47 protein-coding genes and 1 pseudogene (1 of these 48 running past the window's edge) are annotated in these 57,671 nt (G+C 43.6%); 20 read left to right on the forward strand and 28 right to left on the reverse strand.

Features of this window, described 5'->3' with window-relative positions; genetic code table 11:
* Positions 1–300: 300 nt before the first annotated feature.
* Together NTW12_07745 and NTW12_07750 are read left to right on the forward strand one after the other, a co-directional pair.
* Positions 301–780 (forward strand): lipocalin-like domain-containing protein, encoded by a 480-nt coding sequence (locus NTW12_07745; protein MCX5846234.1) that lies wholly within the window; start codon positions 301–303, stop codon positions 778–780.
* A gap of 719 nt (positions 781–1,499) precedes the next feature.
* Entirely contained in the window at positions 1,500–1,730 is a 231-nt protein-coding gene (locus tag NTW12_07750; protein ID MCX5846235.1) for a hypothetical protein, read from the forward strand.
* A 376-nt stretch (positions 1,731–2,106) separates the two neighbouring features.
* On the opposite strand, the gene NTW12_07755 is transcribed toward NTW12_07750, so the two are convergent.
* Positions 2,107–3,354, reverse strand: coding sequence for a DUF362 domain-containing protein (locus NTW12_07755; GenBank protein ID MCX5846236.1), 1,248 nt, complete (start codon positions 3,352–3,354; stop codon positions 2,107–2,109).
* Between the two features lie 252 nt (positions 3,355–3,606).
* Positions 3,607–4,710, reverse strand: a complete 1,104-nt coding sequence (locus NTW12_07760) for an ATP-dependent 6-phosphofructokinase (protein MCX5846237.1) — start codon at positions 4,708–4,710, stop codon at positions 3,607–3,609.
* Positions 4,711–5,081: 371 nt separating this feature from the next.
* Here NTW12_07760 and rpmB point away from each other — a divergent pair, with 371 nt between their 5' ends.
* Positions 5,082–5,279, forward strand: a complete 198-nt coding sequence (rpmB, locus tag NTW12_07765; GenBank protein MCX5846238.1) for a 50S ribosomal protein L28 — start codon at positions 5,082–5,084, stop codon at positions 5,277–5,279.
* On the opposite strand, the gene NTW12_07770 is transcribed toward rpmB, so the two are convergent.
* Together NTW12_07770 and NTW12_07775 are read right to left on the reverse strand one after the other, a co-directional pair.
* Complete coding sequence (locus tag NTW12_07770; protein ID MCX5846239.1) at positions 5,274–6,065, reverse strand: hypothetical protein; 792 nt, start codon at positions 6,063–6,065, stop codon at positions 5,274–5,276. The genes rpmB and NTW12_07770 overlap by 6 nt on opposite strands.
* Positions 6,066–6,094: 29 nt before the next feature.
* Positions 6,095–6,529 (reverse strand): hypothetical protein, encoded by a 435-nt coding sequence (locus NTW12_07775; GenBank protein ID MCX5846240.1) that lies wholly within the window; start codon positions 6,527–6,529, stop codon positions 6,095–6,097.
* Positions 6,530–6,816: 287 nt separating this feature from the next.
* On the opposite strand from NTW12_07775, the gene recJ reads away from it, so the two are divergent.
* Positions 6,817–8,556, forward strand: a complete 1,740-nt coding sequence (gene recJ, locus NTW12_07780; GenBank protein ID MCX5846241.1) for a single-stranded-DNA-specific exonuclease RecJ — start codon at positions 6,817–6,819, stop codon at positions 8,554–8,556.
* A gap of 26 nt (positions 8,557–8,582) precedes the next feature.
* Here recJ and NTW12_07785 read toward each other — a convergent pair whose 3' ends face one another.
* The 9 genes from NTW12_07785 to NTW12_07825 form a co-directional block, all read right to left on the reverse strand.
* Positions 8,583–9,839 (reverse strand): AMP-binding protein, encoded by a 1,257-nt coding sequence (locus tag NTW12_07785; GenBank protein ID MCX5846242.1) that lies wholly within the window; start codon positions 9,837–9,839, stop codon positions 8,583–8,585.
* Between the two features lie 50 nt (positions 9,840–9,889).
* Positions 9,890–10,693, reverse strand: coding sequence for an ABC transporter ATP-binding protein (locus tag NTW12_07790; GenBank protein ID MCX5846243.1), 804 nt, complete (start codon positions 10,691–10,693; stop codon positions 9,890–9,892).
* A 12-nt stretch (positions 10,694–10,705) separates the two neighbouring features.
* Positions 10,706–11,776, reverse strand: coding sequence for a branched-chain amino acid ABC transporter permease (locus NTW12_07795; GenBank protein MCX5846244.1), 1,071 nt, complete (start codon positions 11,774–11,776; stop codon positions 10,706–10,708).
* Between the two features lie 7 nt (positions 11,777–11,783).
* Entirely contained in the window at positions 11,784–12,662 is an 879-nt protein-coding gene (locus NTW12_07800) for a branched-chain amino acid ABC transporter permease (protein ID MCX5846245.1), read from the reverse strand.
* 10 nt (positions 12,663–12,672) lie between these two features.
* On the reverse strand, positions 12,673–14,613 hold the full coding sequence (locus tag NTW12_07805; protein ID MCX5846246.1) for an AMP-binding protein: 1,941 nt from the start codon (positions 14,611–14,613) through the stop codon (positions 12,673–12,675).
* Between the two features lie 20 nt (positions 14,614–14,633).
* Positions 14,634–15,461: an ABC transporter ATP-binding protein gene (locus NTW12_07810; protein ID MCX5846247.1), complete on the reverse strand. Its 828-nt coding sequence runs from the start codon at positions 15,459–15,461 to the stop codon at positions 14,634–14,636.
* A 12-nt stretch (positions 15,462–15,473) separates the two neighbouring features.
* Complete coding sequence (locus tag NTW12_07815; protein ID MCX5846248.1) at positions 15,474–16,679, reverse strand: ABC transporter substrate-binding protein; 1,206 nt, start codon at positions 16,677–16,679, stop codon at positions 15,474–15,476.
* A 275-nt stretch (positions 16,680–16,954) separates the two neighbouring features.
* Positions 16,955–18,334 (reverse strand): sigma-54 dependent transcriptional regulator, encoded by a 1,380-nt coding sequence (locus tag NTW12_07820; protein MCX5846249.1) that lies wholly within the window; start codon positions 18,332–18,334, stop codon positions 16,955–16,957.
* A 50-nt stretch (positions 18,335–18,384) separates the two neighbouring features.
* Positions 18,385–20,046: an ATP-binding protein gene (locus tag NTW12_07825; GenBank protein MCX5846250.1), complete on the reverse strand. Its 1,662-nt coding sequence runs from the start codon at positions 20,044–20,046 to the stop codon at positions 18,385–18,387.
* 378 nt (positions 20,047–20,424) lie between these two features.
* Here NTW12_07825 and NTW12_07830 point away from each other — a divergent pair, with 378 nt between their 5' ends.
* From NTW12_07830 to NTW12_07855, 6 genes are all read left to right on the forward strand, one after another.
* A complete protein-coding gene (locus NTW12_07830) occupies positions 20,425–22,920 on the forward strand; it encodes a DNA internalization-related competence protein ComEC/Rec2 (protein MCX5846251.1) in 2,496 nt (831 codons plus the stop codon).
* Between the two features lie 183 nt (positions 22,921–23,103).
* On the forward strand, positions 23,104–24,363 hold the full coding sequence (gene hisS / locus NTW12_07835) for a histidine--tRNA ligase (GenBank protein ID MCX5846252.1): 1,260 nt from the start codon (positions 23,104–23,106) through the stop codon (positions 24,361–24,363).
* A gap of 4 nt (positions 24,364–24,367) precedes the next feature.
* Positions 24,368–26,143: an aspartate--tRNA ligase gene (gene aspS, locus NTW12_07840; GenBank protein MCX5846253.1), complete on the forward strand. Its 1,776-nt coding sequence runs from the start codon at positions 24,368–24,370 to the stop codon at positions 26,141–26,143.
* A 126-nt stretch (positions 26,144–26,269) separates the two neighbouring features.
* Positions 26,270–26,500, forward strand: a complete 231-nt coding sequence (locus NTW12_07845; GenBank protein ID MCX5846254.1) for a hypothetical protein — start codon at positions 26,270–26,272, stop codon at positions 26,498–26,500.
* Between the two features lie 78 nt (positions 26,501–26,578).
* Positions 26,579–26,827: a LysM peptidoglycan-binding domain-containing protein gene (locus tag NTW12_07850; protein ID MCX5846255.1), complete on the forward strand. Its 249-nt coding sequence runs from the start codon at positions 26,579–26,581 to the stop codon at positions 26,825–26,827.
* Positions 26,828–26,912: 85 nt separating this feature from the next.
* A complete protein-coding gene (locus NTW12_07855; protein MCX5846256.1) occupies positions 26,913–28,802 on the forward strand; it encodes a histone-lysine N-methyltransferase in 1,890 nt (629 codons plus the stop codon).
* On the opposite strand, the gene NTW12_07860 is transcribed toward NTW12_07855, so the two are convergent.
* From NTW12_07860 to NTW12_07920, 13 genes are all read right to left on the reverse strand, one after another.
* Positions 28,799–30,772 (reverse strand): ATP-dependent helicase, encoded by a 1,974-nt coding sequence (locus NTW12_07860; GenBank protein MCX5846257.1) that lies wholly within the window; start codon positions 30,770–30,772, stop codon positions 28,799–28,801. The two genes, NTW12_07855 and NTW12_07860, sit on opposite strands and share 4 nt — an antisense overlap.
* Before the next feature lie 9 nt (positions 30,773–30,781).
* Entirely contained in the window at positions 30,782–31,813 is a 1,032-nt protein-coding gene (locus NTW12_07865; GenBank protein MCX5846258.1) for a DUF362 domain-containing protein, read from the reverse strand.
* A gap of 104 nt (positions 31,814–31,917) precedes the next feature.
* On the reverse strand, positions 31,918–32,955 hold the full coding sequence (locus tag NTW12_07870; GenBank protein MCX5846259.1) for a mechanosensitive ion channel family protein: 1,038 nt from the start codon (positions 32,953–32,955) through the stop codon (positions 31,918–31,920).
* 253 nt (positions 32,956–33,208) lie between these two features.
* On the reverse strand, positions 33,209–33,532 hold the full coding sequence (locus NTW12_07875) for a hypothetical protein (GenBank protein ID MCX5846260.1): 324 nt from the start codon (positions 33,530–33,532) through the stop codon (positions 33,209–33,211).
* Between the two features lie 139 nt (positions 33,533–33,671).
* Positions 33,672–34,523 carry a DUF2971 domain-containing protein gene (locus NTW12_07880; protein ID MCX5846261.1) on the reverse strand — a complete coding sequence of 284 codons (852 nt, stop codon included), beginning with the start codon at positions 34,521–34,523 and terminating at the stop codon, positions 33,672–33,674.
* 96 nt (positions 34,524–34,619) lie between these two features.
* Positions 34,620–35,114 carry a hypothetical protein gene (locus NTW12_07885; GenBank protein MCX5846262.1) on the reverse strand — a complete coding sequence of 165 codons (495 nt, stop codon included), beginning with the start codon at positions 35,112–35,114 and terminating at the stop codon, positions 34,620–34,622.
* Between the two features lie 755 nt (positions 35,115–35,869).
* Positions 35,870–36,415, reverse strand: coding sequence for a hypothetical protein (locus NTW12_07890; protein MCX5846263.1), 546 nt, complete (start codon positions 36,413–36,415; stop codon positions 35,870–35,872).
* 119 nt (positions 36,416–36,534) lie between these two features.
* Positions 36,535–37,839, reverse strand: a complete 1,305-nt coding sequence (locus NTW12_07895; GenBank protein MCX5846264.1) for an SUMF1/EgtB/PvdO family nonheme iron enzyme — start codon at positions 37,837–37,839, stop codon at positions 36,535–36,537.
* A complete protein-coding gene (locus NTW12_07900; GenBank protein MCX5846265.1) occupies positions 37,839–38,678 on the reverse strand; it encodes a J domain-containing protein in 840 nt (279 codons plus the stop codon). The genes NTW12_07895 and NTW12_07900 overlap by 1 nt, the downstream gene beginning before the upstream one ends.
* A gap of 59 nt (positions 38,679–38,737) precedes the next feature.
* The gene (locus tag NTW12_07905; protein MCX5846266.1) at positions 38,738–39,205 is read right to left on the reverse strand and encodes a hypothetical protein; all 468 of its coding nucleotides are present in this window, start codon (positions 39,203–39,205) and stop codon (positions 38,738–38,740) included.
* Between the two features lie 653 nt (positions 39,206–39,858).
* Positions 39,859–41,439: a hypothetical protein gene (locus tag NTW12_07910; GenBank protein MCX5846267.1), complete on the reverse strand. Its 1,581-nt coding sequence runs from the start codon at positions 41,437–41,439 to the stop codon at positions 39,859–39,861.
* Between the two features lie 623 nt (positions 41,440–42,062).
* Positions 42,063–42,677, reverse strand: coding sequence for a DUF4276 family protein (locus NTW12_07915; protein MCX5846268.1), 615 nt, complete (start codon positions 42,675–42,677; stop codon positions 42,063–42,065).
* The gene (locus NTW12_07920) at positions 42,674–43,840 is read right to left on the reverse strand and encodes an AAA family ATPase (GenBank protein MCX5846269.1); all 1,167 of its coding nucleotides are present in this window, start codon (positions 43,838–43,840) and stop codon (positions 42,674–42,676) included. Before NTW12_07920 ends, NTW12_07915 begins: the two co-directional genes overlap by 4 nt.
* 293 nt (positions 43,841–44,133) lie before the next feature.
* On the opposite strand from NTW12_07920, the gene NTW12_07925 reads away from it, so the two are divergent.
* A complete protein-coding gene (locus NTW12_07925) occupies positions 44,134–45,309 on the forward strand; it encodes an ISNCY family transposase (protein MCX5846270.1) in 1,176 nt (391 codons plus the stop codon).
* 635 nt (positions 45,310–45,944) lie between these two features.
* Here NTW12_07925 and NTW12_07930 read toward each other — a convergent pair.
* Both NTW12_07930 and ilvB read right to left on the reverse strand, forming a co-directional pair.
* Positions 45,945–46,841, reverse strand: coding sequence for a radical SAM protein (locus NTW12_07930; protein ID MCX5846271.1), 897 nt, complete (start codon positions 46,839–46,841; stop codon positions 45,945–45,947).
* Between the two features lie 291 nt (positions 46,842–47,132).
* Positions 47,133–48,938: a biosynthetic-type acetolactate synthase large subunit gene (ilvB, locus tag NTW12_07935; GenBank protein ID MCX5846272.1), complete on the reverse strand. Its 1,806-nt coding sequence runs from the start codon at positions 48,936–48,938 to the stop codon at positions 47,133–47,135.
* A 744-nt stretch (positions 48,939–49,682) separates the two neighbouring features.
* Here ilvB and trpE point away from each other — a divergent pair.
* The 9 genes and pseudogenes from trpE to NTW12_07980 all read left to right on the forward strand — a co-directional run.
* Positions 49,683–51,179 (forward strand): anthranilate synthase component I, encoded by a 1,497-nt coding sequence (trpE, locus tag NTW12_07940; protein ID MCX5846273.1) that lies wholly within the window; start codon positions 49,683–49,685, stop codon positions 51,177–51,179.
* Between the two features lie 11 nt (positions 51,180–51,190).
* Entirely contained in the window at positions 51,191–51,778 is a 588-nt protein-coding gene (locus NTW12_07945; GenBank protein MCX5846274.1) for an aminodeoxychorismate/anthranilate synthase component II, read from the forward strand.
* Positions 51,775–52,785 (forward strand): anthranilate phosphoribosyltransferase, encoded by a 1,011-nt coding sequence (gene trpD, locus NTW12_07950; protein MCX5846275.1) that lies wholly within the window; start codon positions 51,775–51,777, stop codon positions 52,783–52,785. Before NTW12_07945 ends, trpD begins: the two co-directional genes overlap by 4 nt.
* Before the next feature lie 158 nt (positions 52,786–52,943).
* Entirely contained in the window at positions 52,944–53,720 is a 777-nt protein-coding gene (gene trpC, locus NTW12_07955) for an indole-3-glycerol phosphate synthase TrpC (protein MCX5846276.1), read from the forward strand.
* Complete coding sequence (locus NTW12_07960) at positions 53,713–54,387, forward strand: phosphoribosylanthranilate isomerase (GenBank protein MCX5846277.1); 675 nt, start codon at positions 53,713–53,715, stop codon at positions 54,385–54,387. Before trpC ends, NTW12_07960 begins: the two co-directional genes overlap by 8 nt.
* A gap of 124 nt (positions 54,388–54,511) precedes the next feature.
* Positions 54,512–55,705: a tryptophan synthase subunit beta gene (gene trpB / locus NTW12_07965; GenBank protein ID MCX5846278.1), complete on the forward strand. Its 1,194-nt coding sequence runs from the start codon at positions 54,512–54,514 to the stop codon at positions 55,703–55,705.
* A complete protein-coding gene (gene trpA, locus NTW12_07970; GenBank protein ID MCX5846279.1) occupies positions 55,705–56,502 on the forward strand; it encodes a tryptophan synthase subunit alpha in 798 nt (265 codons plus the stop codon). The genes trpB and trpA overlap by 1 nt, the downstream gene beginning before the upstream one ends.
* Before the next feature lie 15 nt (positions 56,503–56,517).
* Positions 56,518–57,273: a DUF169 domain-containing protein gene (locus tag NTW12_07975; GenBank protein ID MCX5846280.1), complete on the forward strand. Its 756-nt coding sequence runs from the start codon at positions 56,518–56,520 to the stop codon at positions 57,271–57,273.
* Positions 57,274–57,308: 35 nt separating this feature from the next.
* Positions 57,309–57,671, forward strand: a pseudogene (locus NTW12_07980) (lysophospholipid acyltransferase family protein) (it continues 239 nt past the right edge of the window).

The raw sequence follows: 57,671 nt of genomic DNA on the forward strand, positions 1-57,671 counted from the left end.
TGGATGGATTGGCATTTTTGACCATTTTTTCACCAGTCGAACCCGATTGAAAAATGGGCAATTTGAGAGGAAAAAAATAATTTAAAAAACTTGACGGTTCGAACCGTTAAGTAACTGTCGATTACCGTAACATAGGCAGCAAATAAGATCAATGCCGGAATTGATCCGGACGGAAGGTAAAGGAGGAAAAGGGGCCGGCTCTATTATCCCTGAATATGTAATTAGAACCTTCCCCTTTAAGTCTAAAAAAAATCATAAATCTTTAAAAGGAACAAAAAAAAGGAGGGCACTATGTTTAAGTTGAAATGGTTAGTTGTTTTGGTTTTGTTTCTCTTTGCAGTACCACCGAGTTATGCCGATGATCATACAAAGCTCCTCGGTACTTGGAAGTTAGTTTCCTGGGAATCGGAATTTCAAGCAACGGGTGAACGAGAACTTGTCTTGGGAAAGAGCCCTACAGGCTATTCAATCTTCACTCGTGAGGGGCGCATGATGACGGTCCTTACGGGCGAGGGGCGCACGGCACCGAAAACAGATCTGGATCGCGCTAACCTATTTAAGTCCATGTTAGCTTACACGGGTATGTTTCGTATCGAAGGAGACAAGATGATAATTAAAGTAGATGGTTCTTGGAACCCTGCATGGATGGGTACTGAACAGGTACGTTTTCTCAAGTTCGATGGTGACCGGTTCCATGTTCTCACACCATGGATGAAATCGACTCTCCGACCAGAAAAAGGAATGACGCGGGTAATTTTGACATTCGAACGGGCGAAATAGAGGAACGAGCGATTTCCCAAATGTTTCCCTAATTTCATCTGCATCATTGAGGCAAGGTGACACTGCCATCATCAAGTGTGTGAATCAAACGGATGTAGTGGACAGCTATCAGCTTTTGCTGCATCCGTAATCTTATGTTGACTTTCAACCGTAATGTTCACTTCCTGAATAAGACTCTTACTATTGACTCGTAGGTGCTGTCAGTTTGTAGCCTAATTGGAATTTGATTTGATCAGGTGTACGGACTACCGGGTGAAGGGTGCTTGGTGGACGAAGTAACCGTAGCCACCCCTTTCAATAAAAAACGGTTATGTGTAGACTCATGTACATTTCAATTTTAAGAAAACCATATTTCAGTTTGCCGGCAACCTAATTGCCTTGTTGAGTAGCCCCCGTTTTAACCGGTCATCGAGACCTTTGAAAAAACTCCCGCTTTGTCATTTCGACTGAAAGGAGAAATCCTTGTCCCGACTGAAGGGAGGGATCTTAAAGATTTCTCACATTCGTTCGGAATGACAGATGTGAGATTGCCACGGGCTATGCCCTCGCAACGACTTCGTCGGATTGTCACGTCCCACCACGGCTTCGCCTTGTGGCTTCGGCTCACTCGCTCCTTCTAAGAAACTTCCCCTCCTCCGGTGGGACGGGATCAAGGGGAAGGGGAAACGAATCATCTTCTCACCCTCCCTCTATCCCTCCCATCAAGGGAGGGAAGTTAAATGGGTGTCTCTCCCATCGAGGGAGAGGGAGTGTTAAGTTTCTTCCATCCGAAGTTACACCTACTTTACCAACGGAAACAGTGGCCCATCGGTGACTACGAAGAAGATGCAGTCCTCATCTTTGGGTACCTGGAAGGGGCCGTGGACGTCTCCGGCCGGGGCATAGAAAAACATACCTTTGCTTGTCTTCTGGCCGGTCTCAGTATCGACCAGCGCGCCCTGCACGATTAAGATGTCGTGTCCGCAGGGGTGTCCGTGTTTCGGCTCCACGTAGCCGGCCGGGAACTTAACCAGTGCAGCCGTCACGCCGGTCTTTTCGTCCATGCTGAGCAACTTGAGTGTCGCCCCGGGGGGCAGGTCGTCCGGGCATGGCGCCCAGTCCATTGTTTTAGGATCGATAACAACTGTCGGTCTCATTTCACATCCTCCTTTCGTGCTGTACTCTAACGTTTTTTACTCATAGCAGCGACTTTAGTTGTTTGCCGTACGGAAAAAGCGACTGGAGTCACTACCATGAACCCTATATTTGGGAAGGCTTCTCCCTTTACAATTCTCCGTCTACAAACGCCTGGAGGGCGTTGTCGATTTCCACCAAGACATACACAGGTTAGCACCCGGCGTAGTCCAGCACCTTGGCGCCCTTTTTCCGCAGGCGATTTAGATAATTATCAATATCCTTTTTGCTCGGCGAGGTTTTCCAGCAATCGCCGACGGTAATGAACAGGTTGTAGTCCATCGCCGGGGCGGGCACATTCCAGCCAGACAGGATGCCCACTTTCTCCACACGCTTGCCTGAGGCGGCAAAACCGTCCAGCGCGCCGCGAATCATCGCCATGCATCCCGGACAGGTACCGGTCTCGTACACGTCTATCCCCGCAACCGCCCCTGCCGGATCGCCGACGGGGCGCTTGAAATACCGGCGCACTTCCTCTATGCGCGTTCCCACAACCTTGATCTCCTCGGGGAACCTGGCCTTGCCCACGCCTTCGTGATGGGCGATGCGGACAGCGGGAACCTCGAAAGGGTCAATACCCATCACCAGGCAGGCCACCGCATCCACGGCCACTGCATCCTTGCTGGCGATGACGCAGTTCATGTCTACCCGCTTACCGGCGTGTGGGCCTTGCCCCTCCATGCCGATGATGCCGTCCAGGATGGTGAAATGGGGCGGCAGGACCTTGTGCAGGTCCACCATTTTTTGTCCCAGGTCGCTTCGGTGTGAGCCTTCCATCGCGGAATGATGGCTGCCAAAGGGCGTAGAACCGTCCCAGACGACCACCCCGTTCCAGTTCTTGAGAGCCATCGTCACATAGCCCTCGATGTGGGTCTTCATCTTCGGTACGTCCACAAGCACGTCTGCCTCGGCCAGCGCCTTGAAGACGCGGGCTTTCTTGATTGCCTTGCCCGCCGGGACGTCCAGCTCGACCAGCTCCGTCTCGTCCAGGTAGACTACTTCGTCAATACCACCGCGCCGCGCCGCTGCTTCCAGGCCGGTTTTCTCTAAGGCCTTCCGTGAGCCGCCCAGGATTTTACCCAAAGAAGGGCTGTCGCCCATCCTCAGGTAGCAATCGGGTACCTCCCGCTTGATAACCCGGCAGAGGGCCTCCATGAAACGGGGGTCTATCGAGGCGTAATTGGTCGGCGGGACATTGGCAAAACAGTTGGGCTTGAGGAAGACCCGTTGCCCCGGACGGATGACCTTTTTCACTCCGCCCGCGCTCAGCCTAAAGGCTTCCGCGATCATCTCTTCGATAGCAGCTACTGACTTGGGGGGATAGGCGAGAACGTCCTGATCGGTACCCTTGGCCCCTGGCAAAAGATCTCGGTGAATTAAAGCTACTGTGCTTTTCTTCATTTTGCACCTCCATTTCGGGATCGCCTGATTAAATGGATAGGTTTGTCTTAAGGGATTAGTGAATAGTATTGGGATCTGTCTTGTATGTCAACATATTTTCACCGCAATATGGTTATGTTTTGTTTCAATGTCATTGACTTTAGGAAAAATGTCACCCTCCCCTCAATCCCCTCCCATCAAGGGAGGGGAAATAGAGGTTATTGATACATAGGTGAAAGCTCAAAAATCACTAACCCATGAAAAGTTTAATCTCTACAGGATTGATCTTCGGCCATTATACCTTTCCGTGTCGTAATACTTATTCACATCAACCAGCTTTAGTTTGTTGATGATCTCTTTCAGAGGAACACTGGTAATTTCACCCCTAACAAGACTCACCATGCGCCCGAAATCTTCATTGACAATCATATCGACAGCGGCAATGCCAAACCATCTGGCCATCAAACGGTCATGTGCAGATGGCGTTCCGCCTCGCTGTAAATGACTCAAGACGAGAGATCGTGATTCAAAACCTGTTCTTATTTCAATTTCATTCGCAACATAACTCGCTATACCCCCAAGGGTAGTATGGCCGAAGTCATCAACTTTATTGTCTCTGAGGAATTCCTGCTTTCCCGAGAGTTTTGCCCCTTCAGAAGCTACAATAATTGAATAGTGTATTTCCCGTCCCTTCCGCTCACGAAGAAGTTCACACACCTCATCCATATCAAAAGGGTATTCAGGTATCAAAATAATATAAGCGCCGCTGCATTCACCTCCGTGAAGCGCAAGCCACCCCGCATGGCGCCCCATCGTTTCAACGACAAAGATACGGCTGTGAGAACCCGCAGTTGTTCGTAAACGATCAATTTCCTCTGTGATCACATTAACTGCCGTATCATAACCGAGTGAATATTCAGTTCCTGTAAGGTCATTGTCGATTGTCTTCGGAATCCCTACCGTCTTTACACCTAACTTATGCAATTTATACGCAACACCGAGGGTATCTTCTCCGCCCAGTACGGCAACAACATCAATCCCAAGTTTTTTAATGTTTTCAATTAACCTTTCAGAGCGGTCATTTATCGGATTAAACGGATTGGTACGCGACGTTCCCAAGTTTGTTCCACCATAGCGATCCCATGTTCGAACTGTCTCTTCATCAAGATGTTTAAGGTATCGATCACAGCTTTTGGGATCGTCCGGATCGATATCTACTAATCCCTTCCAGCCTTCGACAACACCTACAACCTCGAAGGAAACGGAACGTTTCTGCACGAGTTTAGGATCAAGAGCGCTTTTTGTCACCCATTTTATCGCACCATTCAAACCGGGACAATCTCCTCCACCTGTTAAAATGGCTATCTTCGTTTTCATAATTTCTAACCTCAGAAGTATTAAGAACTCGTAATAAGTCGAAAGCCCTGTCACTCAGGTCCCCGCCTTCGTGGGGATAAACTGCGGTGGGAGTCTAGAACTATTTAACATTACTGGATTCCCGCTTTCGCGGGAATGACAAATAGAGACGAAATCTGGCTTTTTACGAAACCGTCAATATTATCCTTACATTAATGGAGAATAATACTAATCTTTAAAATTTTCAATATTAGTTTCAAAATTGTGATAATAATACGCAGCACAAAGCAGGTCACGGGAGATACACACATTATCAGGTGTATAAAAAAACACTTGCAAATTTTACCATGATGTTTTAGTTAGCAGCCCACACTATTCATTGGAGATAAAATATGTCGAGAATCTGCGAGGTATGCGGCAAAAAGCCGGTTGTTGGTAACAACGTAAGCCATGCCAATAATAGATCAAAAAGAACCTGGTATCCTAATTTGCAGAAGCTGCGTTGTGTAGACAAAAAAACAGGGGCAATAAAACGTACAAAGGTTTGTACGAGGTGTATACGTTCTGGTTTTGTGAAGAAGGCGCTATAACGGATTGATAAAGCCGGAGTCTCTTATAGCCTGAAATGTTGGATATATAAATTCTTTATAATCACTGACTAAAGCCATTCCTTGAAGCATAAGATCTCTTATTCCCGTCCTGGTATGAACATCGTTCTTATCAAGGCCGAATTTGTCGATATATAAACAGATTCGGCCTTCCATATTCATGAAACTGTTTATTCTTTCGAGCGAACATGCAGCAAGACCCTGCTGCATGGCTTCAATGATGACTGCCCTCTCAATTCCATAGAGCCATTCCAGTGTGCGGCTGAACCCGGTAATCTTGTAGCCAACAGTGTGGTTCAGTGCCTCGTAAAAAAGACTTACCAGGTCGTGGGCCTCATGCTTCTCATAGAGAACTAAATCGAACGCCATTTCAATGATAATATGTGCTCTGTATGCCGTCTGACTGTAACTTACTTCATTTCCGATGCTTTTATGAAAATCATGGACAGGTTGGATCAACTGTCTGCCCTTTACGTACGAATATCCATCAGAGTCCGGGATAAAATCATTGCCTAATCTATCACCTATTTTCCCATAATGTGCAATATCATCGGTAAGGAGATGAAAATGGACGAACGAAGCCTTTTTGTGCCCTGAAGGCAGTATTCGAAATCTCGATATACCGTGGGTTAACTCGGGTGTGATTGATTTATGGAAACAAAGAATATCAGGAGCTATATTATACGTGAAGAGGTCAAGGTTATCCTCATTTAAACCACCTGCGCCAAGAAATTCTTTCAGAACCCATGTGTGGGTAATCATTAACATGAACGATTCCTAACATATGCAGGAGCTTCTTACCCTCGTTTCTGACTTCCGCTGATGATAACCTTCTTAAGATCTAACAGCTTTATTTGGAATGTCCCGTACTTTGTAAGGCCGTAAGCCCTGTGATCTTTATTCAAAACAAGCTCGATGGTATTGCCGTCGTTAAGTTTTATGAGGCCGCTCATTCTACCTTCGTTCAGGCGAAAAACGATGTTATTTATATTGTCAAAGGAGATCGTATATTTTCCATCTCCCCTATTCCCCGCTATAAATGTCCCTCCCTCGATGCTGATATCCCTGCATTCGGTAATAACATCCATTTGGTCGATAAAAGTAGCGGTAAATTTTTTAACCGGTACGGGTATCTTATCAGGCGAAATTTCCCCCGACCGAGAACCCATGCTGAGTAAAAAAGGTAAAACACATAAAATAATTAAGAGAATGAAACGAAGTGATTTATTCATAATGTCTCCTTTATGCAGAACATATCGAGTACTGATAGAGAAAGATTCCCGAGGAAAGCAGTATATTAATTTCTGCTATTTGACTATCATTTTATGAGTTAAATATCAAGGGAGAAAACGGGAGCTTAAAATCGTCTTTCCTGCCAATTGTCAAATGAGTTTAAGATGTTATTCTTACTGCGATCATTCTTTTCTTGACATAGTGACGTATATTGATATTATTAAAATAATTTGAATTAACGCATGATGTATATCAAATTTCCGGATGAGCAGAGATTGTATCAACTATGAAGGCGACAAGTCTACCTACAACGAACTGGAAGATGTTAGAGGGCAGTAGGGACATACAGGATATTCTGGTCAAAGAACTGCAGATTCACCAGATTGTTTCCCGTATATTGACGAGCCGCCATATCCTGACCACTGATGAAGCGAATAGATACCTGTTCCCCTCCTTGAATGATCTGCACAATCCTCTCTTAATGAAAGACATGCAAAAGGGTGTTCAGCGTCTGATTAGAGCGATTTGTGATCGGGAAAAAGTTGTCATTTACGGTGATTATGATGCCGATGGTGTGACATCCGTCGTTGTTCTTTTAAAGTTTCTCAGGGATATCGACCACACTGTGTCATATTACATTCCTGATCGAATTAAGGAGGGATATGGCCTTAACACACCCGCAATTGACGGTATGAAGGCCGACAATGTCAAGCTTATTATTACTGTAGATTGCGGAGTTTCCGATCACGAGCAGATAGCTTATGCACGATCGATCGGCATAGATACTATCATATTAGATCATCACGAAGTTCCCAACATTCTCCCGGACGCCGTCGCGATAATCGATCCGAATCGCAAGGAATGCACATTCCTCTTTAAACATCTTGCCGCCGTGGGCATTGTTTTTAATTTTATTATTGCTTTGAGAGGAAAACTGCGGAAAGACGGTTTCTGGGAAAACAGAAAATATCCGAACCTCAAAGAATATTTAGACCTTGTTGCCCTTGGAACCATAGGCGATATCTGTCCGCTAACCGATGAAAACAGAATATTTACAAAGATCGGTCTTGATCTGATAACAGAAAGCAAGAGAGTGGGGCTCCGGGCCTTAAAGGAAATTTGCGGCTTAGAAAATCAGGTTATTGACTCCGGCAAAGCATCCTTCTGTCTGATTCCGAGGATTAATGCTGCAGGACGTGTTGCATCTGCAAGTGAAGCAGTTGAACTTCTCTTAACCGACGACATTGAAGAGGCCAGGAGGATAGCTCATAATCTTGAAATTTATAATCGTAGAAGACAGGCGATGGAAAAGGCCATCCTCAATGAAATACTTGGCGAAATAGAAGGAACGTTGGATACGGAAAAGGTCAGATCGCTTGTGTTTGCATCGGAAAAATGGCACCCGGGCGTAATCGGCATTGTAGCTTCAAAACTTGTTGATCGATATTACAGGCCTACTATTTTGATAAGTCTGAAAGATGGTATCGGCAAGGGCTCAGGGAGAAGCATTGCTGATTTTAATATCTATCAGGGTTTGAAACAATGCGAATCTTTGCTGTTATCTTATGGAGGACACCGTTACGCTGCCGGGATATCTATCAAAGAAGAAGATATCAAAGAATTCTCAAGCATGCTTGAGGGAATTATCAGTAAGGAAATAACTGTTTTGGATTTTGTTTCCCAAACCAACATTGACGCCATGTGTAATCTCAACGAAATAAACCATGAACTAATATCTCAGATCGGAAGACTTGCCCCCTTCGGCAGTGGTAATCCTGAACCTGTTCTCTGTGTAAAAAACATAAATGTCACTTCCCCCTATGTGGTAGGCAATAACCACTTGTCGATGCGTATAACCGGAGACGGTATAACCTACAATTCCATCTGGTTCAATAAAGGTCATCTTATTCGCTTGCTGACCGGATCTAATCTGGATATCGTCTTTACGCCTCATATTAACAGCTGGAACGGGGCTTCCGACATCCAGCTGAAGATGAAAGACATTTCCGTGCCCGTCAATTTATAAAAACCATCTGGTATACGGTAGTATATTTATTTCCATTCACGTTGGTCGACAATCAATCTATCATCTTCTTTTAACGTGCCTGGATTCAACAATTCCATACGATCGATCTTTACCGTACATACATCTTTAAAGAATTTCCTGAAGTCATCTTCCAGGGATACCGTATTTATTGATGTCTCTTTCGACTCCAGTCGCACCGTTAAAATATCTTCATGAGAAGTTCTGGTGACGAGGATCTGAAATTTTACATTGTCGAATTTTTCTCTAATTTTATGTAACTGACTCGGTGCTATGAAAAGTCCCCTGACTTTCACTGCATCACCCACCCGCCCGGCGATGCCGTCCAAACGATATGATGTCCTCCCGCAGGGACAGGGAGCTTCTATTATCCTTGAAAGGTCGCCTGTTCCGAACCGAAAAAGAAAATAAATAGTATTAAAACGAGTTACCACAACTTCTCCCAACGCCCCTGATGGCGCCTTTTTCCCCGTGGCCGGATCAACAATTTCCACGAGAACTTCCTCACAGATATGCCAGCCTTTCTTTTCTCTACACTCAAAAGACACATCTCCTACCTCGGTTGCTCCGTACATCTGATAGGTATCAATAGTATATTCCTGCTCAAATCTTTCTCTCAATGATGGAGCAAGGGGTTCGGCGGCGAAACACGCACGTCTTACCCTAAAGTCTTTTTTAAAATTGTACCCCATTTCCTCGGCTTTATTTATAATGGCAAGTAAGAAACTGGGGGTACCTGTGTAAGCGGTTACTTCCAAATCGCGAATCAATTGAACCTGGAGTTGTGAACTTGAAGTTCCCGATGGAATGACCGTTGCACCGACACGCCTTAACCCTCCATGAAAGGTTAGACCGGCAGCAACCATATGATAGGAAAAGGCGTTGAGGACTACGTCGCCTTTTCCGATCCCGGCGGCTTGATATGCCCTTGCCCATAGATGATCGTTTTCGGAGAGGTGAGGTTCATATACAGGACCCGGAGAAATAAATATTCTATCAATTTCTGCTTCTGCGTTATTCAGTCCTCCGTAGGGTGGTTCGGACATTTCAAGTTCGATTAACTTTTCCCTCGAAATTATGGGAAGCCGCTCATAATCAACCAAGGTACTAACTTTAGAATAATCGAGCTGCAGATTTTCAAACATCTTTCTTATACGACTGGATTTATGGTAACCTGCCGTAATCATATCTGTTATTTGTAATGCCTTCCGGCTTTCCCTTTCTTCCGTAGGCATACATTCTTTATGATCATAATAATTTGTCATATTCATTCACCATTAGAGTTTACAGAGTCAATTTATAAATATTCCATAAATTAAAGCCATCGTTTTCGACGTCGATATGACTTAACATCTTTATACGATTTGAACGTTCCCGAAGCCCCCATACCCAGGTAAAATTCTTTTATATCAGGATTCTCAACAAGATTTTTTGCAGTACCTTCCATAACGATCTTGCCATTTTCCATAACATACCCGTAATCAGAAATCTGCAGGGCCATATTGGCATTCTGTTCGACGAGAATAATACTTGTTTTCTGTTCTTCGTTAATCTTTTTTATGATCTGGAATATTTCCTTAACAATCATGGGAGCAAGTCCCAGAGATGGTTCATCTAAAAGCAAAAGTTCCGGGTGAGCCATCAAAGCCCTCCCCATTACAATCATTTGAAGTTCTCCACCGCTGCAATACCCCGCCAGCATTTTCCTTCTTTTTAATATGGCAGGAAAATAATGATATACCATTTCAAGGTCTTTTTTATATGGTTTCCCCCATCGAATCGCTGTTCCCACAATAAGGTTTTCTTCAACAGTTAAATATTTGAAAGGCTGGCGTCCTTCCAGAACCTGGATTATTCCCTTACGCGTAATGATCTCCGGAGCCTGATTCTGAATCTGCGCTCCTTCATACATGATTGTCCCTTCCGTCACTTTGCCATTTTCGGGTTTAAGCAGTCCTGATATGGCTTTTAGCGTCGTTGATTTGCCGGCTCCGTTACTTCCCAAAAGAGAAACAATGCGTTTCTTATTAACGGTAAGGGATACTCCCTTAAGAACCTGAATAACATCAGAATACACAACGGAAATATTGTTGATATCAAGTATGGTGGTATCAGTCATTCAATAAAACCTTTAATAGGGAAATGGCCATAACCTGAAATTGGAACGGATAATACGCCATACCTCTGCAAGTCCGCGCGGTTCAAAGAGAATAAATATGACAATAGCCAGTCCAAAGAAGAATTCTCTCAGTGGCGCTACATTCAAGCCGGATGTTGTAAAGATTCCCATGTTCATAACTATATCTGTAAGCCAGCGTAAAATTTCATTCAAAAATGTTATGAAGCATGCACCGAAAATGGAACCGGTAATGCTTCCCAGGCCGCCGATGATTACCATAGCGATGTATTCGACGGAGAGCCCCAGGTTGAATGGTTCCGTTGTAATACTGACCATATAATATGCCCAAAGTGCACCGGCAAAGCCGGCATAAAACGAACTGATTCCAAAGGAGAGGAGCTTATATCTGAATATGGGAATTCCCATACCCTCCGCAGCCCTGTCATTGTCTCTAATTGCAATAAAGGCTCTGCCATACTTTGTTCGCATGAGGTTTACCGCAATCCAGATCATTACCACAAGACATAGAGAGATAATAAAAAAGAAGCTTCGATCACTGGCCAACTCGAATCCAAAGATAGAAGGCCTCGGAAGGGTAATTCCCATAGTACCTTTTGTCAGACTTTCCCAGTGAATGAGAACATATTCGATGATAATCTGGCCTGCAAGGGTTGCAATGGTAAGGTATAATCCTTTGAGGCGCCCTGAGGGGATACCAAAAATCATACCTACCAATGCGGAGATCAGGCCGGCAATTGGCAGGTTAAGAAGAAAAGGTATGTTTGCCGACGTCGCGAGTATTGCGGCAGCATAAGCCCCGACTCCAATAAAGGCACCGTGACCAAGTGATATCTGTCCTGTATATCCAATAAGGATATTCAAGCCGATCGCCGCAATAGATGCTATCCCTATCATGTTAAGCACATGAAGAAAATAAGGACTGATCATGAGCGGGACAATAACAAAAAGGAAGGCAATGCCGATCTTCGACCAGAGTCTGCCAAAATCAGTTTCAAAGATGGTTATTTCCTGCTCGTATTTTTCCTTATAATTACCGCAGGGGTGGAACTGAAATTTTTTCATTTTTACCTTACACCCTTTCAATTTCCACCAGACCAAAGAGCCCGTAGGGTTTTACCATAAGTATGAATACGAGTATAATATACGGTACAACATCTCGGAGTGATGTCGAAATATAACCTCCGGTGAATGTTTCAAGAAGCCCTATAATGAGTCCGCCGATAATGGCGCCACCGATGCTGTCCAGTCCGCCAAGGATAACCACAGGGAATACCTTGAGGCCGATGGCACTGAGATCATGCACGTTAATGCCGTTTATAATACCTAAGACTATGCCGCTCATGCCGGCAACGAGAGCTGCAATCGCCCACGATAGAGCAAAGACCTTCTGGACATGAACTCCCAGAGAGAGGGCCGCTTTTTGATTATCCGCTACAGATCTCATAAATATCCCCTGTGACGAATACTTAAAGAAAACTCCAAAAAGTATGAGAAAGATCAAACCTATGATGAAAGCTGCCGTATAAACTGGAGGTATATTAATCATATTCCACTGAATGCTTAAAAATTCCGGTAGAAAGTCAGGATAGGTATGCAAATTACCCCCCCACACAAGAAGCATTACACCTTTGAACATTGAAGCGAGTCCCACCGTCAACATGATCACAAAGATAAGCGGTTCACCAATAAGAGGACGTAAAAAGAAGCGCTCAATGAAAAATCCTAGGATAAAACAACCCGCAAGGGTCACAAGGAAGGCAACAGCTATCGGCAATTGTGCCCATGTTACCATGGCGAGAAAGAAGAAGGCGCCCAGGGCCAGCAATTCACCATGGGCAAAATTGAGGACACTGGAAGATTTAAAAATCATGACAAAGCCCATGGCGGAAAGTCCATATAAAAATCCTATGCTTATACCATTTATTAAAAGTTGAAGAAAAAAATTCATATGCTATCCCTTAACTGACGTTAATAATTCTCACTGTTGTTTCAATTTCACCAATCTGCCCGTCCCGATACTGAACTTTTGTTTTGATGTTAACGTCTTGCTTTCCTGTGTACATCCCCTCAATAAGTTTGAGATAAAGGCCATAAATAAATCTCCTGCGTACTTTACCGGTTCTCGTCAGCTCTTCATCATCAGCGTCAAGGAGTTTATAGAGCAATATAAATTTTCGGATCTTCATGAGGTCCGGCAAATTGCTGTTTACTTTCTTGACTTCATTAAGTATCAGTTCTTCAATAGCCGTCTGTTGGGACAGGTCTATATATGTCGTATAGGGTATCATACGCTCTTCCGCCCAGTTTCCTACATTACCCATGTCTATATTGATGAGAGCGGTAATATAGGGACGCCCCTCACCAAACATGACAGCCTCCTTAATGTAAAGACTGAACTTGAGACGCGTCTCGATAAAATCCGGTGAAAAGGCTTCTCCCTCTTTGTTTTTAATAATATCACCCTTTCGCCCGATAATTATAAGGTGACCATTTTTGTCTATATAACCTGCGTCGCCGGTCTTGAGCCATCCGCTGTCAAAGGCCTCTTCCGTTGCTTTGAAATCGTTATAGTATCCGACAAAGTTTGAATCACTTTGTACAAGAACTTCCTGATCATCTGCAATCTTCACAAGAGTCCTCGGCAAAGGTTTCCCCACGGACTCTAGCTGTACTTCGCCGTCGGGCTGAACCTGGAATATTCCACCTGCCTCGGTTAGACCGTAACACTGTTTAAGATTCAATCCAATTGCGCGAAAAAAATGAATAACATCAGGACTTATCGGATGTCCGCCTGTGAAGGCGCTTTGAAAACCGGCACATCCTACTCTATCGAGCAATGGTCTATAAATTATGGCAGAGGCGATGCGATAAAGTAAATTTAAATAACCGGGAATAGATTCTTTCCTTGACTGAAGTTCTACAACTTTTTTTCCAATATCGATTGAAAAAGCAAAGAGGTTACGATTGATAAAACCGGCGGCGTCCATTTTTACCATAATTCGCGATGCCAGGTCTTCCCAGAATCGGGATGATGTGATGATAATTGATGGTCCGATTTCTCGAAAGTCATCAGTGATTGTGTCAGGCATTTCGGGAAAATTCATGGTCATTCCGCCTAAAAGTGCCGTACCGACACCCCACATCTGATCTACAATCCATGCAGGCGGAGATATTGATATCCAGTTTTCTCCTGCGTTTAGGTGAAGAGCCTCTATCCACTTTCCGGACATTTCAGTAATGTTTCTATGAGAAAGCATTGCAAGTTTGGAAATCCCCGTCGTCCCGGAGGTCTGTATCATTATGGCTACATTATCCCTCCTGCCTTTCCGCACTTCCTCAAGGAACAATTCGGGGTTTTCACGGTCACGATTTTCTCCGAGGGCCAAAAGATCAGAAAAACTAAGAATCCATGGATTCTCTTTGTAGGTCCTCATCCCTGTAGGATCAATATAAATAACCCGACGAATATGAGGCAGTTTTATACGGACATCAAGTAACTTGTCTACCTGTTCCTGATCCTGAGCTACGACATAGGTCGACTTGATTCGACTGAGGGCACTACACAATTCTTCGGCAACAGAAGATGTAAATAAATTGAGGCATATCCCGCCCATCGACTGACAGCCGATTTCGCTAAAGAGCCATTCCGGAACGTTGTTTGTGATGATGCCGACATTTTCCCCTCTTTTAAGTCCGATGGCATTTAAACCGAGTCCCGTTTTTTTCACATAAGCATGGTATTCCAGCCAGTCATATTTTTGCCAGATTCCATAAGCCTTTTCTCGAATAGCTGTCCCTTCTGAACCAAATCTCTCCGCTTGCTTCAACAAAATCTGTGGTAAGGTGTATTGTGTATAAGATGAGAGTATTTCTTCGTCACTAAGTTTATTATTAACCACCGGAAGCACCTAGCTTATTTTTAGACACTGACTGTATCGCCGAGATACGCCTTTATTACCTCCGGATGGTTTCTAATTTCATCCGGGTTACCCTCAGCAAGCTTCTCTCCAAAATTAAGAACAACAATTCGCTGGGAGATGCTCATCACTATGGACATATCATGTTCTACCAGAATCATTGTCTGCCCCCATGCCTGGTTCATCTCGGTTAAAAAACGGACCATGTCTTCCTTTTCTTCGAGATTCATGCCTGCAAACGGTTCATCTAAGATCAGAAGTTTTGGCTCAAGGGCAAGTGCACGACCTAGTTCAACCCTTTTCATCAAACCGTACGGCAATGATTTTACCATCTTCTTTCTGATAGCTTGGATTTCAAGGAAATCAATCAGTTCTTCCAGGACACGGCGGTGATGAATTTCCTCTTTCCGTATCGACGGTGAAAAAAGACATGCCGGAATAATTCCATATTTGCAGTGATTATGGCGCGCCAGAAGCATATTGGATAAAACGGTCATGCCGGGAAAGAGCTCAATATTTTGAAAGGTTCTTCCAATACCTACCCGGACAAGATGGTGTGGGGGTAAATGTGTTATATCCTTTCCGTTAAACAGAATGCGTCCCTTTTGCGGTACATAAAAACCCGTTATACAATTTAATAGACTCGTCTTACCGGCTCCATTCGGCCCGATAATCGCCACCAGTTCACCTGTGTGCACGGAGATATCAATATCATTCAGCGCTTTAACGCCGCCAAAACTCAAGGAAAGGTTCCTGACCTCAAGCTCGGCAACATTCTCTTCCGGATTCCTGGAAATAAATATGCTCGGCTTTCCCCGATATGCTTTCATAATCTAACTTTATTACTTCAATAATTTAATCTTTTCCTCTAAGGGATTATAAAAGTTTGTCAGAGGTGTGAAAGAACCGTCTTCTCCGACTTTCACAATTCTGGCCTTAAATGAGGCACTATGATCGCTTGTTGTATAGGTAATATTTGGAACGATACCACCGAAGTCTTCGTTATTGAAGGATTCCATGGCCTTGTTAATTGTTTCTTTGTTAATTTCCTTATAGTTTTGTTGTGCCTGAACAAATGCTCTTTCCATAATCATAGCAACTACAACACCCTCCCAGTATGAGGCATCAAACTTGTCAACAGTTTTATAGCGCTGCCATAGTTCTTCCATGATCTTGATGCCTGAGCTTTTATCTGCTGGTAAACCGCCAGGAAATTGGATGCGCAGCCGATCTCTGATCAACCCTTTGCCAAGTTTAAAAAAATCAGGATCAGTTGATGTCCATGTTCCAAAAAATGCGGGGCTATAATTAATACGGTCTGCACTCTTGAAAGCCGTTATAATCGCGGCAGGAAGCATCTGCATGACTATATATTCCGCACCGCTTTTTTGTAAACGAAGTAATTCCGTTGTCAAATCAACAGTCTTCGGTGGAAACTCTTCTATCGCCACGATATTGATATTAATTTTTTTTGCGTATTCTTTGCAAGGCTGGTGTATAGAACGGCCATATGCATTGTTATAGGTCAAAAGGCCTACTTTTGGTACATCTTTTCCCTTGTGGATTGTACGTATGTATTCGAGAATCGCATAACTGTCCATTCGATAGCTTCCAAAGGGCAGATACATGTAACTTACGGGTGGTTCAAGGATCTCCCAGCTTGTGGAGTAATTAATAGTAGGTATCTTGTATTGCTGAACAATCGGCTTTGCTGCCAATCCTTCACCAGCCCCCCAGGTCGCAATCATATCAACTTGATCCTGGATGGCAAATTTTCTTACCGCAGCCTCAGCCTCCTGGACCTTGTATCCGGTATCAACGAGAATCATTTCAATCTTTTTTCCTCCGACGCCCCCTTTAACCTCGTTTACGTAACGAAAATAATCCTGCTGACCCTTGGCATGAAACTGCCCCCAGGTTGAAGCTGGACCGGTCAAATTTATGGCCGCACCAACTTTGATTGTCTTTGGTTTTACATCTGAAGTACTACAAGAACATAGTAACCCCACCAGAACCGCAAAAGTAATTCTTTGACAATATTTGTTCATTTCTTCCTCCCACAGAAAATAAAAAAGGCCCTGGAAAATCCACGGCCTCTGATAAAATAAACCGTGGACAGATCATCGGTCTGCCCACGGCTCTATTAACTGTTTCTGGTCATGAGCGCGGCAGGCAGACCCCACTAAAAAAGCTAAAATAAGCAAATAATCTTTCTACCTGATTGCATATCATGACTGTCATTTTTCTCTATCCCTACGCACTTCCTGTGCGTTGTCATATAAATCCAAACCTCAATTATGTCAAGAAATATTCTTTTTGAATTTCAGTTTATGCCAAGTTTTTCAATCCGGTAACGCAATGAATCAAAGCTAACCCGAAGAATCTCAGCAGCCTTCGTCTTAGATCCATTAGCGTTTCTTAAAGCCTCTTCTATTAGATGCTTTTCATACTTTGCGACTTCTTCATTCAAGTTCACACCTTCTTGAGGAATTGACCATACAGGTATGTCAACATCCGCAAACGTACTTACCTCTTTGAGATTCCCTGACATATAAAGGTTCTCTGGCAGGATAATATTCGATGTCTCAAGGGCAATACTACGTTCAATGATATTTTCTAGTTCTCTGACATTTCCGGGAAATGGATACTTCATGAGAAGCTCCATTGCATAGGAAGAGATTGTTTTAATCTCTTTTCCAAATTCCCTTGAACACTTTTCAATAAAATGCTTTGTTAAGATGGGTATGTCCTCTTTTCTTTCTCTCAAGGGTGGAATGTGAATCGGTATGACATTGAGGCGAAAATATAAGTCCTCCCTGAAGGAACCATCTTTGACTTTTTCTTCCAGATTCTTGTTGGTGGCAGAGATGATTCTGACATCGACTTTTTTTTCTTCTGCCCCACCTACCCTTCTGAATGTCTTTTCCTGAACAACTCTAAGAAGTTTTACTTGAAGTAGTGGAGGTAAGTCTCCAATCTCATCCAGAAATATAGTCCCTCCACGTGCAATCTCAAAAAGACCGGGTTTATCGCTATAGGCGCCTGTAAATGCACCTTTCACATAACCAAATAATTCACTTTCAAGGAGACTTTCCGGGACACCCCCACAGTTAATTACTTCAAACGGCATGTTTTTTCTTTGGCTATTTTCATGAATGGCTTTTGCAACAAGTTCCTTGCCTGTTCCACTCTCACCGAGGATGAGAACGTTAGTCGGTGTTTCAGCCACTTTTTTAATAATCGAATATAATTTAAGCATTCCTTTGCTTTTTCCGATCATATTTCCATAGGAAACAGCATACTCTACTTCTTTGATAAATAACGCATCACTTTCCCTGACACCTTTTTTATCAAGGGCATTACTTATGATTGATTTTAGTTCTTCTATATCAACGCCCTTCTCGATATAGTCGTATGCCCCTTCTTTCATAGCAGACACCGCCGTTTCAGGAGACGCATAGGCAGTAATTAATATTACCATTGTTTCCGGACAGACATCCTTGACTGATTTCAGAAACTCAATGCCATCAACTTTAGGCATCTTCAAATCGGTAAGTATGAGATCAAAGTGCTCTTTTTTACAGCGGCTCAGAGCTTTCGTTGCGTCATTTGCAACGGTCACATCATACCCCTCTTTCGTCAGCATGATTTCAAGAAATTCTCTTATCCCTTGATCATCATCCACTACGAGAATCTTAGCCATTGTTATTTCCCTTCTTTAAAAACTGATCAAATCAATATACCAACATCGTCTTAGTTTAAGGGTAATGTTAATGAGAAGGTTGTTCCTCTTTCGATATTGCTTTCAATTTTGGTAGTTCCGGCGTATCCTTCAACAAGTTTGTTCACGATTGCAAGACCGAGACCTGTTCCTCTCTCTTTTGTTGTAAAGAACGGTTCAAATATTTTGTTCAGATACTTTTCATCTATCCCGTACCCAGTGTCGCTTATTCGTATCTCAAGATGTTCATTTGAACCATCGTAAGATAAGATTTTTTTCGTTTCAATAGATAGAATTCCCCCTTCCGGCATAGCCTGAACAGAATTAAGTATCAGATTCCAAACAATTGCTCGGATTTCTGCCCTATTTGCATAAACAGTCAGATTATCGGATAGCGAAAGAGACACTGTAATGTTATCATTCCAGTCAGGAACATAATGAACGGATTCAACAACGTCTTCAATAATTTCTCTGATTATAATGGTTTGCTGATTTCCCTGTATTGGTCTTGCGAGCAGCAGAAAATCCTTTATAATATTTTCGAGCTGATCCTTACCCCTGAGAATTATCTGCATCAGTCTCTCGTCTATGGCACTAAGACTAATATCCTGCCTGAGGACTTGAATTGATCCGCTGATGGATGCAAGAGGATTTCTCATTTCATGTGCAAGACCCGCTGCCATTTCTCCGATAATGGCGAGTCTTTTGTTTTTTTCGAGGGCTTCTTCCATTTTCATTATGGATGTAAGGTCCTGAAAAATTAAAATGTTACCGATCCGTTTATCTTTATTATCCTTGAGAAGTGATACTGAACAACCAAGTATCAGATTTTTATTTCCTTTGCTTGTGAACTCCAAATTATATCTGTTTTTTATTAAACTTTTATAATCTTCTTGTGAAGTTTTTTCCTTTATATGTACAAAGTCGGGAAATATTTCAACAACATTTCTATTTTCTACCTCAGCAAAGGTCAATCCCGAAATCTCTTCCGCAGCCCTGTTAAAAGATTTAATCTTACCCTGGAGATTGATTGTCATAATACCCGTATCAACTGATTCAATAATACTCCTGTGGAGCAAATCAAGTTGATCAAAGGCGGTTTCTTTCTCGGCAAGAAGTATTCTTGCTTTCCTCTCTTTTTCAACTACAAAGCTGGCAAGCAAGGCAATTATATAAAAAGAGAGAATATGGATGAAAATCCGCGTAAAGACATACCCAGCACCAGAATCATAATCATGAACGGCTATAGCGTATATTGGATGGATAATGTTATAGTATTCCAAATCAATCAATAAACCATAGAAAATGCTGGAAGCAGAGGCAATGATTAGTCCCCCTCCTTTTTCTAAAAACAAAACCGAGTATATAATAACCAATGGATAAAAAACCGAATATATACTTCTGATACCACCTGTGACGTATACAAGGGCGGTTATTAAGACCACATCACAGAGTGTCTGGATGTATATGTTCAGTTTAGTATTTTTTATGAACTTCAGAAGAAGTAGATAAACGAGTGAAAGGAAGTAGGTAAGTGCAAAAATGATATAAAAAAATGTAATTGATATTTCTGGAAGTATTTCTGTTCTTTGAATATTTAAAACCGTTGTAATACCAAAAAGAAAGGTAACGATTGCAACCCTCGATAAAATTAATGTATTAATTCTCCTATCAACACCTTCTTCCTGCAACAATTGATTACTCATTGTATCTCAATGCCTGCTTGGTTCTTCATTTTAAAAAAACGTTTTCGATATGCAAAATAAAGAGTATGAACACCCTGTTTACTATATATATCATGTCTGGTATGGTATAGCATTATGAAAAATTAATCTAACAAATATAATATGTTCATAGACATTACAAATATTTTGAGACATAGTAATAGTGACAGTTTGACAAATATTTATTTACTTGGAATGAAAATTTTATTTCCTTTTATAATTGAATCGGCAGCGACCGCTAAACCCCAAAGCGTGCGTCCGGGTTAACGGACAAATGCGATTAATAATTTCCATAAGGATCGAAAATTTCCCCCAGCAGTCTGCGGGGAGCTTCAATGAACACATGCCATGGAGCGACCATTAATTCCTCTTCTTGTTGCCTTTATTGTGGGCATTGCTATTGGTAATTTTTATCGAGTTGCCGACCTGCCGTTACTTACATCTCTCCTCGTTGCCTTAATACTCCTCCTTTTAGCATCATTAAAAAAATCTGAAAAAATGATGGTGATACTTCTTATTGTATCTTCTTCATTCCTTGGCATTCTTAACATTAATATTTATCTCTATCAGGATCACGGATCAAATCACATTTCTCATTATATCAGTAAAGAGAGGGTAACTGTTGAAGGGGTGATTTGTGAAAATCCTCAGATATCGCCTGATCGTACAGAATTAACTGTTACAACAGGCAGGATCATTAAGGATGATGCTGATATAAGGGTTATGGGTCTTGTACTGCTCTCAGTCGAAACCAAGCAGGAATTTAAATATGGGGATTTTGTGCGATTTAAGACCAGGCTTAAAGCACCGCACAGCTTCCGGAATCCCGGCGGCTTTGATTATGAAAAGCATCTCAGATACAAAGGAATCATGGTACGCGGGTTTATTAAAGATTCCTCCGGAATTGTCATTTTGAGAGAAAATCAGGGGAATATTTTCAAAACACATCTCGAACGATTAAGGGAGAAGATAAAAAATTTCATTATGGAAAATTCCCCGTCACCGGAAAGAGAAATTATTCAGGCCATGATCCTGGGAGATCAAAAGGAAATCCCCAAAGATGTAATGGAAAATTTTAACAAAACCGGCACAACGCATATTATCGCAATTTCCGGATTTAACATAGGTATCATTGCTTTCCTGTCATTTTTTGCCATAAGATTAATCATGAAATCCTCCACGTATCTTCTTTTGAGGTTCAATATCATCAAAGTCTCCACTGTTTTTGGAATTATACCAGTGATCATTTATACCTTCATTGCCGGTCTGGGTATTTCCGTGGTTCGTGCCTCTATCATGGCGGTAACCTTCATGATAGCGATTATTATGGATAAGGGGAGAGACCTCTACAACAGTCTGGCTCTGGCAGCATTGATTATACTCGTTATCTCTCCCTATTCACTCTTTGATATTTCTTTTCAGCTTTCATTTATGGCAGTATGGGCAATCCTTTTCATCACACCGAGACTGCGCATGATGCTCCCCGAAGGCGTTACCGAAGCAATACCAAACAACACAGTATGGGTGAAAATATTTTATAAAAATATCCTTATTTTCATTATCGTGTCATTGAGTGCAACTCTTGGGACCTTGCCGCTAATTGTTTTTTATTTTAACAGAGTATCAACCATAGTCCTCCTGTCAAATTTAATCGTTGTCCCCATAATGGGCATTATGGCCATTCCTGTATGTATGGCTATTATCGTTGCCGCTCCGTTATCACATACACTGGCTTTAATCTTTTTAAACATTTCAACTTTTCTCGTCCGGATTTCAATTTCACTGGTTGATTTCTTTGCCTCACTTCCTGGTTCATCTTATTTTGTGAGTACGCCTACATTATTAGAAATTGCTGCCTACTATTTTTTTCTTATAGCCGCTATTAAGCTTATTGATTTCCGGAAAAAGAAAAAAAACGACGATTCTGAGAGCAAAAGTACTTTCGGTCCTCAATGGTACCGAATTACACTCGCAACTCTAACAGTTTTTTTCATAATTGATGCAATATATTTATATGCAAGCGTTAACAACAATGAAAAGCTGAACGTTACCTTCATCGATGTCGGACAGGGAAGCTCCACACTGGTTACATTGCCGGGGGGTAAAAAGATACTTATCGATGGCGGTGGGACATATGAAAATGTTTTTGATATCGGGAAGTATGTTATCGCCCCGTTTCTCTGGCATGAAAGGATAAAATGTATCGATATCGTCGTGCTTACCCATCCCCATCCCGATCATCTCAATGGGTTGATCTATATTCTGTCACATTTCGATGTTAAAGAGGTCTGGACAAACGGCGAGGATTCAGAAACCGAGACTTATAAAGATTTCGTGAAGATGATCAATGAAAAGAATATAGCCCACAGGCTGGTATCGGAAAAGTCCGGCGAAATAAAAATCAATAATACTACGATCAACATATTAAATCCCCCGAATCCGGTTGATTTAAAGAAGGACCTCCTTCCCCGGAAGTTCGACAGAACAAATAATGATGCCATTGTCATGAATTTAACAATCGAGAATGTGAGTATCCTCTTGCCGGGAGACATATCGGAACCATCGGAGACCCGGCTTATCAAATCAGGTAAAAATATCAAAAGTCATATCATGCTTGTCCCCCATCATGGTGGATTCACTTCCAGCACAATACCTTTCCTTAATAGAGTACAACCATCAATTGCCGTGATCAGCTGCGGCAGAGACAACGTCTATAATGATCCTCACCCTGATGTTCTTAAAAGGTACTTAATGCTCGGAACAAAGATATTGAGAACTGATATAAACGGCGCCATCAACATAACAACAGATGGTAAAAAAATAGCGTATAATGTCTTCAGATAAGAACTTCTTGAATAGATTTACCCCTGTCAACATAAATAGAAAAACAATATTTTCTTGCACTTCAATGCTTTATGTGTTATCGCTCTCCCCCTTATTAAATAACAAAAACTGCTGCAAGGGAAAAAATCAACAGGCACAATCGCTGTGACGAGCAATTTAAATTAGTGGCGAATACTTATGAAAATTATCACCGCAATCAGGGGATTTAAAGATATACTCCCTAAAGAAACGGGAAAGTGGCAATACATCGAGGAATTAGCGCGAGAAATATTCTCTAATTTCGGTTTTCGTGAAATAAGGGTGCCAATCCTCGAAAAAACCGATCTCTTTAGAAGAAGTATCGGAGAATCCACTGATATCGTTGAAAAGGAGATGTATACGTTTCCTGATCGTGGCGACGAATATCTGACTCTCCGTCCTGAGGCAACCGCTTCTGTTATACGTGCATATCTGGAACATGCCATGTATGCTACTGATCCAGTGGCAAAACTTTTCACAATCGGTCCTATGTTCAGACGTGAAAGACCGCAAAAAGGCAGATACAGGCAGTTTCACCAGATTAATGTCGAACTCATCGGCATCGACGATCCTCGTGCAGACGCCGAAGTAATTCTCATGCTCATCCAATTTCTGAAGCGCATGCAGCTTTCTCATCTAAAGCTACAAATTAATTCTCTCGGATGTACTGAATGCCGCCCTTCGTTTAAAAAATCATTAACCGTTTTTTTACAGGGAAAAGAAGAGGGTCTTTGCGAAGATTGCCGGCGTCGCGTCAGTACAAATCCTCTGAGGGTTTTTGATTGCAAAATGATACATTGCGGCGAGATAATTGAGAGAGCGCCAAGGCTGCTTACCTTTCTATGTCCTGAATGCGAGGATCATTTCGCAAAGGTAAAGGAATCCCTGGATACTTTCGCTATATCCTATGAAATAAATACCAAGATGGTTCGTGGCCTGGATTACTACACAAAAACAACCTTTGAAGTAGTGATGGAACATCTTGGAGCCCAGAATGCCGTCGTCGGCGGCGGTCGATACGACGGCCTTGTAAAAGATCTTGGCGGACCGGATCTCCCTGGAATAGGATTTGCGATTGGATGTGAACGGCTGATTTCAATTTCACCTATTAAGGATGAGGATTTTTTGGTACCCCCCCACATCTTCATCGCTGCCCTCGGTAATAAGGCACAAAAATTAGCCTTTGCGATATGCAACCGACTCCGTATAAACGGATTTCAAGCGGAAATGGATTATTCGGGGAAAAGCCTTAAAAGTCAGATGAACAGAGCGGACAAACTCAAATGTCACTATACGCTTATCTTAGGCGAAAAGGAAATTATAGAAAATAAGGCTGAATTGAGGGATATGAAAAAAGGAACACAAGAAAACGTGGGCCTTGATTGTCTGGAAGAAACAATTATAAAAAAAGCAAATGGGAGTTAAAATCTTGTCTGAATTTTTAACAGTGAAGAAAAGAACACATTATTGCGGAGATATTGCTGCATCCAATGTTGGTGAAGATGTAATCCTGATGGGATGGGTACACCGGAGACGGGATCATGGGGGTGTTATCTTTGTTGACCTGCGGGATCGTGAAGGACTTGCCCAGATCGTATTTAATCCCGACACTAATCCTGATTGCCACACTGAAGCTCATAAAATCAGAAGCGAATTTGTTCTTGCCGTAAGCGGCAAGGTTCAAAGAAGACCTGAAGGAATGGAAAATCCTCACTTAAAAAGCGGTGATATTGAAATTTTGGTTAATACGTTCGAAATTCTTAATGAATCAAAGACGCCACCTTTTGTACTGAATGAGAATGTGGAGGTCTCCGAGAACGTACGTCTGAAGTACCGATACCTCGATCTGAGACGGCCGGTAATACAGAAAAACCTTATTCTCAGAAGCAATGTCGCAGCGCAAACCCGGCAATATTTTCAAAAGGAAGGATTCATTGAAGTTGAAACACCCTTTCTAACAAAAAGTACACCTGAAGGTGCACGTGATTATCTCGTTCCGAGCCGGATTAATCAGGGGATGTTCTATGCCCTCCCCCAGTCACCACAGCTGTTCAAGCAGTTATTGATGGTATCGGGCTTTGACAAATACTATCAGATTGTCAAATGTTTCCGGGATGAGGACCTGAGGGCAGATCGCCAGCCTGAGTTTACGCAGATTGACGTTGAAATGTCATTTATTACCGAAGAAGATATTTATCGAATTATTGAAGGTCTCATCGTTCATTTATTCGGAACCTGTCTTAACATAGAATTGAAGACCCCATTTCCCAGGATATCCTATTCGAATGCTATTGAACGGTACGGTAAGGACAACCCTGATGTCCGCTTCACCCTTGAATTGAGAGATCTTACGGATATTGTCAGAAACTCCAATTTTAAGGTGTTTCAGGAAGTTGCAAGCAGTGGAGGAATAGTGAAAGCCATTAAAATTGAAGACGGAAAACGCCTCACTCGGAAGGACCTCGACGGTCTTACCGATTACGTCAGTGATTATGGCGCCAAAGGCCTTGCATGGGCCAGGATAAATCCTGACGGATGGACTTCGCCCATCTTCAAGTTTCTTAAGCATTCCGAAGTTGAACAGATTAACAGGAAAATGGAATCAAGTGATGGAGATGTTATCGTTTTTCTGGCTGACTCTCCTTCGGTTGTTCACGATGCCCTGGGTAATCTCAGAATGCACCTGGCAAAAAAGTTAAACTTGATTAAACCGGAGCAATTTTCGTTTACATGGGTAAATGAATTTCCTCTCTTCGAATATAGCGATGCCGAAAAAAGATATGTATCCATGCATCATCCTTTCACATCTCCTGTTTTAGCAGATATTCCATTACTTGCAACTGATCCCGGCAAAGTCAGAGCCAGGGCTTACGATCTTGTTCTCAACGGAACTGAGATAGGCGGAGGGAGCATCCGTATCCATCGCCAGACTATCCAATCCATGATTTTTAAAACTCTGGGGCTTACAGAGCAGGAATCAAGGATGAAGTTTGGATTTCTCCTTGATGCCCTTGAGTACGGTACTCCCCCACACGGAGGTCTCGCTATCGGCTTTGACAGGCTCATTATGATAATGGCCGGTGTCGATTCCATTAGAGACGTTATTGCATTTCCAAAAACACAGAAGGCGACATGCCTTCTTACCGATGCGCCATCGGAGGTAAGCATAGAGCAACTGATGGAACTCTCCCTGAAAGTTGTCTGATACTTATCTGTAATTTTCTATTGACAAACAAGACTCATATTATTACTTTAAAGTCATAGAAAAAGGAATATTTGCGACTTTTATCGAGTGAGGGGTATTTCTAAAATACGTGAGGAGGAAAATTGTATGTCACATTACCGATGGTTTGGCGCCTTCATAAATACATTCATCATTATGGGTCTTATTTTTATTTTTTCAGGATGTGCGAAACAACCGTCAAAAACGGCGGTAGTTGAACAGAAACAGGAAGTCACTGCCGCAGAAGTAAAGCCAGTGATTGAGGTACAAGCCCAGGCTGAAAAAAAACAGGAAGGGCAGCCTTTGGTAATTGTGAAGCAGGAGATAGTTGAGAAATAGGCAGTTGTTGAAAAAAAGGAGGAGGCAGTCGCTAAAAAACCGGCAAAGAAGGATGTAGCCTTACGAACACAGTATATTGTGAAAAAGGGTGATTGTTTATGGTGGACAGCCAAATATAAAGACGTGTACAATGATTCTTTAATGTGGTCCATTATTTACGAGGCCAACAAAGACAAGATCAAGGATCCTAATCTGATCTATCCGGGACAAAAGCTCAATATCCCGAGAAAGGGGTACACGTTGGAAAAGATTAAAATGCTGAGAAAAAAGGCAGGTGCAACTAAGCCCTATTCACCCCCAAAGCAGGCAAATTTACCGGTAGACTGAAACCCGCAGCATATCCCTAAAGAGGGCACAGCTGGTTTCAGGGTGCCCTCTTTTTTTGTTTAAGAATACAATTGGAGTTTATACTATGGCACGATGGAATAAAGAAAGAAGAGTTCTGGAACACGAACATTCCAAATTTTGGCAATTAAATATTCAGGATGTGGAGGAGCCAAATTTACAGAAGAGTGTTTTTCCCTATGATGAGGTAAGCAGGATTGACTTCGACCACAAAATCATCCCAATTAACCCGGCTGAAGATATATTTATCACAGATACAACATTCAGGGATGGGCAACAGGCACGGCCACCGTATACAGTCAAGCAGATTGTTGATCTCTATGCCCTGATGGGCAGGTTAGGCGGTGTAAATGGCGTCATCAGACAGTCAGAATTCTTCCTCTACAGCAAAAAAGACAGGGAAGCGGTGACGAAATGTCTTGAACTAGGCATAAAATACCCCGAAATTACCGGCTGGATACGGGCCCAAAAAGACGATATCAAACTGGTAAAGGAAACAGGATTGAAGGAAACAGGCATATTAACATCTGTTTCTGATTACCATATTTTTCTCAAAATGAATACGACCAGAAAGAAAATATTCAATGAATACATGGATATTGTAAAAGCCATTCTTGATGAAGGCATTATCCCCCGGTGTCACTTCGAAGATATTACACGGGCAGAGATCTATGGATTTTGCATCCCCTTTGCCAGTGAACTCATGAAGCTGCGTGAAGAAAGCGGAATCGATATCAAAATCAGGCTTTGTGATACTATGGGTTACGGCGTGACCTATCCGGGTGCATCACTGCCTCGCAGTGTCGATAAGTTAATCAGGGCTTTTATCGATGAGGGAGGTGTTCCCGGTCATCTTCTTGAATGGCACGGCCATAACGATTTTCACAAGGCGCTGATTAATGCTACGACGGCCTGGCTTTATGGGTGCAGTGGAGCAAACGGAACATTGCTGGGACTGGGAGAGCGGACGGGAAATTCCCCCATAGAGGGTCTTATCATCGAGTATATAGGACTAAAAGGTACGAACAATGGAATCGATACTACTATTATTACCGATATCGCCGATTATTTTGAAAATGAAATAGTTACAAAAATTCCTGCCAATTATCCCTTTGTCGGTTCTGAATTCAATATAACAAGGGCCGGTATTCACGCTGATGGTCTGATAAAAAACGAAGAGATTTATAATATCTTCGATACAACCAAGATATTGAAGAGACCCATCGTGACCATGATTACCGATAAATCAGGAAAAGCCGGTATTGCTCACTGGATTAATACACGTCTGAGTTCAAAAGGTGAAAACATAATTGATAAAAGGCACCCCGGTGTTTCAAAAATCCACAAATGGGTTATGGAACAATACGAATCCGGCAGGGTAACCGGTATATCCCCCGAAGAACTTGAAAGAATGGTTCGCAAATATCTCCCGGAACTCTTCATGTCCGATCTGGATAAAATCAAGTACATGGCGACTCAGGCCGCATTGAATGTCGTCAAGCAGGTGATCGACCACCCCGTGATGAAGACAATGAAACCGGAACTTCAGGAACCGATTATGCAGCAGACCATTGAAGAAAATCCTTCTATCCAGTTTGCCTATGTTGTTGATATGAATGGTAAAAAGACAACAAAGAACATAACCAATATTGCGGACAGGGCAAAATACGAAAACTACGGTGTGGGAACGGATCAGTCAGATAGAGAGTGGTTTATCAAACCGCTGCAGACAGGAAAGATGCATGTGACCAATTTTTATATATCAAAGATGACGGGGGCGCTTTGTATTACTGTGTCTACTCCTATTGTTGATGATAATGACGAAATGGTCGGCATCTTCGGTGTGGATATAAAGTTTGAAGACTGGGTAAAAAGGGTCGAAGACATTGCGGAAGCTACTCAAATAGCCCTCAGAGAAGAATATGAGACGAAAGCAAAATCAGACCGCTGGGTTTAATAACTTCTGTCTTCGTCGACAATCCAGTGATCATATGGACAGGATTTCGTATATTGTGATGACGGGGACAGTTCCCTGATAAATCTGGAGGGGATGTGGTTTACATTACCCATCCCCCTTGCATAACTCATTAAAGGGTAGCAGAGATAAAGCTGATCTTTTGCCCTGGTTGTCGCAACATAAAAGAGCCTTCGTTCCTCCTCCTCACCACCCGGGTCTTTCAGGGCGCGCGCCAGCGGCATCATTCCGTCTGCACACCATATCATCAATACGACCGACCATTCGAGCCCTTTGGCCTGATGGATTGTACTGAGGATGACCTTGTCTCCATTTATGTCATCCAGTTCAGTTTCATTTGTTTCGTCCATATTCGTCATCAGTGACAGTTCACTTAAAAAATCATCTAAAGAATAAAAGCGCGTAGAAAAATGTGAAAGTTGATCAAGGTCATCTTCCCTTGATGCAGCGTCGGTATATCGTTCCTGTAAATAATCACGGTAACCGCTCTCCAGAACAATTTCTATAATCCTCGATGGACTTGCGTCAGGCAAAGAATTTATAAGCTTTCCCAGTGTATGCCGGCACTGTATGAGACCCTGCCTGGCCGCTTTCGTTACACTCTTCAGAAAATCATCACTCAGCGCGGCTTCGAGGGGGCTTTTCTGCGAAAGTAGAAACTTCCATAATTTTTCAGCCGTCACTTTTCCGATCTTACTATAAAGTCCGAGTACCCTCTTCCACGCAAGTTCATCAAAAGGATTCAGGGCAATCCTCATATAGGCTGTTACATCCTTAATATGGGCCTGTTCAAAAAAACGGATGCCGGAACGGATTTCAAAAGGGATTCCTCTGCGCACCATTTCCATTTGAAGTTCCATGGAATGATAATGAGCTCGATACAGGACAGCGATTTCATTTACGGGTATACCTTCCCGTATCAACTCAAGCATCCTCTGCGCAACAAAATTGGCCTGCTGTAGAACGTCTCTTGCCGGTATGAGAATTGGCCGTATACCTGTTTTTCTCACCGACCTGAGAGTTTTTTGATACTGTTTATCATTATTGACGATACTCATATTTGCAAGATGTAAGATTTCCGGTGTGCTGCGGTAGTTAGTCTCAAGCTTGAAAACCTTACACTTGGGATATTTCTCCGGAAACATGATTATATTTGCAAAATTGGCGCCTCTGAAAGCATATATACTCTGTGAATCATCTCCGACTGCCATAAGGTTTCCGTGGTTTGAGGCCAAAAGATCCACTATTTTTGCCTGAACACTATTTGTATCCTGATATTCATCAACAAGGATATTGGAAAACTTCTCCGCATATTTCATTAATATATCGGGAAAATCCATAAGAAGGTTTTTACAGTTGATGAGAAGATCATCAAAATCCATTACGTTTAATGTCTTTTTTCGGATCTGGTAATGGGTTGCTACCCGCATTATTCCTTCAAGACAATTATAGAAATATGGGTATTTCCATTTTACACCTTCTTCGAGCGGAGATTCTGTATTAAAAGAATAACTGATGACGTCTCTTAGTACATCCGCTCTTGGAAACTTATCAGTTTTGGTGTTTATCCCTATCTCGGAGATACATGTATTGATCAATTGCTTTGAATCTTCGCTGTCTAAAATGGAAAAGTTCCGTTCATAGCCCAGGTGATGTGAATCTGCTCTGAGAATACGATGAGCAATATGATGAAACGTCCCGCCCCACATATAGTTGATATTTACATCTGTCAGAGCCTTCACTCGGGAAAGCATTGTTCGTGCAGCTTTGTTGGTGAAGGTTGCCAGCAGAATCCTTTCGGGATTAATCCCCGACTCTATTAACCGTGCTACCCGGTAGGTCAGTGTACGCGTCTTACCGCTGCCGGCGCCGGCAATGACAAGAATGGGGCCGCTATCCTCCATCACAACACAAAGTTGTTCATGGTTAAGTTCGTTTTTGTATTCAATCATGGGAATTTTTCACGTGGCGTTAGTATAAAAACCCGTTTCCCTCGCGTATTCAAATTGTCTTTGCCAGGGAATATTTGGATGAGCTTTTTCGAATGGTTCACTGCCGATAAGCTTCAGAGATTCTGCGTCAACCGCTACCGGATTGTATCCGCCAATAAAACCTAAATCATTGAACATTTGAGGATTATCTCCCGGCAAACAATCACACTCTACGGTTATGTTGAGAAGTGCATTTATCACCACTGTTCTGTCTTTAATGCGCTTCCATACTGCCGCTGCCGTCTCGATCAATTTCTCCTGAAAAACAGTATCGTCCGTATTCCACAAAATCCTCAGGGCCATTTCCGGGCAGAGGGCAATACATTGCGCACAGCCAATACATGTTTCAAGGTTATACGTGGGATAACCATCATCGGCAAACTGCGCCGCACCTGTCGGGCAAACCTCAACGCATAAGGCGCAGCGTGTACATTTGTCCTTTTTGATCGATGGGCGTGCGTCCGAATGCATGCGCTGTTTCTGCGCGCGGGACGCAAAACCCATGGAAATATTTTTAATGGCGCCACCGAAAAAGGCTGCCATATGCCCTTTGAAATGAGAAAAAATAACGAATCCATCAGTATTTTCAACAACAGAAGCAACTTGAACTGTTTTGAAATGCTTGAAATCGGCGGGTATATCCATAACGTCTCGACCATCCAAACCGTCGGCGATTACAATCGGGCATTCGAGATATTTTGCTGTATAGCCATGTTCTTCCGCAGTTTTTAATGAATCGCTTCCCGTGCGACGACCTCCCGAATAGAGTGCCGTAGTATCGAATACATACGGTTTTGCACCCTGATTAATGAGCCACTGTGCAATTTCTTTAGCATATACCGGAGATAAAAAGCTGCGATTACCTCTCTCACCCCAGTGAAGTTTTATTCCTACAGAATCCCCTCTTTTGAAAGGATTTTTTAATTCATTTAACAATGAAGATAGATGCGATGGGTATTGACCCTGTGGACCGTCAACTTTTCGAAATAGAACGTCGGCCATAAGACGTCTCCTTATATAGATTTGAAACAATGAGACTTTAATAGACTAAATAACATCTGTCAAGAAAGATGCTTCCATAGAATTTTTGACTTTTTACGAAACCGTCAAACTTTGTCCTTCATGTAAATTGTTCTGACGGGATAGGGAATATCAATCCCCTCTATTCTGTAACGTTTGTGCAGTCTCTTTATGAGTTCATGCCTGATTGCATACTGATCAACAAACTCTTTTACACGCAGAGAGACATTAAAGTTAATGCTTGAATCTCCGAATCTGAAGTAGCGAACCGAGGGTTCAAAGCTCGGGACACCCCCTTCAGCTTCTCTCATGATTTCTCTGGCCACCTCAATCGTTACTCTTTCAACCTTCTCAAGGTCACTATCATAGCTCACGCCCACTTCCACAGACGTCGATATTTCTTCATCCGGCATGTTATAGTTTGTAACAATTGCCGTCGCCAATTTAGAGTTGGGAACAATGATTGTGTTATTTTGCAAAGCGCGAATGGTAGTATATCGCCATGTAATATCAGTAACATAACCCTCTTCGCTACTGCTCAGCTTTAAATAATGCCCCGGCTTTATTTGCCCGGAAGCAATGACATGAATGCCGGCAAATAAATTGGAAAGAGTGTCCTGAAGAGCAAGGGCGACGGCCAAACCCCCGACTCCCAGTGCGGTAAGTATCGGTGTAATAGAAATTCCTAAAGACTGAAGAATGATGAGAATACCGATGATATAAACCAGGACGCTTGTCAGGTTCGTAAACATTGAAGTGGCAAGGAAAGCCCCGCCGGCCTTCCCGCTGTAGAGATTGACAAAACCTACGGCGATCCTGGACAAAATTACTGTAATGGAAAAAATAACAATGACCAAGATAACTTTATGAAGAAGATTTAACATTTGCGGGCTAATCTCCGAAACCTCCAACGCCCAGTAAATACCGGCCGCAAGAAACAGGAGCGTAGTCGTTCCGTGAAGCGCCTTAATAACTATATCATCGCCTTCCCATTTTGTTTTTTGAGTTATTTTTTTAATTTTTCTGAGGATGATTTTTTCAAATATGATCCCAATGAGAAATCCACCAGCAATAAAAACCAGCGGCAGAACTAACTTTTTGATCATTATAATATCAGCGATCATATACTTTCACTCCCCTATGTTATGAAAAACAGCCATGGCGCAAATGGAGCGCAGACCTTCAAGACATAATATCATCCATGCTTCTGTGGATATCCGGATTGAGACTCTACAAAGTGTTCTGATAAAAAGCAACGAGCAAATAACGGCAGGTTATTATCTCTTGACACACAAATAAGACACTGGTTTAGAACATATTATAATTCTTCACTTCACCTGCTTTATCCATACCCTGATTTTATTGAGAGGTTATTGACTATTTATTGAAGTCGTTAATTTGGGGAAATGAGTTTTTGTAGCAGATTTCGTTCGGTAATGCGCAGGAGCGATCAAAGGAAAAATGGAATGCGCCAATTGTGAATGATCCGGGACCGATCACGAAACGGAAGATGCCATAGCCGCACGATACAGCAACTGTGACACCAGCAATGCCGCTACAAAAACCCGCGATCTTTGTTCGCAATGAAATGGGTGCCCATACAAGAAGAAACGCGATCGGAAGCGCACCAAGCCAAAGTCCTGCGGTTAAAAAGAACTGCGCGAGAGGCACCACCAAGACATACGCGATTATCGTTTTCATCTTGTATCCTTCTTCAGACTCCTCTTTTGGGACGAACGCCGCGCCTGATCAGTGGCCATGGTTTTTAGCCCGTCTGCATCTAGGCGTATGTTATGTTAATGCTTTTAATATATAGCATATATGTCAGTTTGAATATCTTTCATTTCATTAATTCACATAGGTTCTTAAGCTGAGGTCGTCCTTCCTGCCATGATAGGAAATACCTTTTCACAGCACTGTTGCAGTTTTGTGCCAACGCGTCGATATGTTCATATTCTTCTTTAGGAAAATTAATGCCCACAATAACACCTTTTAGAGAGGATTCAATGGGTAATCCTATGGAATCACCGTCATTTGCTATTACAACTAATCTATATTCATGCTCTTCAAGGTAGTCCATTAATTTCAAGAAGAAATATTCATGGAAATACTTATCTATTTGCATCTCCAATGCTTTATCAACACCATGTCCGATTATATTTCTGCAACTAATTTTCCTTGCTTTAACAAAACTTTCCAAATGATACTGATACTCTACTCTTCCAGTAAATTTCTTATTCGGTTCAAATGTGGACTTAAACTGTTCTTCCAGTTGTTTTCTATCGAAAACTAAACAAACACCAGTATGTTTCACCCCATATTGTGACCACATCCTTGACCTTGACCAGCCCACACGGTAATAATCTTGCCTATAATGAGGAATTGCATTTTTTCCGAAATTGATCTCTTCATTATTCCATCCGCAAAAACAAAGTATCATAGAATTATTTTTAATATAATTATCAAAAACATAAAGAGCTTCTCTAAAATTTTTTAAACAAAACATCTGTTCAGCCCCAATAAAACCAAAATTCCACTGTTTAGATTCTCGCGGGTCATCACAAGATAAAAGGGGACTGAAATTAATCCGCTTGTCATATAAAATAGATATTGCTTTGTCCTTGCTGGTATAGTGACATACCAAATTTTTGTCAAACATTGCATAACCTTTTTGATACCAAATATCTTGCAAATATCATAAACCGTTATTACCTACATTAAAACATAACGTGCTGATCAGCAGCAGCTGTAGGCCGACCGCTGGATTTTATTGTTGGGCGTTTATTCCTTATTTCATTCGCTCTCCTAATCTTTCAGAAACCCTATTCAATAACTCGAGTTCAGAGGCAAACTGCAATTTGCCTCGGTTGACAGCATCGCCAAGAAAGAAAAGCGGATCAAGTCGGACAGAGATTGAGCCACTGATGAAGAAACTTGCTATGAGAATCGCTGCGGCAATCCACATTTGATTCCAGAGAACAAGGGGTGTAAGAAGCAGGAGTCCAATCCATCGGAAACGGTTTAGATGGCAGGACATATCTTTCGATCCGAAAGGAAATCTCAGAGCAAGGTGGTACTTCCGAAGTATTTCAATTTCGTCAGGTGACCATATTTCTGGATCAGGACTTGGTTTGTTGGAATCAATGAAAAACAGGTATGACTGGAAAGCGATATAGATCGTAAGATAAGTATATCCGCCAGCATGTGGCATGAAGGTGGACCATACAAATATACTGAAGGGGATGAAACCCGTCATCAGATTGCTTATGATGATTGTCCACATTTCTCATTCCTCCCAACAGTTATTTTTATGCTTATTTCATGAAATACCAAACAAATATCTATGTCAAGCGATATGAATTAAATAATTCTCTGAAAATCGTGCTAAATTAATTAATAATTCGGCATATTGATAAACGGACATGCTTTATACGGAATCGGCATAAGTTGCTGACACAATTAGTCGTAGATTGTTGGGCATCCTAAAACTAGGCTGCATGTGCGGGGAATAAGCTGTAAAGGAGTAGCATGTTTCATCTCGCATTCAACGGGCTGCTCTGACAAAACGACCTGCGACTTGTATTTGAAATTGAGAGGAGGTGATAAGTAAAAATGACATGCGCCGGAACTTGACACCACCTCCTACCATGGAAGCTTGTATGCTAACCATATGCCAAGTATTCCACCGATAGTGCTTCCAAGCAATGACGCAACGGAAAATGTATCAGCTCCCAGGAGCGTGGGCACATACCCTCCTGCCATGGAGCCTATAACTATTCCAAACATAATCATTGATTTTCGAGACATAGCATCTACCAAAATGAATCGACAAAACAAATGGTATGACTTTCAGGAAGATGTCAATAAAAAAAGTCCCATTAAATATTTTCAAGATCGGCATCCGCCGGAATCGCTGTCTTCACCTACAAAGCGTGGAGAATAGGAAACGCCTAGGATTGAGGATTCGCGATTGAAAGTGAGGATAACGCGGAGTTCACCGTGGGCCGGGTTTATTGGCGATTGGCTACACCCACTCGTTTAGGAGGCCTTTAAGGTATCGTCTGCTCTCAAGATGCTACTGAGAAGATCCCGGCCTTCCTGAGACAGAGCCCATTGTCGTTGGCCTCTTATTGTTGATTCAGTAACGAGCTTATTTTCCAGAAGCCAAGCAATAGATGCGAGAATTTCCTTTAACGGCAGCTTTGTTTCTTTCGTTAGGCCAGCCGAGTATCGCCATGTATAGTTTGGATTACCTAAAGCTTTCATTACCAATCGGGTAGCTTCATCGTTTACCGAGAACGCATTTATGCTAAACGTCGCTCCTGTTGCCTCATCTGCAGGTTCCGTTTCTTTGGCAATAATTGTCTCCATCTTCTCTTTGAAGTCTTGAAACTGAATCTCCAATCCACCAGGAAATTTAAGTGATTTAAAAAGTGGCGAAAGCCAAGGGATTAGAGCGATGAAAAAGAGAGTTAGAGTTATTGCATCTATGGTAAGGGTAGGCCATATGAGATGTGCAAGCGCGATCAGCAGGGCAGCTATGGTAATTCCATATTTTACTTTGCGGTCGTCCGTTTTATTCATTTGCTGTACCTAACATTTATTTTTATTCTCATTCTATGAAATATTAAAAAAATATCTATGTCAAGCGAAGGGCTCCGCCCTGTACCCGGAAAAAGAAAATGATAAAAGAACCAAATGACCTATTTGCCAGAACGCACCGGGAGAGCCCGGCCGGAGTAGGCGATCGACTGGTGAAGCCAGAACCGAAGGCCAACGCTGAAACCGAAGATGGCGGCGTCGGAATCATCTGTTTCTGATGCCCATACAAACCATTTAGTAATCTCTATCAAATCCGTCACGCAAGCACCATGTGTATTTTCCTTAATTTCATCATATATCCCCACCAGTTCGTCCTGCGTCGGCATCCGCCAGTCTGAATAACCGCCCCCGCGATAGTTCTCGCAATATTTTTTAGCACCGCGCCAATTAATATCCGCCCCGTTGTCCCCTGCCGCCCACATCAGGTTTGTCCGCATATCCAGAACCGTCCCGTTATTGTAGGCAATGAAATCTCCATCCCGAAGGGTTTCCCTAACTTTAGCGATGAACTGGTGCTTTGACTTGGCAATCTGTTTCTTTTTTTTTGTCGACTTGCTCTGCTCCGCTTCCAGGTTCTCTCTCCGATCGGGTTCATACCTATCATGATCCGCTGACCTGAGAAGGCGGAACCCGCTTCTGAACCTGTCGTCCGGGGCGCTGAGGCTGCGAGACGCCGCGCGGCAGTGACTGGCGTAGCTGCCCCAGCAGCCGCCGCGATGGACGCGGTACGCGCCCTTCGGCGGTCCACAAGGATCAGTAACGCTATGCGATGGATAAGCATCGAACCAGTCTTGACACCACTCCATTACATTGCCTTGCATATCATATAAACCCCAGGCGTTGGGCTTCTTCTGTTCTACAGGTTGTGTTTTCGCTCCTGAATTATTTCCATACCAAGCATATTCATCAAGACGGTCGGGATCATTCCCGAAAAAATACACCGTTGTACTTCCCGCCCGGTAAGCATATTCCCACTGAGCTTCTGTGGGCAGGCGGTATTTGTTCGTCCCCTCCATCTTATTGAGCTTCCGAATGAATTTCTGGACATCGTTCCAAGATACCTTCTCCACAGGCAAGTTATCATCTCCTGAATATGACGGATTGTTCCCCATCACCTTCTTCCACTGCCCCTGGGTCACCTCCGTCGTCTGCATGTAGAAAGGTTTGCTGATCGTTACCTGGTGAAGTGTCTCGTTAGATAATCTCTTCGGTTCGTCTTCAGGCGATCCCATCATGAAAGTCCCGGCAGAGATCAGGACAAACTTGGCGTTGAGAATCGGGCAGAGGTATTCCTTTTTACCAAGGGATTCCGCAAGTAAAAGCCCGCGTTCTATCAATGCACGCTCTGGTACAGTCAGCTCATATCTTTCCCGGAGAATCAGTCCTTTTTGTTCCGTTTCAGTCATTAATGAATACCCTTTTTGCTATCGTTCTGCTTCGTTTTTCTTTGTTCATCTTTCTCCACGCGCTTGATCATTTCTCTCAGTCTGGCATCGGCACCCACGATCTGTGCGTCTACTTCGTGCGCCATCTCTGAGAGGAGTTCCCTGCCCGCATCCTGGGCTTCATCTACTCTCAATTTCAAGCTGTAAAGTTCCGTCTCTTTCAAGGTTTCCATTTCCTTGCCAATCGCCTCAATACGAGCACGAACAAGGGCAAGCTGGCGAATGATTCTGATCAACTCTGCACCTGTTCCTTCACCAGACACGGAATCGGGACTGCTCTCCCACTCATTCAGAAGGGATCGTAGACGTTCCTCGTTCCTTTCTGCATATGCCTTGTTGATCTCCTGCATAAATCTATGTCGTCGCTCACGTGCCTGTTCGTCCGGTGCGAGGTCGGGATGTACCTTCTTGGCCAGATCACGGTATAGCTGTTTCAGATCCTCCGATGGTTTAAACGGTTCTGTTTCGTATTCCTCCGTGGCGATTGATTCTGTTGTATTTGCAGATTCCTGAGCCTGAGTGCGGCTACGTTCGGCCTCTTTCCTGACTTCTTCGTTCTCCGGTTCAAGACGGGCAAGAATCTCTGCGATCTGTGCCTCAATATCATCGAGCTTCGCGAGCTTTACACCTACGATGCGAAGGTAGCGGCGGCGCAGGTCTTCCAGCGCCACCTGTAATGTGGTCAGGTCCAATTCCTTGATGGTCAGTTCATCTTCCAGTATTGATAACTCGGCGCGCTTTTTCTCAAGTTCAATTTCTTCGGGGGTCATTTGCTTTACAAGAGATTTAGGTTGTTTCATAATTGATACTTCCTTACAAAAATGGCAGGGAGGCTGGGTTAGTTGGCTGAGTTGGGTTTTTATTGATATTTTGCAAAATCCAATATTTTTTCTATTCGATCCCGAACTCGTTTTTTCATTTCGTGTTCTTTCTCTATTGTTAGTCCACGACAAGAATATTGTCCGAAATACGGGATACCATTTTCATTGCAATCATCTGAATGGCAATAGTATCGGTACCAAGCGGCATAGAAATCAGTTCTTTCTGTGGGCTTCAAGAAAGAATCAAAATCAAAGACAGCTGCCCTGTGTTTATCAAATGCATTTTCTAAAAAAACCGGAAGTTCAATCTCCAAAGCATGCTGAGCTGGATTGACGGCTAAAATTTCGTCTTTGAATGCTTCTCTTAGTTTCATGGCAGCTCCACGTCTTGCAGTTACTTGAGCCAGGGAAAGAGATAATCTGTAACCAATCCAAGCACCAAGAAGGGTACCCACAATAGTGCTACCAACACCAATTATCGCTATTTCAGAGGCACTAAGTATCACTTTTTACTCCAATGCACTTGGTGAGTATTTGGTCGGTCTAATGAATTAATCGGGGCAACTGCCCCTGACACTTGTATCATAACCGCTGCGACTATCATATCATTGATTGCCTTCTGAAATCTTGTATTCTCGTCAAGGTTGACGTTTCACTGACTTCAGGAAGGAGCCTGTACGTTCCAGGGAAGAAAAATAGGCTTTCTTGCATATACGCGCTTTCAAACCGGATTCAATAAGCTGGCCCGATCAGTTACCTCTCGCTTTGTATTTGAACTGAGTGAGGGCGGTTAATGAAAATATGGCATACGCCAGACCTTATATCATCTACTTTATCAATAACTTGTCATGACTGACGGTATCGCAGATTAACGAAGGAAAGGTGCAACTCCTCCCGTTCAGCGGCGCATCTGCTGAAACGGGTGGTTGGGCGTCGCAGGGCGCACGCGCGTACCAGAACTCCACGACGCATAGACTGTTCCGATGCATGACGAATCCGCGCCGTTGATACCAGGTGTCAAGCACAGCTTGCGTGAGCAGTGCGGGTCGGAGATCTCGCTCATCAGGCACTATTTCGTCAGCGGCAAACCACGGCATGCCGCTCATGTCGGGCGATCGCAATGCTATGAGCAATAGATCGAACGTGGCCCCTCCGATTGTTAGTCTTTCACCAGGTTGCAATCCTCGCCTTTGACTAGGCCTGTTTTTGCAGGAAATCTGCCCGGATCAAAGGTGGTGGCACCTATACTTGCGGCATATTGTTTGACCGCTTTCAGTATGGTGGAAAAGTCTTTCTGCGCGTCAGTCTTTTGGTTCTGATTATCAGGTCCTTCGAGAGATGCCAAATAATCATCTCTGGCTTCGAGAAGAACCTTTAATGCATCTTCCGGCCACCTGGCGATAGTGATTTCTGCACTGACAGGTTTACCGGCAATCAATCGCAGAGTGCCGTCGATGTTTCGCTGGTTAATGCCTTTATTGAAATCAAGCATGGCTTTCAGCTTTTTGCACTGAACCGACTCGGTAGCATTGTAGGACCCGATCACGGAGTCTTTGGCTGCTCTTAGTACAGCCGCTCTTTGGGCGGCGTTCAAGCTGTTCCAGGCGGTCTTATCAATGTGCATCCATGATAACAGGAACGGTTGATGCCAAGAGGGATGATGGGCATATCGCGCGCCAGTCTGGCCGATATTTTGCGAGCAGTTCTCTTTGGTACCGGACGGAATAGGGAAAGCAAGCACGGGACCGCAATTCAGATTGCCCGTATCGGGGTTACCACGAGGATTGGCGGGAGTCGCATCCTTTACTGGAAAGAAATCGACAAGGTCATCAAACGGCGTGACATATTCGAAGCCTTGAATAGTTGCTCGTTGCATGGGCAACAGGACAGACTGGCCTCCTACAGGCGGATAGAACTTGAGAGTCTTGGAGGGAATGACACCTCTTTTCACCAATAGGTCACATGCACGGTCCACGATATCCTGCGGCGGAGCCAAATAGCGAATTCTCCAGCCCGACGTGCAAAGACCAGCCAGGCCGATCCCACTGCCCTGGTTTTGACAATCCGTGTCTCCGGCGTTGCAGTCCGGCTTGCCAATGGGTTTTGGGAAATAACCCGAGCCCTGCATGGTGCTTCCCACGACGGGGAAGACGATTTGAGTTCCCCCTCGGTTATCCAGTATCGCTTGTGCCAATTCGATGCCGTTCCCCCCAAATCCATCGAGCTTCGCATCGTAGAGAAATCCAAGCGTCTGCCGGAAATTGATCCCCAAGGGCACCGAATTGAAAATAAAGCCCCAGTTGGGATCTGACACGGCCGGCTGCGGTTGGGCATTTGCGTTTGCAAATTGCACTCCGGCCCTGAGGGCATTCACCGCGCGCCTGGTACTCTGGTTTCGCTGGAAAACGACCTTCTGTCCGACGGGTAATGCATCCGGCCCGTGTTCATCGGTGTAATCGATAACCTTCTCTATGAATATCCGCATGGCACCGTAACCCGGATTACTTGGATCCGTTGAAGTCCCGCTGCCACGCCCTATGGTTGGAGATCCGCTGTAATCGTTGTATTGAATCGTTACATCTGCAACCGCAGACTGACCAAACAATGCGATGCAGATGACAACAGCCAATGCTGACACCGTTGTGCCTATTCTCATTTTGTCCTCCTTCTGCTTAGAAGTAATTAAGTAAAGAATGATCAAGAACAGGAGCGCGTTACAGATGATGGCGATGATCTTCACGTGTGGTCCCTCGCTCCTGACGCCCAACAATGTTTATATGTATCCGTATAAAAACCCAAACACAACACTATTTGCCGTATAAGACGCCAGCGGGAAAGATATCTCATCGCTCATAAATAATTTTATATCGTACTCTTGCGTCGGTATATTGTTTTTATAACGGCGTCTCATATGGATCGGCATAAGACCCTCTGCAACCTCTTAATGAGCAATAAAAAACCCCGCTCTTTTTAAGAAACGGGGTAAGTTTCAGCCAGTCCATATTTCCCTCCTACATTTTACAATGGATGGGACCGATCCAACTGTTTATCAAATATAGGGCACTCGTATCACGATTATCTTTTGAAATCTACGAAAAATAGAAAGAATGCGGCCTATTTCTTTCAGTAAGGCAACAATACCCCCGGACTTCGGAAAAATTAACCTCCAAAAAAATTACTTTTATCGCTTTGTATTTGAAATTGAGAGGGCATGATAAGTAAATATTGAAATTCGCCGGAACTTGATGCCACCTACGAAGTGTGAGGTCAAACTATATGAACGAAATGAAGATTAAAGGGTAGAATCGTTCATGGTCTATGTATCGCATTTATAATATCATTATCTTTCTTTCACATCGAGCCCTATTGATGGTGTTCCAGACGGAGACGCAGTTCATGGAGACGGCGTCGTGCGCGGTCGAGGCTATCGGCTGCCTGCGCTGCTCTTTCGAGCGACCATGACTCCTGAACGAATCCGCATAATGCCTGGTTATAGGCGAGCCCTATCCTTGCAGTAGAGCCCCGCGCAGGAAGAATATCGGCTTTTACGGATCTCCTGCCGTAGCGCCGGACGAGGTTGAGAAGTGCTTCCTTTGGATCGACAAGCGATTCCGGGTGATTGGGTATTCGAATTAGAGGCACGCCGGAAAACTGAGCGAACCCTTCTCGATCGGCCAATAGCCACGCCTCAGTCTCACGCACCGAGACCCGAAAAAGCATCGTCTCCGGCAAAACCATTCTTCCACGCCAATCGTCGATCAAAGCAGTCGGGCATTCGATACGATCGAGGTCCGTGAGAAGCAAGACAGGAATATAGCGGGCTATCTTTTTGAATTGCCGGAGTTCTCTCTTGAGATAGTCGTTGCCCTTCCGGCCCAGATGCACCGCAACGTAAATGCCCCGGTTTTCTTCCTCGATAAGACGATCTGCTACGGCCTCGCTTAAGGCGTCTTCTGTGGCAATGTAAACGCCCGTCATTCCCAAAGCCTCATCTGTCCCAACTGCTCTATCTTTTTAGGGCGTGTCTGCGGTAACACGACCTCTGCAACCGAAAGACCTGCATCAAGGCCCTTTTTTTCTTCATTGTTTGGGGAACGGGCAATCGTACCTTCACGAGTCGCCTCAAGGACTACGACACTGCGGGAGTCGATACCTTTGTTGCTGAGCAGGGCCTCACTGTGGGAACTTATAATAATCTGCCGTCGCTGCTTGCTAGCGCGCTGAATGCGCTCTATCAGGGCTGGAAGCTGCTCCACCACGGCCTGATGCAGAGACATTTCCGGTTCCTCAATGAGAAGCAATGAATTGCCTTCAAGGAGAGACCAGAGGATGCCTAGGAACCGAAGTGTTCCGTCGGAGAACTGATCTTCCCTCTGCCACCCAGCTTTGGGGCGGTGATGCTCATAAAGGGCTTCGAGGTGCGGTTTTCCTGTCACTTCATCTTTCTTGAAATGCAATTCTTTGAACTGAGGAACTGCAGCTGACAGGGCCACATTAATCTTCTTCAGTCTTGCTTCGCGTATCCTCACCTGGCACTTGGCTATCCGCTCCAAGAATCCCTGACCGAAGGGATCGTCCTCAAGAGGGTTCCCACCAATCTTGTCTCCATACTTGAGTAGTTGGGGCACCAGATGAAGGTAGGTAATGCTGCTGAAGTAGTCCACAATCTCTCGGAAATCGGCACTGGCCCTCGTCTGTTCCAGGTAAGTTTCCGTGAGCAACCGATCGTCCTTCTGGTCATCGGGAAGCGGGCGTTTGATGATACACTTTTTGGCACGCCAAACCTCCTCGCAGGAAACAAGCAGGCGCTGAGCACCCTTGCCTTCCGATTTGAAGCCGAGCACATACCGCCAGGAGTTGGATCGATCATCAACTCGCTCACCAAAAAAGACCTCGATTTTCACCTCGGGGTCACGCCGAGCATGAAGACAACGGAGTTTCTTAATCCCACCCCGGTCTTTCACGGCCTTCTGAAGTCCCCCGCCAGCCGGTTTGCACACGTCGCGGAGGAACCGAAACACGTCAAGGAGGTTTGATTTTCCGGAGGCGTTCGGTCCTATAACATAAGATGTCTGGGTAAGATGGATCTCAGCTTCGTGGAAGTTACGCCAATTCTTTAGTTTCAGATTAGTAATATACATAGCGTCATTACCCCGTTAATATAGATTAATCACCTTGAGCAATTTGATCCCCTATCATCGACGATTTGCCAGCTTCGGAGGTCAGTGCCTTTGTACCGTAGAAATGGGCACCGAAGCAAAAGCCCGTTTAACTAGATAAGAACAGATAAGAATTTCCTTTATTGGAAGAAAGTATAGGGAAAACAGCCTTGTATGTCAATGAAATAAAAACAACATTGTAGGAAGCAAATAATATGTCCGGTCTGTAGCACATAAACTGTCCGGTTAATAAGTTACCCGATAGGAGGTAACTGATGAAGCGGACAGAGATGCTACAGGAGATCCGGAGGATGCGATTTGAAGAGGCATATGGAGGATGGCAAAAAGGGAGATTAAGCCAGGAGGAAGCAGCAGAGATATTGGGGGTATGCAGCCGGACATTTCGGCGTCAGATTGGTCGCTATGAAGAAAACGGGCTTTCGGGTCTGGACGATAAACGGCTTAATCAGGCCTCACATCGACGTGCGCCGGTAGATGAGGTCATGGCGTTAGGTGAGCGATACAAGAGCAGTTATAGAGGCTGGAATGTGAAGCATTTTTACTCCTGGTATTCAAGAGAAGGGGGAGTGCGGAGTTACACTTGGGTCAAGAATACGCTTCAGCGCCAGGGATTGGTTTTGAAGTTAAAAAAGAAAGGTTCTCATCGCAAGAGAAGAGATCGTAACCCCTTGCCAGGGATGATGTTGCATCAAGACGGGAGTGACCATGAATGGGTTTTGGGCAAGAAGTGGGATTTGATCGTGACGATGGATGATGCAACAAATGAACATTACAGTATGTTTTTTGTTCATGAAGAGGGAACGGCCAGCAGCTTTCAGGGCGTACAGGATGTGATTCTTAAAAAGGGGTTATTCAGTTCACTTTATACGGATAGAGGCAGTCACTACTGGTTTACGCCGAAAGAAGGAGGCAAGGTCAGCAAAACCCAACTCACCCAGTTCGGTCGGGCCATGCAACAGTTAGGCATTGAGATGATCCCCGCATATTCTCCAGAAGCAAGAGGCCGGAGCGAAAGAATGTTCCGCACACATCAAGGCAGACTTCCCAAAGAGCTTGCCGCCCATAACATCACAACCATAGACGCTGCCAACCATTACCTGAGAAAGGTATATCAACCTGCATTTAACAAAGAGTTCAAACAAAAACCATTGGAGGAAGGTTCGGCTTTTGTTCCTTGGGTGGGAACTCATATCGAGGATACGCTTTGTGAGCATCATGAACGGACTGTTAGTCCCGATAATTGTGTCAGCTTTGACGGGATAATTTTACAGATTCCGCCTGATAGGTATCGTTGTCATTACGTCAGGGTTAGAGTTAAAGTCCATCGCTACACAGACGGTTCCCTGGCCATTTTTCATGGTCCACGGAAACTGGCTGATTATGATGAAAATGGAAAGCTGAAAACAAAGAAAAAAGAAAAGGCAGCGTAAGTCCGCCGCTCGCCAAAATCGAAGGAAAGGGGCTCCAGGCTACGCCTTCCGCCCCTTTCCTTGAACATTGTAAAAGTGGACATATCATGTGCTACAAAATAGGACATTTCTATTTGTTGACAACATGAAATAAAAACACATATGGCATTAAGTTTTGATGATTTTGTAAAAGGGGGAACCTATGCATCTGTTTTTTTGAGACAGCAGATTTCATTTTTATTTTTGGCTAGTCGCAAGGGACCTTTCAGACATAATTCGAATGGACATGTCCCGCACGCCCCATTAGGTTTCATAACTGGATATAGTCGTTTCAGGTGTGATCGGGATCGGCAATGATGTATTCATTACTTATTAGAAGTCTCGCATGTTAATCGAATTTTGAAAATGGAGGACTTCAGGAAGTAGGAATCTTTTCGCTTAAGGGATAATCGAACAGCTGATACCTTGCATATTTCAGGTGGCATTCAGTAAATCCGCCGATTGAAAGATTGTCACGATTTGTATTTGAAAGTCCCGAGTTTTTATCTTTCTGGCGCCTAAAACAGGGACAAGGTAACCCATAGCAAGTTCATGGGACCTGTTTTCCCAAATCTCCTAATATTTTTCCGCGATAACTTTTTTACAAAGGTAGATCGTCACAATGCACGCATCCATTCGGGCTTGAGGCCAATTTCTCCCCGCAAAGCCGCATCTATCAAATCCAAAGCTCTTTGCTTGCCACTCGGTAGCTTTGCCTTAACTGGCAGGTAATTGGAGGCATGGTTCGAGAAAAAATATCCTCTGGTCAAATCCGTACAGGAGATCATTTCCCTCAATTCCCTGAGCAATCCCGCTTCATCGGGTAGTTCGAACATCCCGTTTTCACAATCACGGTAAAGGGGTGTCCCTGGAATGAGCATCACCGTCAAAGCCCCGACAAAATCGGGGTCCATGGCGCTTAACAACTCGCCCGTCGCGCGGGCATGACGAAGTGATTTCTCACGACCACCAATACCTAAAAGAACCGTGGCCGACAACTGGATGCCAGCCTCCTTAACCCTGCGTCCCATTTCGATGCATGTCGCAGCAGCAGAACCTTTATGGATCGCATTTCTGATTTCATCATCGCCAGTCTCGACGCCTAAATACAGAATGCCGAGGTTATTTTGGCGCAAGAGCTTCAGTTCTTCCAGGGATTTCAATTTGATGCTTTTGACGTTTGCATAGGCCCCAACCCGTTTGACCCGTGGTAGGTGCTCTTTGATGTGTTCCAGTATCCAGACCAACCTCTGTTGGGGAATAATCAGGGCATCGCCATCCATCAAAAACAGGCGATCCTCGTGCTGCATATGTCGAGCTGCAAAAAGGATGTCGCTGAGAATAATCCTGTCATCCTTGATCTTGAAGCGCTTGTCCGGATAAGAACCGCAAAATGTGCATTTGTTATGTGAGCAGCCCAATGTGACCTGCAAAAGGATGCTGTCGGCCTCACTGGGCGGTCTGATGCAATACCCTTCATAATGCATCCCTTCATCTTCGAGAATAATATTCATTGCTTATCTCATTTCTATTTCCATTTGTATTGAGCAGGATTGAAACAATTAAAAATTTTGCGCAGTTTTATGTATGCCTGTGGATCGATCAATTTCAGGATTTTGGGAAGGCCCTTTGGTGAGATCTTAATATTATTAACAGTAACTTGTCCGTGCTCTTTCTTCGATACGCTCAATCGATAAAAATCAAGGTGAATTTCTTGATTACCGATCGATTCGGGATGCTCAAATGTTTAAATGTTTTATTCGAGAAATGATAAGGATTATTTTTTATCTTTCCTAATGATAATTTTATGTTTTTCTTTCTAATATCATGTCTTCAATCCCTTTTCCAGGAGGGATGATTGGAAGTATGTAAGACTCTCTTTTTATTTCAACATCTAAAATATAAGGACCTTTATGAGATAATGCTTCTTTTATTGCAGGAGTTATTTCTTCAGATCTGGATATTCTGTTTGTCTTTATTCCATGATATACATCCTTTAGTCCAACAAGGTCAGGATTATGGTTTCGCTTTATGCAGTCTTTAAATGATGAACATTCTACAGGACAGTCTATGTTTCTATAAAGGCAGCATTCAAATAGATGACCTCTGTCAAACATCTCATGCCATTGCATAGGTAAGCCCCATAACCCATTGTTTATGACAAACATCTTTACAGGTATCCTGTTTGAGGCAATTGTTGCAAGCTCTTGAATGTTCATCTGGAAACTTCCATCACCGTCAACAAGTAATATTGCTTTATCCTTATTAGCATAATATGCACCAATTGCAGCAGGTAATCCACAACCCATTGTCCCAAGTCCTCCAGAAGTTATAAAATCTTTTGGATTCTTGAAATTATAATATTGCGCAGTCCACATCTGATGCTGTCCAACACCTGTAGCAACAACAGCACCACCAGAGGTTAGGTCAGATAATTCTTTAATGAATTTTTGCGGAATAATCTCATCCTTATCATCATCAAGTTTTGGATTTAATTTTCTCCACTCAATTATTTCATCATGCCAATCTTTTAATGATTCAATCCTTTCTGGTCCATGTCTAAGAGCGTATTCTAAGAATCTTTTTGCAGATGTATTTATAGAATAATCAACTTTTCTTATTTTATCTATTTCCGAAGCATCAATATCAACATGAGCGATTATTTTAGCTTTTTTCCCAAAACCTTTTACAACAACTCTATCATCAAACCTTGCACCGATTGCGAGAATATAATCTGCATTTAATGCAGAATAAAGAGCTTCAACTGTCCCATGTATGCCAAGCATTCCAAGAGAAAGTCTATCATTCCTTTCAATTGTCCCAAGCCCCATCAGTGTCATTCCCACAGGTGTGTCATATTTTTTTGCAAATTCTCTCAAAAGATCTTGTGAATCTTCGACCTTAATCCCGCCTCCAACATATAAAATAGGTCTTTTTGCACTTGAAAATTGATATAACATCTCATCTATGCTGTTTGTATCAAAGTTATCGATGGGTATTTTTATTTTTGTACCAAAAGGAATTTTATTATATTGAGAAGTTTCATTTCCAAGCAATGCATCTCTGCAAATGTCAATCAATACAGGTCCTCTTCTGCCAGTTGTAGTTAGTTCATATGCAAGTCTTAATGCTCCTTCTATCTCATCAGCTTTCTTTATTAGCATTGTATGTTTTGTTATTTGTGATACAATCAGTGCAATAGGAACTTCCTGGAATGCATCAGTCCCAATCCCTGGAGAAGACACTTGTCCTGTTACAAATATTACAGGTATTGAATCCATGTGTGCATCAGCAATAGGTGTCACAATGTTTGTTGCAGCAGGTCCAGATGTTACACAGACAAATCCAGGTCTTCCAGTGATTTTAGCATAACCTTCTGCAGCATGCCCTGCTCCTTGTTCATGCCGAAACATTATCACTTCAGGTGTTTTTTCTTTTCTTTTCAGCCTCTCATTCATCTCAACATACATTGGCATTATAGCTCCACCAGTATGTCCAAAAATATAAGAGATTCCTAATTCATTTATTGTATCAACAAAGATACCAGCACCTGTTCTTACTTTATTTTCCGGGTTTTTTATCATTCCGCAGTCAGTTTTATTAGTTTTCATCACACTACCTTAACTATTTTTTTAGAAACAAGGTTGTGAACTCATCAATTAAATGAGTATCACACTAATCACTCTTACAATTAGCATAGATAAGAATTTCTTTTTTGACGGTTGGAGTATAAGGCGGGAGAATCTTGTATGTCAAACAAAATTTGACGGTCAAATGGGGAATGCTGAGCCAAGAATTGGGGTGCGATCATTACGCATTGGAAGGATGCATGCCTATGAAAATGACCGGATGCTGCATTTCAGGAAGATATGAGCAAAATCAAAGATTGAAAATCGAGCTATATGGCCATCGCATGTTTTAACCGGCAATCAATGACCGGATGCAGTCATCTTCAGAAAGGTATTTTTTTGCTTTTATCTTTTTACATTTGTCTCGTTTCGTTTCCATCCAAGTATTTGAGTGCGAAGAAACAGCGAAAAAAGTAAAAAGGTCAAGGAACATAGGATCAAAGGGCTCATAAAATATTTTATTGACACGATCTTTGAATATTGTTATAAATATTTCCAACTTTAAAGGCAAAGAAAAAATGAACAAGATACATTCAATCATTAACTGGTGGTGGCGTAATTCAAAGATGAGGTTTGTCCACCGCTAACTCTAATCATTAACCAAAACACAAGCCGTGGAGACCTCCTCAGGACTCCACGGCTTTTTTTTACCGAGACAAGAAAGGCCGTGATGATCAGCGGCCTTTTTTATTTTTACTAAAGTACAAAGAAAAGGAACTATGAAACATGTATTATCCGGACTTCGACGCATTTAAAAATTTTGCAGACCGGGGCAACCTAATCCCCGTCTACAGAGAGATCATGGCCGATATTGACACGCCTGTCTCAGCCCTCATGAAACTTGGCTCAAAATCCCACGTCTTTCTCCTTGAGAGCGTTGAAGGCGGCGAAAAATGGGGACGTTACACCTTTCTGGGATCAGACCCCCGTATCATATTCGAGGTCAAAGGAGAGGATGTCCTGATTCATGAAAATGGTAAGGTTAACTGCCGGAAGCACCAGGGAGATCCTCTCAAATTTCTAAAAAATTTACTGAACGTTTATCGCCCCGTTCCGCTGAACGGGCTACCGCGTTTTTTTGGAGGGGCCGTGGGATATCTCGGTTATGATATGGTACGCTATTTTGAAAAACTGCCATCCCGGATCAACGATGACTTGAAGACAGACGATTCAATCTTTATTATCACCGATACCCTAATTGTTTTTGATAATGTCAGACACACAATTAAAGTGGTGTCGTGCGCCTTTACTGAAAACCGTAAAGATCTCAAGAATGTTTACGACGAAACAATCAATAAAATTGACGGTATGATAGATATACTGAGAACCCCCCTTGAAACAAAAGAACGATATCGAAAGGTTGAAAACGATTCCCCTCTCCAATCCAATATGTCCCCTGAAACATTTAAGGACATCGTCAGAAAAGCTAAGGAATACATTGTTGCCGGAGATATCATCCAGGTTGTCCTCTCACAAAGATTTAATACGGAGAACGGTCTGGATCCAATTGATCTGTACCGGGCGCTTCGTTATGTAAACCCCTCCCCTTACCTCTTTTTCCTTAAGCTTAGCGATATGTTCCTTATTGGATCCTCACCGGAGGTTATGGTCCGTCTCGAAGAGGGGATTGCGGAATTAAGACCTATCGCGGGAACGAGAAAAAGGGGAAAGAACGAACAGGAGGACAGGCGCCTTGCCGATGAGCTTCTTGAAGATCCCAAAGAGAGGGCGGAACATGTCATGCTGGTTGATCTGGGAAGGAATGATCTCGGAAGAATAGCACAGATCGGCAGTGTTCAGGTCAATCAACTCATGGTAGTGGAGAGGTATTCACATGTTATGCATCTTGTCTCAAATATCCAGGCGCAATTATCAAAGGGAAAGGATTGCTTTGACCTCCTCGCGGCTACCTTTCCCGCCGGCACGCTGTCCGGGGCGCCGAAAGTAAGAGCTATGGAGATCATAGACGAACTGGAGACTACCGGGCGCGGTCCTTACGGTGGCGCTGTGGGATACTTCAGTTATACAGGGAATATGGATCTCTGTATAACGATCAGAACCATTTTAGTCAAAGACGGCAAGATTTTTATCCAGGTCGGAGCGGGTATTGTAGCTGATTCGGACCCCGATATGGAATATCAGGAAACCGTTAATAAAGGCGAGGGAATGATGCAGGCGATACGTCTTGCCGCCTCGGGATTTGAAATAAAGAAGAATAACTAACGGAGGAAACTATGATCTTAATGATCGATAATTACGATTCCTTTACCTACAACCTCGTTCAGTATCTGGGCCAGTTGGGCCAGGATGTTACGGTTTATCGGAATGACGAGATAACTCTCGATGAAATCGGGAAACTCGCACCCGATGCAATATTTTTATCACCCGGTCCGTGCACGCCAAAGGAAGCGGGAATCACTGTTGATGTCATCAGAGAATTTCATAAATCCGTACCCCTCATGGGGGTCTGCCTGGGGCATCAGGCCATCGGTTATGCCTTCGGCGGTAACGTAGTAAGAGCCGGCAGGCTCATGCATGGTAAAACCTCCCCGATCATCAATGACGGAAAAACGATCTTTAAAGGTCTCCCTAATCCTTTCACTGCAGGACGTTATCATTCCCTCCTTGTGGAGAGGACTTCCCTTCCATCCTGTCTTGAGATAAGTGCTGAAACCGAGGAAGGAGAAATCATGGGCATACGGCATCGTGAATACCCGGTGGAAGGAATACAGTTCCATCCTGAATCGATCCTGACACCGCATGGCAAGAGAATTATAAAAAATTATTTAGAAATGATTATAAAAAAGGAGATGCTACAATGATAAAAGAGGCAATTGCAAAGGTAGTAGATCACGAAGATCTCAATGAAACAGCAATGATGGAAGTCATGGATGAAGTTATGGAGGGAAAGGCGACGCCCGCGCAGATCGCCGCTTTCATAACCGCACTCAGGATCAAAGGTGAAACGGTTGATGAAGTTACCGGCGCAGCCCGTATCATGAGGAAAAAAGCGACAAGAATTGATGCTCGTTCTTCAATTATCGTTGATACCTGTGGCACCGGCGGTGATGGAATGAAGACTTTTAATATATCCACAACGAGCGCTTTTGTCGTGGCTGCTGCGGGCATTGTCGTCGCTAAACATGGAAACCGAGCCGTTTCCAGCAGCTGTGGAAGCGCAGATGTCCTGGAGGCATTAGGCGTAAATATCAGCGCGCCACCGGAGATTGTAGAAGAATGCATTCATCAGATCGGCATCGGCTTTCTTTTTGCGCCTAAACTTCATGGAGCAATGAAGTATGCTATCGGTCCGCGAAGAGAGATCGGAATCAGGACAATATTCAACATGTTGGGCCCGCTGACAAATCCCGCCGGGGCCACGTCCCAGCTTATCGGGGTGTATAATCCGCAGTTAACGGAGATGTTTGCAGGTGTGCTCAGAAATCTCGGCACAAAGAGGGCCTTTGTGGTTCATGGTTCTGACGGTCTCGATGAAGCGACGGTTACCGGTGAGACGCGTGTAACAGAATTGAAAGATGGGAATATCATGACGTATAATATTGACCCCGTTGATCTCTTTGGTGAAATGTTTCCGGTTGACACGCTTGTCGGTGGTGATGCTTCGCTTAATGCTCAGATCACAAAGGACGTATTAACCGGCAAAAGCGGCGCCTGTCGAAATATTGTCGTTCTCAATTCCGCCTTGGCAATTGTGGCCGGTGAAAAGGCAAAAACAATCAAAGAGGGGATTGCGATAGCAGCAGAATGTATTGACAGCGGAGCGGCCGTCAAAAAACTACAAGCCCTGATTGAGGTGAGTAATAGTTGATTCGATACGTTGTCGTTACTACGAAAATACCCCCTCCCTTTCATCCCTCCCACCAGGGGAGGGAAAAGAGAGTTCCTCTCCCTTGATGGGACGCGTGCCCTTCAGGGTAGAGGATTAAGGTGAGGGTGACAGAATAATATTTGTTTAAAGATTACTTTATGATTCTTGATAAGATCATTATTGCAAAAAAAGAAGAAGTCGCCCGTTTGAATCGGACCATGCCCCTTTCCGAATTGAAAGCGGCCATTCGATATCTTTCCTCCCCCCGTGATTTCCGGGGTGCGATTAGTGGAAAAACGTGTGCCATTATTGCCGAAGTTAAAAGACGCTCTCCCTCCAGGGGAATTCTCAGAGAAGATTTTGATCCTGTTAAAATCGCTTCACTCTATGAGGGAAACGGAGCTGCAGCAATATCCGTCCTCACGGATAGGGAATTTTTTGGTGGAGATACATCCTTTCTCACGGATATTAAGAATATCGTCAGCCTTCCATTGTTGAGAAAGGACTTCATCATTGACCCGTACCAGATCTACGAAACCCGGCGCCTTAATGGTGACGCCCTCCTCCTCATTGCAGGCATTCTTGAAGAGGAGCAGTTGAGAGAATACATTCGGCTGACCGAATCTCTTGGCCTTTCTGCCCTCGTTGAAGTACATTCCCGGGGTGAAGTGAATAAGGCCCTCATTGCCGGAGCTACCCTTATCGGAATTAACAACAGGGATTTGAAAACATTTTCTACAGACCTGAGTACTTCTTTTAATATCGCGCAACATATACCGGCAGACAAAGTTATCATAAGCGAAAGCGGCATTAACACAAGAGAAGATATCGAGATGTTGATGAAGGCTGGGATTCATGCCTTCTTGATCGGCGAGAGCCTTATGTGTTCTCAAAATATCGGATTAAAGTTGAAAGAGCTTCGCGGCAATGAATAGAAAATCAACACTGGAAATCAAGATTTGTGGAATTACCAATCGTGAAGATGCAATTAATGCTTGCACCTATGGAGCCGATGCCCTCGGATTCATTTTTTATCCGCAGACACCACGGTATGTAACCCCGGAAACAGCAAGGCACATCATAGAAAATCTTCCGCGTGATATAATTAAGGTTGGTGTCTTTGTGAATCATGATATTCAAAAGGTCAAGGATATATTTGAATACTGCGGACTCGACCTTATTCAGCTTCACGGTGATGAATCACCGGAGTATTGCAGGCAGTTCCCGGAATCTTTACTGATAAAAGCATATTCGCCCCGGAGTGAGGAAGACCTGAATAGTGTAAATAAATATCCTGTTAAGGCAATCCTGATAGATTCGCGAGATTCCGAACGTTATGGTGGTACGGGAAAAACATCCGACTGGAACCTGGCAGCGAAATTAAAAGAAATGCACGCTCTTATTCTTTCCGGAGGATTGAATATCGACAATATTCTCGAAGCAATGAATACGGTTTTACCCCATGCCGTTGATATCAACAGCGGTATTGAAGTTTCACCAGGGAAGAAAGACCCGGATAAAATGAAAACTATCATTAAGATGGTTCATGCGATCGAGAGAAAAAGTCCGGTAACGATATTTACAAGAATGTCGCAATCATAGGTGATACATATTGGTCTTAAAAATATATAGTGTCGGGCTAGACGCCCAACCTACTCAACTGTAGGACAGGCGTCCCGCCTGTCTCTAATCGGTATTGAAAGGTAATTTGTAAGAAGGAGAAATTATGCAGCAAACACTACCCGACAAAAAGGGACACTTCGGAATCTTCGGCGGCCGCTATGTCGCGGAAACCCTGATGCCCGCCCTCATTGAACTTGAGGCGGCTTATAAGGCCTCACAAAAAGACAGGACTTTCAGAGAAGAATTCACCTATTACCTTAAGGAATATGCGGGAAGGGCAACCCCTCTCTATCATGCAAAGCGTCTCTCAGAAAAACTTGGAGGCGCAAGGATATACCTGAAGCGTGAAGATCTCAATCATACAGGTTCACATAAAATAAACAATACGCTGGGGCAGGCCTTGCTTGCCAGACGTATGGGAAAAAAAAGAGTCATTGCAGAAACGGGAGCCGGCCAGCATGGAGTTGCTATAGCCACAGTTGCGGCACTGTTCGGGATGGAATGCCGGATTTTCATGGGTGAAGAGGACATCAGACGTCAGGCTCCCAATGTTTTTCGTATGAAAATACTCGGCGCCGAGGTCGTACCTGTGACATCGGGAACGGCAACACTCAAAGATGCCATGAATGAGGCGATGCGGCATTGGGTATCAAGGGTAAGAGACACTTTTTACGTCATCGGTACAACGGCAGGACCCCATCCCTATCCGATGATGGTCAGGGAGTTTCAGAGTATAATCGGGAAAGAGACAAAAAAACAGATTCTAAAAAAAGAAGGGCGGTTTCCTGACATCCTGATTGCCTGTATAGGCGGCGGGAGTAATGCCATGGGAATATTTTATCCCTTTAAAGACATCCCCGGCGTTGAAATGATCGGCGTCGAGGCTGCCGGAAAAGGTATTATGACAGGTCGCCACGCAGCGAGCATCTCTGCGGGAAGCGTCGGCGTTCTTCACGGCAATAAGACCTATCTTCTCCAGGATAAAAATGGTCAGGTTCATGACGCCTATTCCATTGCGGCCGGACTCGACTACCCTGGAGTCGGCCCGGAACATAGTTATTTCAAGGACACAGGCAGAGTAACGTACGTAAGTATCGAGGACGAAGAAGCTGTCCAGGCTTTTATTCTCCTTTCCAAATTGGAGGGGATCATCCCTGCCATGGAAAGTGCCCATGCAGTAGCTTATACCATGAAAATTGCCCCTTCCCTGGATAAGGACAAGATTATCATTGTCAACCTCTCCGGAAGGGGCGATAAAGATGCTGAAACAATCACCCAAAGAATGGAGAATCTTTGATGACTGACAGAATTGAAAAAATATTCAGTGACCTTAAGCAAAAAGGGCAGAAAGCATTAGTCGTATACCTCACGGCAGGAGATCCCGACCTGGAAACAACCCGCCGTCTCATCCTCAGCTTACAGGAGGCAGGGGTTGATATTATTGAAATCGGGGTTCCTTTTTCAGATCCTACGGCAGATGGCCCGATCATTCAGGCAGCTTCACAGAGGGCCCTCCGGAACGGAGTAACACTTTCAGGCATTCTTGATATGATTGAATCTTTGCGAAACATATGCGAGATTCCTATCGTCCTGTTCGGTTACTACAATCCCATTTTTTCATATGGAAATGAACGATTTGCCATCAGGGCAAAAAAGGCAGGGGTGGACGGGATTCTCGTCGTCGATCTCCCGCCGGAGGAATCGCGTGAACTCAGGCAATATACAGACCGTGCAGGGATTGATTTCATTTCTCTCATTGCCCCGACGACCAACGACTATCGTTTGAAAAATATTTCAAAAAATGCGACAGGATTTCTTTACTATATCTCCATCACCGGAGTAACCGGAACAGCAAAGCCTCTCATTGAAAATATTAGAACTGACGCAGAACGTATTCGAAAGACAACCGCCCTGCCCCTCGTTATCGGCTTCGGTATATCAACGCCGGATCAGGCCGCAGAAATCGCTTCCTGCGCGGACGGCATTGTCGTCGGCAGTGCCTTTGTTCATCTTGTTGAAAAAAATTATGGTAATGATAATCTGATTCAGATAACATCATCCTATGTTAAGGAAATCAAAAACGCATTATCATAATTGTTGAGGACCGCCATGGATACTGAATTCAAAGAGCGATTCATAAGAAACTGGAATAACTCTTTCCCCGGTGCAGATTTGCCCATCGGATTTTATTACACTGATATTAAAGACCCAAAATCCATGCTAAAACCCCCGAAGGGTCATCGGTGCATCATCGGTGATTTGGCTAAAGTCCGCAATGGCAAGAATTTATGCTTTGACGTGCAATCCACTGGCTGTAGTGGTGGAAAGCGATACCTGGGTTTTGATGACAAGTTGATGCCTAATTTTGAATATTTCCTTTCCTACGGCATTCCCGGTATGCTGGAGGGAGAAAGATATAAGAAATCACCGGAACTCGTCAAAGAACACATGAAACACCAGACACCATTCAAAGCGCCTTCCGAATATATTATGTTCAAAAGATGGGACAACATGCAGGAAGGTGATAAACCGTCAGTGATCGTTTTCTTTGCTCCTCCCGATGTCCTTTCCGGTCTTTTCACACTCGCAAGTTTCGATGAACCGCAACCTCACGGTGTTATTGTACCCTTCTGCGCGGGCTGTGCCTCTATCGTCGATTATCCCTACAAAGAACTTCAATCCGGGCGGCCTCGTGCGGTTTTAGGTATGTTCGATGTCTCTGCCCGGCCGTTCGTTCCTGCCGGGCTGCTTACCTTTGCTATCCCCTGGCCTAAATTCGTCCGCATGGTGGATAACATGGAGGAAAGCTTTCTCATCACAAAATCCTGGAACAAAGTAAAAAATAGAATTAAGCGAAGCCTTTAAAATATTAGACGATAGAAAAAAGATTCAATATTCTTATGCATTATACCATCTTCGACATCCCCCTTTTAAGAAACCTGCTCCAGGGCCTTTCACTACTTGTTTTAAAAATATTCGGATGGCGCAGATCAGGCCGACTGCCGGAGATACCAAAATATGTCATGATAGCCGCACCCCATACATCAAACTGGGATTTCCCAATCACACTTGCCATAGTCTTTGCATTCAAGATGCGGCTGAACTGGCTGGGAAAGGAAGCTATTTTTCGATGGCCTTTTGGTACCTTTTTCAAATGGCTTGGCGGCATTCCCGTCAACCGCACGAAATCCGGTGATGTGGTTGCGCAAACAATCCACGCATTCAAAAAAAAGCAAAAATGGCTATGATGCTCGCTCCCGAGG

It is taken from the genome of Deltaproteobacteria bacterium (assembly GCA_026388545.1).
Classification (GTDB): Bacteria; Desulfobacterota; Syntrophia; order Syntrophales; family UBA2185; genus JAPLJS01.

Bases quoted from the DNA above. Each gene is read 5' to 3' on its own strand.
- NTW12_07750 (MCX5846235.1), top strand. From the start codon at position 1,500: ATGGGTGTCTCTCCCATCGAGGGAGAGGGAGTGTTAAGTTTCTTCCAT.
- NTW12_07755 (MCX5846236.1), bottom strand. From the start codon at position 3,354: ATGAAGAAAAGCACAGTAGCTTTAATTCACCGAGATCTTTTGCCAGGG.
- NTW12_07760 (MCX5846237.1), bottom strand. From the start codon at position 4,710: ATGAAAACGAAGATAGCCATTTTAACAGGTGGAGGAGATTGTCCCGGT.
- rpmB (MCX5846238.1), top strand. From the start codon at position 5,082: ATGTCGAGAATCTGCGAGGTATGCGGCAAAAAGCCGGTTGTTGGTAAC.
- NTW12_07770 (MCX5846239.1), bottom strand. From the start codon at position 6,065: ATGTTAATGATTACCCACACATGGGTTCTGAAAGAATTTCTTGGCGCA.
- NTW12_07775 (MCX5846240.1), bottom strand. From the start codon at position 6,529: ATGAATAAATCACTTCGTTTCATTCTCTTAATTATTTTATGTGTTTTA.
- recJ (MCX5846241.1), top strand. From the start codon at position 6,817: ATGAAGGCGACAAGTCTACCTACAACGAACTGGAAGATGTTAGAGGGC.
- NTW12_07785 (MCX5846242.1), bottom strand. From the start codon at position 9,839: ATGACAAATTATTATGATCATAAAGAATGTATGCCTACGGAAGAAAGG.
- NTW12_07790 (MCX5846243.1), bottom strand. From the start codon at position 10,693: ATGACTGATACCACCATACTTGATATCAACAATATTTCCGTTGTGTAT.
- NTW12_07795 (MCX5846244.1), bottom strand. From the start codon at position 11,776: ATGAAAAAATTTCAGTTCCACCCCTGCGGTAATTATAAGGAAAAATAC.
- NTW12_07800 (MCX5846245.1), bottom strand. From the start codon at position 12,662: ATGAATTTTTTTCTTCAACTTTTAATAAATGGTATAAGCATAGGATTT.
- NTW12_07810 (MCX5846247.1), bottom strand. From the start codon at position 15,461: ATGAAAGCATATCGGGGAAAGCCGAGCATATTTATTTCCAGGAATCCG.
- NTW12_07815 (MCX5846248.1), bottom strand. From the start codon at position 16,679: ATGAACAAATATTGTCAAAGAATTACTTTTGCGGTTCTGGTGGGGTTA.
- NTW12_07820 (MCX5846249.1), bottom strand. From the start codon at position 18,334: ATGGCTAAGATTCTCGTAGTGGATGATGATCAAGGGATAAGAGAATTT.
- NTW12_07830 (MCX5846251.1), top strand. From the start codon at position 20,425: ATGGAGCGACCATTAATTCCTCTTCTTGTTGCCTTTATTGTGGGCATT.
- NTW12_07845 (MCX5846254.1), top strand. From the start codon at position 26,270: ATGTCACATTACCGATGGTTTGGCGCCTTCATAAATACATTCATCATT.
- NTW12_07855 (MCX5846256.1), top strand. From the start codon at position 26,913: ATGGCACGATGGAATAAAGAAAGAAGAGTTCTGGAACACGAACATTCC.
- NTW12_07860 (MCX5846257.1), bottom strand. From the start codon at position 30,772: ATGATTGAATACAAAAACGAACTTAACCATGAACAACTTTGTGTTGTG.
- NTW12_07865 (MCX5846258.1), bottom strand. From the start codon at position 31,813: ATGGCCGACGTTCTATTTCGAAAAGTTGACGGTCCACAGGGTCAATAC.
- NTW12_07870 (MCX5846259.1), bottom strand. From the start codon at position 32,955: ATGATCGCTGATATTATAATGATCAAAAAGTTAGTTCTGCCGCTGGTT.
- NTW12_07875 (MCX5846260.1), bottom strand. From the start codon at position 33,532: ATGAAAACGATAATCGCGTATGTCTTGGTGGTGCCTCTCGCGCAGTTC.
- NTW12_07885 (MCX5846262.1), bottom strand. From the start codon at position 35,114: ATGTGGACAATCATCATAAGCAATCTGATGACGGGTTTCATCCCCTTC.
- NTW12_07890 (MCX5846263.1), bottom strand. From the start codon at position 36,415: ATGAATAAAACGGACGACCGCAAAGTAAAATATGGAATTACCATAGCT.
- NTW12_07895 (MCX5846264.1), bottom strand. From the start codon at position 37,839: ATGACTGAAACGGAACAAAAAGGACTGATTCTCCGGGAAAGATATGAG.
- NTW12_07900 (MCX5846265.1), bottom strand. From the start codon at position 38,678: ATGAAACAACCTAAATCTCTTGTAAAGCAAATGACCCCCGAAGAAATT.
- NTW12_07915 (MCX5846268.1), bottom strand. From the start codon at position 42,677: ATGACGGGCGTTTACATTGCCACAGAAGACGCCTTAAGCGAGGCCGTA.
- NTW12_07920 (MCX5846269.1), bottom strand. From the start codon at position 43,840: ATGTATATTACTAATCTGAAACTAAAGAATTGGCGTAACTTCCACGAA.
- NTW12_07925 (MCX5846270.1), top strand. From the start codon at position 44,134: ATGAAGCGGACAGAGATGCTACAGGAGATCCGGAGGATGCGATTTGAA.
- NTW12_07930 (MCX5846271.1), bottom strand. From the start codon at position 46,841: ATGAATATTATTCTCGAAGATGAAGGGATGCATTATGAAGGGTATTGC.
- ilvB (MCX5846272.1), bottom strand. From the start codon at position 48,938: ATGAAAACTAATAAAACTGACTGCGGAATGATAAAAAACCCGGAAAAT.
- trpE (MCX5846273.1), top strand. From the start codon at position 49,683: ATGTATTATCCGGACTTCGACGCATTTAAAAATTTTGCAGACCGGGGC.
- NTW12_07945 (MCX5846274.1), top strand. From the start codon at position 51,191: ATGATCTTAATGATCGATAATTACGATTCCTTTACCTACAACCTCGTT.
- trpD (MCX5846275.1), top strand. From the start codon at position 51,775: ATGATAAAAGAGGCAATTGCAAAGGTAGTAGATCACGAAGATCTCAAT.
- trpC (MCX5846276.1), top strand. From the start codon at position 52,944: ATGATTCTTGATAAGATCATTATTGCAAAAAAAGAAGAAGTCGCCCGT.
- NTW12_07960 (MCX5846277.1), top strand. From the start codon at position 53,713: ATGAATAGAAAATCAACACTGGAAATCAAGATTTGTGGAATTACCAAT.
- trpB (MCX5846278.1), top strand. From the start codon at position 54,512: ATGCAGCAAACACTACCCGACAAAAAGGGACACTTCGGAATCTTCGGC.
- trpA (MCX5846279.1), top strand. From the start codon at position 55,705: ATGACTGACAGAATTGAAAAAATATTCAGTGACCTTAAGCAAAAAGGG.
- NTW12_07975 (MCX5846280.1), top strand. From the start codon at position 56,518: ATGGATACTGAATTCAAAGAGCGATTCATAAGAAACTGGAATAACTCT.